52 protein-coding genes, 1 tRNA gene and 1 riboswitch (2 of these 54 only partly in view) are annotated in these 57,671 nt (G+C 66.3%); of the genes, 32 read left to right on the forward strand and 21 right to left on the reverse strand.

The features are described 5' to 3' along the window. On the reverse strand, positions 1-751 hold the 5' portion of the coding sequence (locus BKA23_RS02690; RefSeq protein ID WP_145225239.1) for a zeta toxin family protein. It extends 404 nt beyond the left edge of the window; the window shows 751 of its 1,155 coding nt (coding positions 1-751); its start codon is at positions 749-751; the stop codon falls past the left edge of the window. Positions 752-903: 152 nt separating this feature from the next. Here BKA23_RS02690 and BKA23_RS02695 point away from each other — a divergent pair, with 152 nt between their 5' ends. Continuing rightward, a complete protein-coding gene (locus BKA23_RS02695) occupies positions 904-1,251 on the forward strand; it encodes a DUF3024 domain-containing protein (RefSeq protein WP_145225241.1) in 348 nt (115 codons plus the stop codon). 146 nt (positions 1,252-1,397) lie between these two features. Further along, positions 1,398-1,778: a hypothetical protein gene (locus tag BKA23_RS02700; protein WP_145225243.1), complete on the forward strand. Its 381-nt coding sequence runs from the start codon at positions 1,398-1,400 to the stop codon at positions 1,776-1,778. Between the two features lie 712 nt (positions 1,779-2,490). On the opposite strand, the gene BKA23_RS02705 is transcribed toward BKA23_RS02700, so the two are convergent. After that, positions 2,491-3,021 carry a carboxymuconolactone decarboxylase family protein gene (locus BKA23_RS02705; protein WP_145225244.1) on the reverse strand — a complete coding sequence of 177 codons (531 nt, stop codon included), beginning with the start codon at positions 3,019-3,021 and terminating at the stop codon, positions 2,491-2,493. Beyond that, positions 3,021-3,800 carry an alpha/beta fold hydrolase gene (locus tag BKA23_RS02710; RefSeq protein ID WP_145225246.1) on the reverse strand — a complete coding sequence of 260 codons (780 nt, stop codon included), beginning with the start codon at positions 3,798-3,800 and terminating at the stop codon, positions 3,021-3,023. Before BKA23_RS02710 ends, BKA23_RS02705 begins: the two co-directional genes overlap by 1 nt. A gap of 85 nt (positions 3,801-3,885) precedes the next feature. On the opposite strand from BKA23_RS02710, the gene BKA23_RS02715 reads away from it, so the two are divergent. Further along, positions 3,886-4,782 carry a LysR family transcriptional regulator gene (locus BKA23_RS02715; protein WP_145225248.1) on the forward strand — a complete coding sequence of 299 codons (897 nt, stop codon included), beginning with the start codon at positions 3,886-3,888 and terminating at the stop codon, positions 4,780-4,782. Between the two features lie 76 nt (positions 4,783-4,858). Here BKA23_RS02715 and BKA23_RS02720 read toward each other — a convergent pair whose 3' ends face one another. Further along, the gene (locus tag BKA23_RS02720; protein ID WP_211841575.1) at positions 4,859-5,443 is read right to left on the reverse strand and encodes a TetR/AcrR family transcriptional regulator; all 585 of its coding nucleotides are present in this window, start codon (positions 5,441-5,443) and stop codon (positions 4,859-4,861) included. 84 nt (positions 5,444-5,527) lie between these two features. Here BKA23_RS02720 and BKA23_RS02725 point away from each other — a divergent pair, with 84 nt between their 5' ends. Next, entirely contained in the window at positions 5,528-6,247 is a 720-nt protein-coding gene (locus tag BKA23_RS02725; RefSeq protein ID WP_145225252.1) for an SDR family NAD(P)-dependent oxidoreductase, read from the forward strand. Positions 6,248-6,351: 104 nt separating this feature from the next. Here the strand turns inward: BKA23_RS02725 and BKA23_RS02730 are convergent, their stop codons facing one another. Continuing rightward, the gene (locus BKA23_RS02730; RefSeq protein WP_145225254.1) at positions 6,352-6,999 is read right to left on the reverse strand and encodes an NAD(P)-dependent oxidoreductase; all 648 of its coding nucleotides are present in this window, start codon (positions 6,997-6,999) and stop codon (positions 6,352-6,354) included. 87 nt (positions 7,000-7,086) lie between these two features. Between BKA23_RS02730 and BKA23_RS02735 the strand changes: the two genes are divergently transcribed. Both BKA23_RS02735 and BKA23_RS02740 read left to right on the forward strand, forming a co-directional pair. After that, positions 7,087-7,470, forward strand: coding sequence for a winged helix-turn-helix transcriptional regulator (locus tag BKA23_RS02735; RefSeq protein WP_145225255.1), 384 nt, complete (start codon positions 7,087-7,089; stop codon positions 7,468-7,470). Between the two features lie 119 nt (positions 7,471-7,589). After that, a complete protein-coding gene (locus BKA23_RS02740; protein ID WP_145225257.1) occupies positions 7,590-8,885 on the forward strand; it encodes a DUF2786 domain-containing protein in 1,296 nt (431 codons plus the stop codon). An 87-nt stretch (positions 8,886-8,972) separates the two neighbouring features. Here the strand turns inward: BKA23_RS02740 and BKA23_RS02745 are convergent, their stop codons facing one another. The 5 genes from BKA23_RS02745 to BKA23_RS02765 all read right to left on the reverse strand — a co-directional run bounded on the left by BKA23_RS02745 (position 8,973) and on the right by BKA23_RS02765 (position 12,657). Next, complete coding sequence (locus BKA23_RS02745) at positions 8,973-9,791, reverse strand: ABC transporter ATP-binding protein (protein ID WP_211841576.1); 819 nt, start codon at positions 9,789-9,791, stop codon at positions 8,973-8,975. After that, complete coding sequence (locus BKA23_RS02750) at positions 9,755-10,777, reverse strand: FecCD family ABC transporter permease (protein WP_145225259.1); 1,023 nt, start codon at positions 10,775-10,777, stop codon at positions 9,755-9,757. Before BKA23_RS02750 ends, BKA23_RS02745 begins: the two co-directional genes overlap by 37 nt. Further along, positions 10,774-11,775, reverse strand: a complete 1,002-nt coding sequence (locus BKA23_RS02755) for an ABC transporter substrate-binding protein (protein ID WP_145225261.1) — start codon at positions 11,773-11,775, stop codon at positions 10,774-10,776. Before BKA23_RS02755 ends, BKA23_RS02750 begins: the two co-directional genes overlap by 4 nt. A 45-nt stretch (positions 11,776-11,820) precedes the next feature. Beyond that, positions 11,821-11,957, reverse strand: a riboswitch (adenosylcobalamin (AdoCbl) riboswitch). A 179-nt stretch (positions 11,958-12,136) separates the two neighbouring features. Beyond that, the gene (locus tag BKA23_RS02760) at positions 12,137-12,397 is read right to left on the reverse strand and encodes a type II toxin-antitoxin system RelE family toxin (protein ID WP_145225263.1); all 261 of its coding nucleotides are present in this window, start codon (positions 12,395-12,397) and stop codon (positions 12,137-12,139) included. Further along, the gene (locus BKA23_RS02765) at positions 12,394-12,657 is read right to left on the reverse strand and encodes a type II toxin-antitoxin system Phd/YefM family antitoxin (RefSeq protein WP_145225265.1); all 264 of its coding nucleotides are present in this window, start codon (positions 12,655-12,657) and stop codon (positions 12,394-12,396) included. Before BKA23_RS02765 ends, BKA23_RS02760 begins: the two co-directional genes overlap by 4 nt. A gap of 442 nt (positions 12,658-13,099) precedes the next feature. Between BKA23_RS02765 and BKA23_RS02770 the strand changes: the two genes are divergently transcribed. Beyond that, positions 13,100-13,465, forward strand: a complete 366-nt coding sequence (locus tag BKA23_RS02770; protein WP_145225267.1) for a BlaI/MecI/CopY family transcriptional regulator — start codon at positions 13,100-13,102, stop codon at positions 13,463-13,465. Next, complete coding sequence (locus BKA23_RS02775) at positions 13,462-14,346, forward strand: M56 family metallopeptidase (protein WP_145225269.1); 885 nt, start codon at positions 13,462-13,464, stop codon at positions 14,344-14,346. The genes BKA23_RS02770 and BKA23_RS02775 overlap by 4 nt, the downstream gene beginning before the upstream one ends. Here BKA23_RS02775 and BKA23_RS02780 read toward each other — a convergent pair. The 4 genes from BKA23_RS02780 to BKA23_RS02795 are packed head-to-tail and all read right to left on the reverse strand — an operon-like array spanning position 14,261 to position 20,115. After that, a complete protein-coding gene (locus BKA23_RS02780; RefSeq protein ID WP_281287523.1) occupies positions 14,261-16,516 on the reverse strand; it encodes a heavy metal translocating P-type ATPase in 2,256 nt (751 codons plus the stop codon). The two genes, BKA23_RS02775 and BKA23_RS02780, sit on opposite strands and share 86 nt — an antisense overlap. Continuing rightward, positions 16,503-18,503, reverse strand: coding sequence for a cytochrome c oxidase assembly protein (locus tag BKA23_RS02785; RefSeq protein WP_145225271.1), 2,001 nt, complete (start codon positions 18,501-18,503; stop codon positions 16,503-16,505). Before BKA23_RS02785 ends, BKA23_RS02780 begins: the two co-directional genes overlap by 14 nt. Next, the gene (locus tag BKA23_RS02790) at positions 18,500-19,141 is read right to left on the reverse strand and encodes a DUF5134 domain-containing protein (protein WP_145225273.1); all 642 of its coding nucleotides are present in this window, start codon (positions 19,139-19,141) and stop codon (positions 18,500-18,502) included. The genes BKA23_RS02785 and BKA23_RS02790 overlap by 4 nt, the downstream gene beginning before the upstream one ends. Further along, entirely contained in the window at positions 19,138-20,115 is a 978-nt protein-coding gene (locus BKA23_RS02795; RefSeq protein WP_145225275.1) for a hypothetical protein, read from the reverse strand. The genes BKA23_RS02790 and BKA23_RS02795 overlap by 4 nt, the downstream gene beginning before the upstream one ends. A 60-nt stretch (positions 20,116-20,175) precedes the next feature. Here BKA23_RS02795 and BKA23_RS02800 point away from each other — a divergent pair, with 60 nt between their 5' ends. Beyond that, on the forward strand, positions 20,176-20,658 hold the full coding sequence (locus BKA23_RS02800) for a PH domain-containing protein (protein WP_145225277.1): 483 nt from the start codon (positions 20,176-20,178) through the stop codon (positions 20,656-20,658). Next, the gene (locus BKA23_RS02805; protein WP_145225279.1) at positions 20,655-22,304 is read left to right on the forward strand and encodes a PH domain-containing protein; all 1,650 of its coding nucleotides are present in this window, start codon (positions 20,655-20,657) and stop codon (positions 22,302-22,304) included. Before BKA23_RS02800 ends, BKA23_RS02805 begins: the two co-directional genes overlap by 4 nt. 217 nt (positions 22,305-22,521) lie before the next feature. Here the strand turns inward: BKA23_RS02805 and BKA23_RS02810 are convergent, their stop codons facing one another. Continuing rightward, positions 22,522-23,955, reverse strand: coding sequence for a threonine/serine exporter family protein (locus BKA23_RS02810; protein ID WP_145225281.1), 1,434 nt, complete (start codon positions 23,953-23,955; stop codon positions 22,522-22,524). 57 nt (positions 23,956-24,012) lie between these two features. After that, on the reverse strand, positions 24,013-25,683 hold the full coding sequence (locus tag BKA23_RS02815) for a dolichyl-phosphate-mannose--protein mannosyltransferase (RefSeq protein ID WP_145225283.1): 1,671 nt from the start codon (positions 25,681-25,683) through the stop codon (positions 24,013-24,015). Between the two features lie 143 nt (positions 25,684-25,826). On the opposite strand from BKA23_RS02815, the gene rsmI reads away from it, so the two are divergent. Both rsmI and BKA23_RS02825 read left to right on the forward strand, forming a co-directional pair. Next, positions 25,827-26,657 (forward strand): 16S rRNA (cytidine(1402)-2'-O)-methyltransferase, encoded by an 831-nt coding sequence (gene rsmI, locus BKA23_RS02820; RefSeq protein WP_145225285.1) that lies wholly within the window; start codon positions 25,827-25,829, stop codon positions 26,655-26,657. Continuing rightward, positions 26,632-28,068, forward strand: a complete 1,437-nt coding sequence (locus tag BKA23_RS02825) for a DUF2079 domain-containing protein (RefSeq protein WP_145225287.1) — start codon at positions 26,632-26,634, stop codon at positions 28,066-28,068. Before rsmI ends, BKA23_RS02825 begins: the two co-directional genes overlap by 26 nt. Before the next feature lie 9 nt (positions 28,069-28,077). Here the strand turns inward: BKA23_RS02825 and BKA23_RS02830 are convergent, their stop codons facing one another. Further along, positions 28,078-28,449 (reverse strand): DUF3592 domain-containing protein, encoded by a 372-nt coding sequence (locus tag BKA23_RS02830; RefSeq protein ID WP_145225288.1) that lies wholly within the window; start codon positions 28,447-28,449, stop codon positions 28,078-28,080. Positions 28,450-28,680: 231 nt separating this feature from the next. On the opposite strand from BKA23_RS02830, the gene metG reads away from it, so the two are divergent. From metG to BKA23_RS02860, 6 genes are all read left to right on the forward strand, one after another. Then, on the forward strand, positions 28,681-30,528 hold the full coding sequence (gene metG / locus BKA23_RS02835; RefSeq protein WP_145225290.1) for a methionine--tRNA ligase: 1,848 nt from the start codon (positions 28,681-28,683) through the stop codon (positions 30,526-30,528). Further along, positions 30,525-31,379, forward strand: coding sequence for a TatD family hydrolase (locus tag BKA23_RS02840; RefSeq protein WP_145225292.1), 855 nt, complete (start codon positions 30,525-30,527; stop codon positions 31,377-31,379). Before metG ends, BKA23_RS02840 begins: the two co-directional genes overlap by 4 nt. 1,615 nt (positions 31,380-32,994) lie before the next feature. Next, positions 32,995-33,756 (forward strand): resuscitation-promoting factor, encoded by a 762-nt coding sequence (locus BKA23_RS18085; RefSeq protein WP_342783587.1) that lies wholly within the window; start codon positions 32,995-32,997, stop codon positions 33,754-33,756. A 66-nt stretch (positions 33,757-33,822) separates the two neighbouring features. Beyond that, entirely contained in the window at positions 33,823-34,683 is an 861-nt protein-coding gene (gene rsmA, locus BKA23_RS02850) for a 16S rRNA (adenine(1518)-N(6)/adenine(1519)-N(6))-dimethyltransferase RsmA (RefSeq protein ID WP_145225296.1), read from the forward strand. Positions 34,684-34,693: 10 nt separating this feature from the next. Next, positions 34,694-35,623, forward strand: coding sequence for a 4-(cytidine 5'-diphospho)-2-C-methyl-D-erythritol kinase (locus tag BKA23_RS02855; RefSeq protein WP_145225298.1), 930 nt, complete (start codon positions 34,694-34,696; stop codon positions 35,621-35,623). A 34-nt stretch (positions 35,624-35,657) separates the two neighbouring features. Beyond that, positions 35,658-37,505, forward strand: coding sequence for an ABC-F family ATP-binding cassette domain-containing protein (locus BKA23_RS02860; protein ID WP_145225300.1), 1,848 nt, complete (start codon positions 35,658-35,660; stop codon positions 37,503-37,505). Between the two features lie 83 nt (positions 37,506-37,588). On the opposite strand, the gene BKA23_RS02865 is transcribed toward BKA23_RS02860, so the two are convergent. Further along, entirely contained in the window at positions 37,589-39,046 is a 1,458-nt protein-coding gene (locus tag BKA23_RS02865) for an MFS transporter (protein WP_145225301.1), read from the reverse strand. A gap of 131 nt (positions 39,047-39,177) precedes the next feature. On the opposite strand from BKA23_RS02865, the gene BKA23_RS02870 reads away from it, so the two are divergent. Continuing rightward, positions 39,178-39,561 carry a winged helix-turn-helix transcriptional regulator gene (locus tag BKA23_RS02870; protein WP_281287524.1) on the forward strand — a complete coding sequence of 128 codons (384 nt, stop codon included), beginning with the start codon at positions 39,178-39,180 and terminating at the stop codon, positions 39,559-39,561. A 64-nt stretch (positions 39,562-39,625) separates the two neighbouring features. Here BKA23_RS02870 and BKA23_RS02875 read toward each other — a convergent pair whose 3' ends face one another. Beyond that, positions 39,626-39,964, reverse strand: a complete 339-nt coding sequence (locus BKA23_RS02875; protein ID WP_145225305.1) for a winged helix-turn-helix transcriptional regulator — start codon at positions 39,962-39,964, stop codon at positions 39,626-39,628. Positions 39,965-40,064: 100 nt separating this feature from the next. On the opposite strand from BKA23_RS02875, the gene BKA23_RS02880 reads away from it, so the two are divergent. Together BKA23_RS02880 and BKA23_RS02885 are read left to right on the forward strand one after the other, a co-directional pair. Further along, entirely contained in the window at positions 40,065-40,904 is an 840-nt protein-coding gene (locus BKA23_RS02880) for an enoyl-CoA hydratase/isomerase family protein (RefSeq protein ID WP_145225307.1), read from the forward strand. Beyond that, positions 40,901-41,362: an OsmC family peroxiredoxin gene (locus tag BKA23_RS02885; RefSeq protein WP_170226343.1), complete on the forward strand. Its 462-nt coding sequence runs from the start codon at positions 40,901-40,903 to the stop codon at positions 41,360-41,362. The genes BKA23_RS02880 and BKA23_RS02885 overlap by 4 nt, the downstream gene beginning before the upstream one ends. A 98-nt stretch (positions 41,363-41,460) precedes the next feature. Here the strand turns inward: BKA23_RS02885 and BKA23_RS02890 are convergent, their stop codons facing one another. After that, a complete protein-coding gene (locus BKA23_RS02890; protein ID WP_145225310.1) occupies positions 41,461-41,970 on the reverse strand; it encodes a MarR family winged helix-turn-helix transcriptional regulator in 510 nt (169 codons plus the stop codon). Between the two features lie 90 nt (positions 41,971-42,060). On the opposite strand from BKA23_RS02890, the gene BKA23_RS02895 reads away from it, so the two are divergent. Beyond that, positions 42,061-42,858 (forward strand): methyltransferase domain-containing protein, encoded by a 798-nt coding sequence (locus BKA23_RS02895; protein ID WP_246104419.1) that lies wholly within the window; start codon positions 42,061-42,063, stop codon positions 42,856-42,858. After that, positions 42,858-43,226 (forward strand): VOC family protein, encoded by a 369-nt coding sequence (locus BKA23_RS02900; protein WP_211841578.1) that lies wholly within the window; start codon positions 42,858-42,860, stop codon positions 43,224-43,226. The genes BKA23_RS02895 and BKA23_RS02900 overlap by 1 nt, the downstream gene beginning before the upstream one ends. A 4-nt stretch (positions 43,227-43,230) precedes the next feature. On the opposite strand, the gene BKA23_RS02905 is transcribed toward BKA23_RS02900, so the two are convergent. Beyond that, positions 43,231-43,845 (reverse strand): TetR/AcrR family transcriptional regulator, encoded by a 615-nt coding sequence (locus BKA23_RS02905; protein WP_145225313.1) that lies wholly within the window; start codon positions 43,843-43,845, stop codon positions 43,231-43,233. 83 nt (positions 43,846-43,928) lie between these two features. Between BKA23_RS02905 and BKA23_RS02910 the strand changes: the two genes are divergently transcribed. The 9 genes from BKA23_RS02910 to BKA23_RS02950 all read left to right on the forward strand — a co-directional run. Further along, positions 43,929-44,010 (forward strand) — tRNA-Gln (locus tag BKA23_RS02910). A 1,201-nt stretch (positions 44,011-45,211) separates the two neighbouring features. Continuing rightward, entirely contained in the window at positions 45,212-46,687 is a 1,476-nt protein-coding gene (gene glmU / locus BKA23_RS02915; protein ID WP_281287525.1) for a bifunctional UDP-N-acetylglucosamine diphosphorylase/glucosamine-1-phosphate N-acetyltransferase GlmU, read from the forward strand. Positions 46,688-46,691: 4 nt separating this feature from the next. Then, positions 46,692-47,669 (forward strand): ribose-phosphate diphosphokinase, encoded by a 978-nt coding sequence (locus BKA23_RS02920; protein WP_145225316.1) that lies wholly within the window; start codon positions 46,692-46,694, stop codon positions 47,667-47,669. A 224-nt stretch (positions 47,670-47,893) separates the two neighbouring features. After that, positions 47,894-48,565, forward strand: a complete 672-nt coding sequence (locus BKA23_RS02925) for a 50S ribosomal protein L25/general stress protein Ctc (RefSeq protein WP_145225318.1) — start codon at positions 47,894-47,896, stop codon at positions 48,563-48,565. A 101-nt stretch (positions 48,566-48,666) separates the two neighbouring features. Beyond that, positions 48,667-49,248 (forward strand): aminoacyl-tRNA hydrolase, encoded by a 582-nt coding sequence (pth, locus tag BKA23_RS02930; RefSeq protein ID WP_145225320.1) that lies wholly within the window; start codon positions 48,667-48,669, stop codon positions 49,246-49,248. A 333-nt stretch (positions 49,249-49,581) separates the two neighbouring features. After that, entirely contained in the window at positions 49,582-50,310 is a 729-nt protein-coding gene (locus BKA23_RS02935; protein WP_145225322.1) for a hypothetical protein, read from the forward strand. An 81-nt stretch (positions 50,311-50,391) separates the two neighbouring features. Further along, on the forward strand, positions 50,392-55,047 hold the full coding sequence (locus tag BKA23_RS02940; protein ID WP_145225324.1) for a PKD domain-containing protein: 4,656 nt from the start codon (positions 50,392-50,394) through the stop codon (positions 55,045-55,047). Next, positions 55,044-57,095, forward strand: a complete 2,052-nt coding sequence (locus BKA23_RS02945; protein WP_170226345.1) for a glycosyltransferase — start codon at positions 55,044-55,046, stop codon at positions 57,093-57,095. The genes BKA23_RS02940 and BKA23_RS02945 overlap by 4 nt, the downstream gene beginning before the upstream one ends. Continuing rightward, positions 57,092-57,671 carry the 5' portion of a glycosyltransferase family 2 protein gene (locus tag BKA23_RS02950; protein ID WP_145225328.1) on the forward strand. The gene runs 437 nt beyond the window's last position, so the window shows 580 of its 1,017 coding nt (coding positions 1-580); its start codon is at positions 57,092-57,094; its stop codon lies off the right edge, out of view. The genes BKA23_RS02945 and BKA23_RS02950 overlap by 4 nt, the downstream gene beginning before the upstream one ends.

Raw genomic sequence — 57,671 nt, forward strand, 5'->3', positions numbered from 1 at the left:
GGTGGAAGTGCGTATCAAATCCCTTGGTGCGGTATCGGCGGGCAAGTGCTTGCACTTTTTCCGGATTCTTGAAAGCCGTGTTGAGGAGCACATGGGATCGAAGGCGCTGGGCGTATGCAATGGCGCAGTCCATCCATTTTCGCGTGTCAGGGTTGGTGAGCGACGCCATTTTTTCAGTGTCTTCCTGAATCAGGAGGCAATACGCTGGGTGGTATGGGCGATATACATCGGTTCCAATCGTCATCACTGAGTTGCTTCCGTCGCGTGCCACTAGCTGGTCACGAACACGGCTTTGGATAACAGACTTCCCGGCGCCAGGCTGTGCGGCGAAGAACTGAACTGTTGGTGAGTCGACGGGGTGGACGTGTCTGTACAGACTCGGGAAGATGATCCTTTCAAAGCGCTCTCCATTTTGGTCGTCTGTCAGTTCCACTGAATGCGGAGCTGATAGTCCCGGGTCGGCCACGCCACTCGGAGCGTCCGATTGACGCGCGAAGCCCGCAACCCGCAGCACTCCTTCGATCACTGCCAACGCCACAGGGCTATCGCAGCTGAGATTTCGTCGCATCTGCTCAAGGCCATCAATAGCATCCATGTACCTCTGGGCATCAGTGGATTCGTGATCAACGGCATCAGCGAGATGTACGTAATAGCCGATCTCTCGAGCAATTGATTCAAGTATCACCTCGAATCGTATGTGATCGGCAACCACTGCATCAGGGATCGATTCATATTTCGGTCGTTTACTCATTTACATTCACCTCCGTTCTGACTCAATGCGATTGATTATAGTATTTCACCTTCGCCGGTTTCATGCAATTCATGCATGTATGAACCACACCGTCGGTTGCAGGTTGAAAAATTGCCATAAATGGGGAATATTTGTTATATTTATAGTGAACTATGGATGACAACATCGATCAGGCTAGACCCTCGGACTTCCGCGAGTTTGCGAAAACTCGCAGCAGCGTTGACGCTCTCCGCGAATGGGTGGCTCGAAGAAATTCAGCGTCCGACGCTCGTTGGTTTCTTTTGCTCCAGGAAGGGCTAGGATCGATCGTGCTCAGCGAGAACGAATCTGGGTCTTCGATCCCGATTGCGCGCTTTCCTCGTACGGATGGCTATTGGCGCCTGCAGTGGATGCGCGGCTCTGGCAAATGGGTGGATTACGAGCCAGGGAAGCGATACCGCACCCTGGCGACCCCGATGCTGCTGATTCAGGAAGACGCGGACGGCTGCTTCTTCGGCTAAGACGTTCGCTGGAGACGCTGGCCAGGTTACAGGAACCAACGACCACTTTTCCTCTGAGGCTGTTCCTGGTAGGTCGCTTCGGTTGTGAAGACGGATAGACACGACATGTTGAATTTGTTCGAATATTTATTATAATTGTATTGTTCATGAGTTACAATTTTCAGAAGACACCGTACAGTGGTGATCGCCACGTCGGAGGAATTTCGATCACAAGGAGCGGGCGAATCGGTCTTCCCAAGTCGTTTATTGCGGCTCATGGGATCCGCAAGGGCTCCAGGTCTCGCATGTACTACGACGAATTGTCCAGCTCTGTTGCCATTTCATTTACTCGCGAGGAAGACGAAGGAGCATTCCCTGTGTACTTCACGCAAGGGTACGGAGCCTTCATTGGTGCCAGTAAATTCTTCAAGGTGCGTGGCCTAAAACTTCCCGATCAAGCGGTTCGGTACCAATACGAAATTATTTCAGCGGAGAGCGCGGGGATTGGGGACACCAACTCGACTCTGTTTGTTATCAGTTTGAAGTAGCAAGTTTTCGCACGGGTTTGTTCTACGAGTGCAATTAACGTAGAGAAATTCACGCAATGACTGTAGGGTCATTGGAACATTAGTATCGACCGTGTGAATCGCGCATCTGCACACCATGTTTGTTTAGTTGGTGCCAGATCGCTCGACTACTGAACCCGACACGTCTGACGATCTGAGCTATCGAAAAGCCGGACTCGTACAGTCGAATCGCTTCGTCTACCTGCTCGTCACTCATGCGTCGGATCTGGCGGGGGAGTCCTGCTTCGTCGATGAGGTTGATCACCGACTGGCGAGAGATGCCGAACTGCGTAGCTAGCACACTCGGCGACTCCTTGTTCGCGTAGGCCGCGAGCACAGCAGCGCGCTGCGTGGTCGATAGGCGATCGGTGACTCGCATCGCCGCGAACGGGCTCGATGCCGTGGTTCGTGGAACTGAGGCTGCGTTCACTGCTTGCACTATTCCGCTGTGCTGGTACGAAAGGTTCGCGTGTCGGGTGACCAGTTCCACCAAAAGTGAAACGTTAGAACCCCTGACATGAAAATTGTCGCCGAGGGTTGTGAGGACGCGGTACCGCAAGGTGCCGCGTTTTTGGTGTCCCTGGGTGGTCTCGGCGGCCGAACGCGCCGATGTGCGCACCCGTCGTTGCGCGTGTGCCTGACGACGCGCCGCTGTTGCCGCGTTGAAATGTCGTTTCGTGTAGTGGCCCCGGCGTCAGTGCTCAGCAGTCCAGTTGTCTGGGTGGTCGTCCAGTTCCACCCGAAGCACGCGGGTCAGTCGGGCCACGGTCATGTAGTGCCCGACGAGAACGATGACAGTCACGACGTGACGGTCACTGAGGACGGCGCGCGCGTCAGCGAACACCGGATCTGGCACATCGTCGCCGGCAACAAGCGCGTCGACGAAGGTGAGTACCGCCGCCACACCATCGGACATGTCCTGGTAGTTGCCGGTTTCGATGTTCTCGATGTCAGAGTCGGTCCAGCCGGTGGCGTGGGCCTGGCCGAGATGCTGGAGCCGTTCGTAGGCACTGTCGTGCAGTGCTGCCACCCGCAGGATGACGGCCTCGCGGACGGCCGGGTCGAGATCGGAGGCGCGCAGGGCGTTCGCTGTCGCCGGCAGTTGTGCGCCCAGGCGCTCGTCGAGGAGCAGCACCGTGCGCGTCAGGTTGGACGGGAATCGCTCATATTGAGCGCGCTGCACCGAGTTGAGCGATGGGACGTCGGCCAATGGAATGCGTGACATCAGCGGCCTCCGTCGAGATCGCGCGATCCGAGGAACGCGCGGAGGTGGTTGTTGACCGTCCGCGGCGTTTCGATCGGGGCGAGATGTGCCGCGTCCGGCAACACCTGCAACTCGGCTCTCGCGATCCCGTCGTGCAACATCCTGGCCGAGGCGATCGGCGAGCTCGAGTCGTGCTCACCGACGAGCACCAGCGTCGGAACAGCAATCTCGGCCAGGCGATCTGCTGCGTCGAAGTTCGCGATCATGTCCCACAGCGCCGCGTGAGCCGACGGGTCGTCGTGCAGGAGGGTTTTGGTGGCGCGGTCGATCAGGTCCGGCCGTGCCGCTCGCGTCGTTGGCAGGAACCAGTGCTCGAAGAGTTCGTCGAGTATGGCGACCATGCCGGCGTCACGGACTCGGTCTGCGCGTTCGTGCATGGCCGTTTGCGCGCTGGTGCTGAACTTTGCTGCCGTGTCGAGGAGGCTGAGCGAACGCACGAGCGGCGAATGCTCGACGGCCACTGCCTGAGCGATCAATCCGCCGACCGACAGGCCGATCAGGTCGACTTGGCCGATGTCGAGGTCTCGGATGAAGGCGGCGACGACGGACCTGATCCGGCCGATCTCGATGTCTTCGGCGGCGCCCGCGGAGCGTCCGTGGCCAGGTAGGTCAACCGCGATCACGTCGCGTTCGGTGGACAACGCTGCAAATTGCGCGTCCCAGTAGGTCAGATCGAGACCGGCTGAGTGCAGGAGCAGTGCAGGGCATCCGCTCCGCGGGCCAGTACGTACGTAGTGCATCTCTCTATGATCGTGCGATCAAGAGATCTAGTCCAACGATGAGTTGCGATACTATTGATCGCAATTTCAGATAGAATGTGCCGCTGTGAACCTCCGCCAATTGGAGTACTTCCTCGCCGTCGTGGAGGCGGGCGGATTCAGTCGTGCCGCCGACGAGGTCCACGTCGTGCAGTCCGGTCTCTCCACAGCCATCCAGCAGTTGGAGCGCGAGTTGGGCGTGACGCTGTTGGACCGCACCACCCGCCGGGTACGGGTCACCGACGCTGGTGCGGTCCTGGCGATCGAGGCTCGGCGCATCCTCGCCGCTGTCGAAACCGCCCGCGATGCTGTCGCCGCTGTGGCCGGCGGACTACGCGGCGTTCTGCGCATCGGCGTCATGCACTCGCTTCTCCCAGTCGCCGTCGCCGACTCACTCACTCAACTCCACAAAGAGCGCCCCGGCGTCCAACTGCGCCCGCAGACCAAGCAGGACGGTGCGGCCGGGCTGATCCGCGGCGTCGAGGACGACGAACTCGACATCGCCTTCGCCACCGCACACACCGACGAGCCGCGCTCAGTGAAACTCACCAGGCTCAGCGTCGAGGACATGGTCCTCATCTGTCCCCGCACCCACCGTTGGAACGCTCGCCGAGACGTTCGGCTGGCCGATCTGGCCGACGAGCCGTTCATCGACGTGCCTCTCGGGTGGGGCAGTCGCGCCAGTACCGATCGACTCTGCTCTGCACGGGGAATTCGACGGCGGATCGAGATAGAGGTCGGTGACGTCGCGACTGTCGTCGACCTCGTCCGAGCCGGGCTCGGCATCGCGATCGTTGCACCGAGTTCCGCTCCACCACTGACCGACGTCGCCGTGGTCACGCTGACTCCGACCCCGAGATTCGAGACATTTCTGGTGCTGCCGAAGAACCGGCCGGTCCGCCCGGCCGCGGACGCCCTTGCACGCCTCGTCCTCGACCGCACTCGTGTCGCCGACGGCGGCTGAGGCCGAGCGACCGCCCGACGGCCGGCAGCGCGCAACGTGACCGGTGCGGCGGGCCCACGCGATGTTCGTGTGCGGCCTATCCGCGCAGGCGGAGGCCATCAATGAACTGGCGTGTCCGACGGTTGTAGTCCCGGCGTGTGGGTATGCGCATCTCGCGCAGGGCGAGCCCGTTGCCGACATCGGCCCAGAACAGGTCGCTCGCGGTGAGGTCACGGCGTAGAACGCCGGCATCATGGCCGTCTTTCACGATGCGGGTCGTGAACGCGGTGACGGCACTGGCAAGCGTGGCCAGCGACGTCGCCTCGGGGTAGTTCCCCATCATCGCGTCGGTGAAGGCTGGTTCGCGGTACTGCAGGTCTCGTCGGGCCTCGACCCAACCGGCTATGCGTAGCCAGGGGTCAGGTTCAGCGCGCGCAGCCTCCATGGCCGGGTAGAGCTCACCGGCGACCAATTCGGTGATCACCGCATCGATAAGACCGGGCCGCCCCCCGAAATGGTTGTAGATGGTGGCCTTGCTCACCCCCGCCGCGGCTGCGATCTGAGCGAGGGGGGTGTCCAGGCCGCGGCCGCGGAAGGCACCCAGTGCGGCCTCGCGGATCAGCCCGACGTTGCGTGCCGCATCCGCTCGCAGTGCCTCACGCGGCTTGTCGCCGTCACTCACCATTCATCCCTTAAATTGACCCAAGGGTAAACTTAACCTGGTCGTCAGATTGTTTGTAACTCTGGATTCTACGAGGAGTGTCACATGCCGAAATCCATTGCTGTCGTTGGTGCCGGGCCTGGGCTCGGGCTTGCTGTTGCCCGCCGCCACGCCCGTGAGGGCTACACCGTCATACTCATCGCTCGTCGTCAGGACCAACTCGAGACATTGCGGGCGGAGCTGGCGGACGAGGGAGCGAAGGTGCACATCATCGCTGCAGATCTATCCGAAGAAGGCGCCGGTGTTCAGCTGGCGGAACAGATCCGCGGTGCCATGGGCACTCCCGACATCGTGTACTACGCGCCCGGGGTCCGCGGATACATTCCCGTCGCCGATCTCACCTCGGCGGACCTGCGTGAAGTCATCGGGGTCGCTCTCTATGCGTTGGTCGATCTCGTCCACGAGTTCTTACCCGACATGATCAGCCGTGGGCACGGTGCCATCCTGGCCGCTACCGCGCCGAGTGCTGTGATCGGTATGCCGCAGCTGTCGGCCACCGCGGTCCTGGGCGCCCAACGCAACTACTTGCAGGCACTCCAGGCCGCAGTGACCGACGAACACGTGTATGTCGGACGGCTGTACATCGGTGCCACCATTTCGAACAGCGCATTTCACACACAGCAGGAAACGGCACGTGCGGCAGGTCAACCAGTCATCGACCTGCCGGTGGTCGACTCCGCCGAACTGGCGGACCTGCTCTGGAACATGCACACCAACCAGCACACCCACGAAGTCACCTACCCGGCGGATCTGTTCGACCGCTGACGGCTGCTCGGATGTCGATGATCGCGGATGGCCGACGCGTCGCGATCTCCGGCGCGGCGCGACCGCTGACGCCGTGACGGGCTGCGGCATACAGCCCGGGGTGATCAGTTCGCCAGGTTGAGGTGAGCGCGGTGGTGGTCGGCCTTCTCGATGAGGTCGACGAAGCCGATGGCGTAGTCGGCGCCCGAGATGGAGCCGCCGTCCGACGGCTCGACCGCGACATCGGTGCCGACGCGGTAGTGGCCGGTGCGCTCGCCGGGTGCGAAGGATCCGAAGGTGCCGGCTGGGCTGATGAAGACCCAGTCCAGTGAGTCCGGCGTCGCCGGAAGATCGTCGGTGATCACGGCGGCGACGGTCTGGAGTTCGTGGTGCAGCTCGGCGGGGGCGTGGCTGAGGTCGGTGACGAACCGCGGTGCTCCTGCTGCCGGGCGCAGTGAGGAGTAGCCGCCGACCACGAACAGCCGCGCGCCTTCGGCATCTGCCAGCCGGGCGATCGAGCGGTAGACGTCGCGGAATCTCTCGGCGAGCGCGCCACGCGGGGCGAGGGCCGCGACCACGACCTCCGCGCCGTGCACAGCGTTGGCGAGGGTCGACTCGTCGGTCACATCGCCCTCGAGATAGATGACGCCCTCGACGGGTGCGGCCGGCGCCGTGCGGCTGAGCGAGGTGACCTTGTGGCCGCGGGATGCAGCTTCGGCGACGATCGCCGAGCCGGCGTATCCGGTGCCGCCGATGACGGAGATGGAGGACATGTGGTGCCTTTCGTTGTCAGATCTTCCCTGTTGGGGTGTCACCGACTACTCTAAGAGAGTTAGTTACCAACGGGAAGTAGGCACTTTGTGGTAACCACATCAACGGCTACCGCCCTCATCGGCGATCCGTATGTCGCAGACTGTCCGACCCGGCGCATCCTCGACCGGATCGGCGATCGGTGGACGGTGCTGATCATCGGTGTGCTCGGTGGCGGCGATGCGCGCTTCTCGCAGTTGCTGCGGCGGATCGAGGGCATCTCGCAGAAGATGCTCACCCAGACGTTGCGGGGTCTGGAGCGAGACGGCCTGATCACGCGAACCGTCTATCCGGAGGTGCCGGTGCGGGTGGTCTACTCGCTGACGACGGCCGGCCGGACGCTGCTCGGCCCGTTGCAGGCGTTGCAGGAGTGGTCGATCGAGCACCTCGGCGATGTCGTTGCCTCGCAGAGCGCGTACGACAAGAACGACTGAACGCCGGCGTCATCCACAACGGGTGCGCGAACACGTCCTCATCCACACAGCGCCATCCGCCGGAGCGGCCGCCGGCCAGCCGCATCGCAGAATGGGCGCAACGAAAGCGAGGTGCGAGAGTGCGCATCACCACTGACAGTCCGGCCGCTGGTTTCGGCGATACCGAGCAGATCCAGCAGCAGATCTGGCACGCCGTGGCATGTCTGAACAGGCGCGCATTGCGCCAATTCGACGACCAGGTGGGTCACTTGGTCGTCCTGGCCGACTCGGCGACCGGGTGCCGATCCTTCGGTATGTCGGCGCGCGATCTGCTGCGGGGCGCCCTCGCTGCGGCCTGGCGTGGTGGGTGGCAGCCGGCGGACCTGCACCGTTACGCGCTGCGCAAGCTCGAGGCGAGTGACCTGCCGGTGCTCGCTGACGCGATCGCCGACGAGTTGAGCACGTATGCCGCGGCCACCATCGACGAGCACTGGCACGGTCAGTTGCGCGAGCTCGATGCTGAAACCTGGTGGTCACCCGATGTGTCGTTCATCGAGGCGCGGCGGCGCAATGGCCTCGGATCGTGGGCCCTGACCACGACCACGATCAAGGTGCTGCACTTCCTGACGGCACTGCCACAACTGGAGGTCCTCGGCCCACTGCCGGGCCAGGCGACACCGCGCGACACTTCCGACGACGCTGCATCGACACAGGTGCGCGAGGTCGACGAGCGCATCCTCAGCAGGGTGCGTGCGCTGCTGGCAAAAGCCGAATCCACCACCTTCGAGGCGGAGGCCGAGACCTTCACCGCCGGTGCGCAGGCACTGATGGCACGCCACAGCATCGACGCGGCTCTGCTGGCCGCCGATCAGAAGGCCCCGACCGCGCCGGGCGCCCGACGGATCGGCGTCGAGAACCCGTACGAGTCGGCAAAGGCCTTGCTGCTGAGCGAGATTGCCGATGCCAACCGGTGCCGTGCCGTGTGGTTCAAGCAGGTCGGCTTCTGCACCGTCGTCGGCCACCGCGCGGATGTTGATGCGGTCGAGACGTTGTTCACCTCACTGTTGGTGCAGGCGACCCATGCGATGACCAGGGAGGGTTCCCGCTCCGACGGGCAGGGCCGCTCGCGCACCAAGTCGTTCCGTGCGTCCTTCCTGCAGGGGTTCGCAGTTCGCATCGGCGAACGCCTCACAGACGTCACCCGCGCCGAAGCCGATGCCGTCGCCGGCGACGAGAGCCGGTCAGGCGGGCGTGACCTGGTGCCGTTGCTCGCGCAACGGGCTGCCGAGGTCGATGCCGCCTTCCAGGCGATGTTTCCTGCGCTGGTCCACCGCAGAGTGCGCGCCGGGCAGGATGCCGAGGGCTGGCACTCCGGCGCGGGCGCCGCGGACCGAGCGCGGCTCGGTGGGACGGGTATCGAGGGCCGCGCCGGATAGGCCGGCAGTCGCACGGTTCGTGCCTGGCGGACTTCGCGCCCAGCGGACTTCGTCTCGGGCGGACTTCGTGTCGGGCGGCGCTGACGGCTAGGGCTGTCGTTGCCTGCGGGCCGGCACCACGACCGGTCGGTCGTCGATGCCGAGCGTCACGTCCACGCTCGCGTCATACACCTGCTGGACCCGTTCGCGCGTGACGACCTCGCGCGGCGTGCCCTCCGCCTCGACGCGGCCGTGATGCAGCAGGGTCAGCCGATCGCAGAACTGACCTGCGAGCGTCAGATCGTGCATCGTGCACAACACCGTCAGGTCCTGCGAGGCGCGCAGCTCGTCGACCAGTTCGAGCACGTGCTGCTGGTGACCGATGTCGAGCGCCGACGTCGGTTCGTCCAGCAGCAGCACCTTCGGCTGCTGCGCCAACGCGCGGGCGATGGTCGCCCGCTGGCGTTCCCCACCGGACAACGATTGCAGCTGCCGATCACGAAAACCCTGCAGGTGCAACAGTTCCAGGCTTTCGGCGGTCACCGCGCGGTCGGCCCGGCCCGGATTCGCCAGATAGCTCACGTATGGCGTGCGTCCCAGCAGCACGTAGTCGTGCACGCTCATGCCCTCCGGCAGCACCGGCGACTGCGGCACGAAGGCCACCAGCCTGGCCCGGTCACGCGTGCCGAGCGTGCGCAGATCCACGCCACCTGCGCTGACGTCTCCGGCATACGACTGCAGACCGGCCAGGCAACGCAACAGCGTCGACTTGCCCGCGCCGTTCGGACCGATGATGCCCAGCCACTCGCCGCCGGCCGCAGCGGTGGTGACGTCTCGCAGCACTGGCGTCGTCTCGAAGGCGACACTGACATCGCGGATGCGCACGTCGGTCATGACCGGCCAGCCCGGGTCGATCGCAGCACCCACAGGAAGATCGGTGCCCCGATCACCGAGGTCACGACTCCGATGGGCAGTTCGGCCGGCGACAGGATCGTGCGTGACACCGTGTCGGCCAGCACCAAGAAGCCCGCGCCGATGATGAACGACAACGGCAACACCACTCGATAGGACTCACCGCCGAGGCGCCGCACGATGTGCGGTGCGACGATCCCGACGAAGCCGATCAGGCCGCTCACCGCGACCGCGCTCGCCGCGGCGAGCGCACAGGCCGCGATCACCGCCATCCGGACACGACCCGGGTGCACCCCCAGCGACGCGGCCTCGTCGTCGCCGACCGACAGCACGTCGAGTTGCCGTCCGTGCAACAGGATCAGCACGGTGCTGATTGCGGCATACGGCAGAATCTGCCACATCTGCTGCCAGGACGCGGCCGACAGCGAGCCGAGCAGCCAGGTGTACACCTGCTGGATATCCTGCGAAGACCGTTGCAGCACAAGGGTTTGCACAGCGGTGAGGAACAGTGAGACGGCCAGTCCCGCCAGCAGCAGCGACGCCGCACCAGGACCACTGGCCCGGCCGGCGACTGCCGCCAGCGCGACACCGGTCAGCGATCCGACGAATGCCGCCAGCGGAACCGCGATGCCACCCGGCCCTCCGGCATACACCACTGCAAGGGTCGCACCCAGGCCCGCGCCGGCCGATGCGCCGAGCAGTCCGGAGTCGACGAGCGGATTGCGGAAGACGCCCTGGTAGCCGGCGCCGGCGATCGCGAGCAGGCCGCCGACGAGCGCGCCGAGCGCGATCCGCGGCAACCGGATCTGCACGAGCACGTCCTGGTCCAGCGAGCTCAGCCCCGAGTGCAGGTCGACGCCGGGCAGCCGGTCGAGCAGCGCGACCGTGGTGTCCCACGGGTTGAGGTCCGCGGCGCCGACGACCGAACTGACCAGGACGGCCACCACCAGAAAACCGATGGAGACCGGCCACAGCCAGTGCGGTCGCCGGCGAGCGGTCACGCGGCGGGGGAGTGCGCCGAGGCGGCCTCGACCGCTGCGGCAATCGCGGCGACGAACTGCGGCAGACGCGGACCCCAGCGGGAGGAGATGTCGCCGCTGATCGGGATCAGCTCGCCGTTCTTGACGGCGGGGATCGCCGACCAACCCGGACGCTTGGCCGCGATGGCGGGAGTCTGACCGCCGTCGGCGGCATCGGCGTCGGACAGGAAGATGATGTCGGGCTTGGCGGTGACGATGAATTCCGGTGTCACCTGGGGGTATCCGCCGTCGGCGGCCTTGCTGGCGGGGTCGGCGATGTTCTTCAGACCGAACAGTCCGACGACCTGACCGATGAAGGTGCTCGACGTGGCGCTGTAGTACGGGTTGGCGCTGACCTCCCAGAAGTAGGTCAGGTCGGAGTGGCTGCTGCCGGCCTTGGCGACGGATGCCGCGATCTGTGACTTCATCCCTGACACGACCGTCGCGGCCTTGGTGCTGGTGCCAGTGGCCTGACCGATCTGGTCGATCTGGTCGTAGGCGTCCTGCAGGCTGGTCGCGGTCGGTTCGATCATGACCGGTATGCCGAGCTTGGCGAGGTTCGCGACGAGGCCGCCGGCATTCATGGAAGCCACCACAAGATCGGGACGGTATTTCGCAATCGCCTCGATGTTGGGGGTGAGTCCGCTGAGTGAGGTGTGCGGCGCATCGGCGGGGTAGTCCGATGCGGAGTCGACGGCCACGACGTGCGGGCCGGCGCCGATGGCGAAGAGATCCTCGGTCGCGGTCGGCGAGAGCGAGACGATGCGCGTCGGCTGTGACTTCAGCGTCACCGAACCGCCGTCGGCCTTGACCGTGACCGGGAAGCCGCCGCTTGCGCCGGCCGATGCCGAACTGCTAGAGCTGTCAGCGCTTTTCGCTGCACTGCTGCCGCTACTGCCGCAGGCGGCCATCGTGGCGAGAGCGAGTACGGCTGCGGCAGCGGTCGCCATACGCCGCGTTATGCCGGGTCGGGAGGTCATCGGTGGGTCCGTCCTTCTGCACTGGAGAAGGAGGCACGAGTCGCCGCGCACCGCTCTTCTCGCGAGAGTCGATGTCGTCACGTGACGGGAGGCGACCTGGCTTCACTCCGGGGAGTGTCACAGTTGCGGGACAGCGCCGGAATCACACCGGCTTCGCGTGCCCATCACGCGGCCGATCAGCACGTATGACGGTGCTGGTCGAACCCGTGGACGCTACCACCTGAGCCTGCGCCAGCCTGTTGTCGGCGCTGCACAGGGCTCCATATACGACCATATATAGACAGCGCCCGTATATGGCCGTATCTGGTCCGGACGACTTCGCCGGTGATCTCCACCCGATGCGATGCATGTCGAGCCCCTGTTATCGACAGACCTCGCGACGGTGCCCGGCCTCGACTACAAGCACCTCGAGTGCGTTGTCGTGAATCTCGTAGATGACGCGATAGGCGCTGATCCGAATTCGCCACGCGTTCTCTGCACCGGACAGCTTCCGGACACCGTCCGGTCGCGGGTCAGCCGCCAAGCCGGCGATACCTGCCAGGATGCGTCGACGGATCGGTGGATCCAATCGGCGGACCATGCGCGCCGCGGCGGTCGTGAAGTCAACGGCATAACCGCTCACGAGTCCGTGTCCGCCAGCAGGTCGTCCAGGCTGATCCGGGTGCCGTCGTCGGCCGCCTTTGCCGCCCGGTAGGCAGCCAGGTCAGCCTCATCCTCCAACTGCTCCAGCCGAATAGCGTCCTCGACCGAGACCAGCACCGCAGTGACCTTGCCACGGCGGGTGATGCCGACCCGCTCGTGTCCGTACGCCGCACGGTTGATCGTGTCGCTCAACGTGGTCCGCAAGTCCGCTACAGAAACCTGACTCGTGAACTCACTCATGCACATCAGATTATCCCGAGATGCGCCAGATGTACATCTTGTACGTTACGCGTGATTCGTCGATAACCGACCTGAAGCCTCGTCCTCCGCTGCGAGTTGGGTGAGACGAAACACGCCAGCGGGGCCACCAGAACGAGCCTGCTCAGCTGTCTCGACAATCCCTTCGGGCCATTAGCCGGGTGACTATTCGCGCAAGCGGCCTGCATCGAGAGGGGTTTGCGCCGTCCGCGGCCAGTGCGTCGAGGTACGCGAGATCGACCAGTCGCACTGGTGCGCGATCTGCTCCAGACTCAACCCGCTCAGGCTGGCGTTGCGTGCCAACTCGGCCGCGGTCTGCGCGCGCTGCGCCGGCGTCGACCACATGCCGACCATCGTGCCAGTTGGCCCCGTCCGTCTTCTGGCGTGAATGCCTGCCAGCGCAACAGTTCGGTAGAATTCGGGTATGGCGAAACGGCGTGCTCCCGGCGGTCTCGAGACCGAGATTCTGCGCCGGTTGTGGGATGCCGACCAGCCGTTGACCAGCCGCGCGCTGCGCGAACAGTTCCCCGACGATGTACGCCCGGCGCTGACCACGTTGCTGACCGTGCTCAGCCGCTTGGAGGCCAAGGGTCTGGTCGAGCGATCCGAGGCCACCGCTGTTGCGACCTTCATGGCCACACGACCTGAGTCCGAGCAGGTCGCCGACGCAATGAACTCCATGCTGCAACGAGTTGCCGATCGCGAGGCGGTGCTGTCGCAGTTCGCCGGATCCCTCGACGAGCACGACACCGCGGCCCTGCGGCGCGCGCTGGGTGGCCTCGCCGGATGACCTTCGTGCTGGTCGCGCTCGTCCTGGCGATCGCACTCACGGCGTCCGCGCCACTGCTGCGCCGGCCGGAGCGCTGGTCGATCCGCCACCCTGCCGCTGCGCTCGCGACCTGGGTGGTGATCTTCTGCGGCGGCTGCCTCGCCTTCGTCGTCGCAACAGTCGCCGTTGTTGCCGCCGCGATCCGCGGTAACCGACACACCGGCCAGGCGTGGCTGGCGCCGACCGCGGTCGTGATCCTCGCCTGGGTCACCCTGATCGTCGTCGGCGCGGTCATCGCGCTGCTGACCTCACGCTGGGAGGTGCGAGCCCGTTCGACGTCGGCCACCCGCTCGGAGTTGTTGCTGCTGACCGCCTGCCGCACCTATCGCACGCAGGTCGTCGCCGGGGTCGAGGTGCGGTATGTCGACACCGACCGTGTGCTTGCCATGTCCACCCGCGTGGGCGGCCCGCAGATCGTGGTTTCCCGCGCACTGGTGGAGTCGCTCGACCCGGCCCAGCTGCGCGCCGTGATCGAGCACGAGCGGGCGCATCTGCGCTGGCGGCACGACCTGATCGCCTCGACCGCCTGCCTGGCCTACGACACGATGCCGTGGCTGCCGGCCGGTCGGAGCTTCCGGCGGTCGGTGCACCTGCTGGTCGAACTCGCCGCCGACGATGTGGCGGCCCGGGTTTGTGGCCCCACCGCGTGCGTCGGTGCTCTCGATGCGATGCACCGGTTGGGCGTCGCCGAGGGCGCCGACCTGCGAGCGCAGCGGCTGCTCGCCATCAACGCCGATACCCCGGCAGCCGGCCGCCTCAGCGGTGCGGCTCGAAGTTACGCAGCCGCAAAGAGTTCGAGATCACCAGCATCGAGCTCATCGCCATCGCCGCGGCGGCGATGAGCGGGTTCAGCAGGCCTGCCGCAGCAATCGGAATCGCTGCGACGTTGTATCCGAAGGCCCACACCAGGTTGCCGCGAATCGTGCGAAAGGTCTTGCGCGACAACTGAACTGCGTCGACGACCACCCGCAGGTCATTGCGCACCAGGATCACGTCGGCGGACTTCATCGCAATGTCGGTGCCGCGGACCAGCGCCATACCAAGGTCCGCTGTCGCCAACGCGGCCGAGTCGTTGATGCCGTCGCCGACCATCGCCACGCACCGACCCTGCGCCTGCAACTCCTCGATCGCCGCAGCCTTCTGGTCGGGCAGGACCCGAGCCCGAACCTCCTGTATGCCGAGCCGCTCCGCGACCGCGGCAGCCGTTGCCGGGGAGTCACCGGTGAGCAGCACGGTGCGCAGCCCCAGGTCGTGCAGCGCCGCGACGGCCGGTGCGGCAGACCCGCGCACGGTGTCGCTCACGGCGAAGACCGCAGCGAGGACGCCGTCGACGGCAAGCAACACGGTGGTGTCGCCGTCGTCGGCGGCAGACTGCACGGCGCTTGCCGCCTCGTCGATGACGATGCCGCGACCCGTGATCAGGTCAGCGCTACCGATCAGGCACTCGTGACCGTCGACGAGACCCCGCGCGCCGGCTCCCGGCAGGGCGGTGAACTCGGCCGGCGCCTCCGGGCGCCCCACCTGTTGTTCGGCGTGGCGCACGATGGCCGCCGCGATCGGATGCTCGGAGGCGGACTCGAGGCTCGCGGCATACCGGCAGACGTCGATCTCGGAGCGGCCGCCGAACGTGTCGACCTGATGAACCCGCATGTTGCCGCTGGTCAGGGTGCCGGTCTTGTCGAAGACGACGGTGTCGATCCGGCCACTCATCTCCAAGGCGTCGTGGCCCTTGATGAGGATGCCGAGTTGGCCGCCTCGGCCCACGCCGACCATCAACGCGGTCGGTGTCGCCAGGCCGAGAGCGCACGGGCAGGCGATGATCAGCACCGCGACGCCGTTGGCGATCGCGCGGTCGGCCGAGCCGGTGGCGACCAGCCAACCGACGGCGACCAGCACCGCCAGGATCATCACCGCAGGCACGAAATAGCCGGTGACCCGGTCGGCGACCTTCTGCGCGCGAGACTTACGCCGTTGCGCGTCGTCGGCGATCGCGGCCATCTGTGCCAGCCGGGTGCGCTCGCCGACGGCATCGGCGGTCACGACCAGGCGGCCGGTCAGATTGGTGGTGCCGCCGACCACGGTGTCGCCGCCGGTGACCTCGACCGGGGTGGATTCGCCGGTCATCGCGCTAGTGTCGACGCTGCCGCTGCCGGACGCGATGGTGCCGTCGGTGACGATGCGTTCGCCGGGCAGCACCACGAACCGGTCACCGACTCGCAGATCCTCGGACGGTATGACGCGCTCGGTGCCTGAATCATCAACGATGCGAGCCTGTTTCACTGCAAGACCGGCCAGCGCCTGCATCACGTCGCCGACCTGCCCGCGCGAGCGTGTCTCGAAGTAGCGACCGCCCAACTGGAAGGTCACCATGCCGGCCGCGACGTCGAGGTAGATCGCGTCGGCGCCGGGAGGCGTGTGCCCGAAGCCGAGCCAGTAGCCCGGCGTCGATGCCGGATGCAGAAGCAGGGCATAGAGCGCCCAGCCGAAGGACACCAGCGCGCCGAGCGACACCAGCGTGTCCATGCTCAGCACCCCGTGCTGCAGACCTCGCCAGGTCGCCTTGTGATACGGCCACGCCGCCCAGGTGACGATCGGCACCGCCAGCAGCACACACAGTGCCTGCCAGCCGGGAAACCGCCAGCCCGGCACGAGTGCGAGCAGGATGGTCAGGTCGCACAAGGGCACGGTCAGCAGCGCCGACACCGCGAGCCGGCGGCGCAGTGAACTGAGCCGCATCTCGGCTGCGCGGCGGGTCCACGCGTCGTCGTCGGGATTGTGCAGCACAGCGGTGTAGCCGGCGCTCTCGACCGCGGCGATCGCGGTGCCGACCTCGTCGTCCGGCAATCCTGTGACCACGGCACGGTCGGTCGCGAGGTTGACGGTCGCCTGCACGCCGGGAAGTTTGTTCAGCTTGCGCTCGACCCGGTTGGCGCACGCGGCGCACGTCATACCGCCCACGTCGAGCTCGAACTTCTCGAGGCGGGTCGACTGGTGGGTTTCAGTCGTCGTCACGGACGGTCGTCCTTCCGGCACCCGCGCCCAATCGTGCGAGCATCTCGTTGTAGGCGTCGTAGGACGTGTCGGCGCCGGAATCCAGGTGCCGGTCGACGCGTCGTGCCTGTCTGGCGTCCTGGCGGGCCCACTGCACCACGAGTGCGAGAATCACGATGACCAGCGGGAATTCCCCTGCGGCCCAAGCAATTCCGCCGCCGACATACTGGTTCCAGGCGAGGTCGGTCATCCAGGGCTCGTTGAGGTAGTTGTAGAACGTCTGGGCGATGACTCCCGAGCGGGTCATCACGATGACGCCGAAGAACGCGTGGAACGGCATCGCCGCCAGGATCATCGCCAGCTTGCCCAGATAGGGCAACGGCCGCGGCGGCGGGTCGACGCCGATCGCCAGTCCGTAGAAGAGATAGCCGATCATCACGAAGTGCAGGTAGGCCAACTGGTGGGCCCAGTGGAAGCGCAGGGTGTCTTCGAACAGTGGAGTGAAGTACAGCGCGTAGTACGATCCGATGAAGAAGACGAAGACCTCCAGCGGGTTGTACATCCAGCGCATCACCCGCGACTTCAGCAGTGCGGTGACCCACTCGTGGGGCCCGGCCGCCTCGTTCGGGCCGTGCGCGGTCGTGGCGCGCAGTGCCAGGGTCATTGCCCCGCCGAGCACCAGCAGCAGCGGGCCGAGCATGTTGACCGCCATGTGGAAGGCCATGTGCACGTCGAAGGACGCACCGGCATACCGCCCGAGGCCGCTGGAGGTGCACACGAAGATGACGATCCAGCCGAGCACCCAGGCGATCGTCCGCCCCAGCGGCCACCTGTCGCCCCGTCGGTGCATCCGCACGACGCCCCACAGGTAGAGCCCGATGCCGACGGCGCTGATGACCGCGAACAGGATGTTGAGTCGCCATGCGGTGACGAGGGTCCAGAAGGTCGGATTGCGAGTGACATTGAAGCCGAAGAAGTTTTCCGCGATCGTCGTCGGCGTGAAGTACTGCGGAGAGGGGATCCGCTGACGTACGACGTCCAGCGCGAGTGCAGCAACAAGCATCAAAGCCGCGCTGTATGCCGGAACTCGCCCTCGGATGCCCCGCCCGCGACACACCAGCAGCATCGCCGCGATGACCAGGACGTCCTTGGCGATGAACAGCCACCCCGTCGAGCACGACCACGGTGCCTTGCCGGCGAGCTCGAACCACGCGACCACCAGATCGGTCGCGAGCACCACCAGCCCGCTGATCAGTGCGACCGTGCGCAACCGGCGCGCGGCGACGGGTTTGGCGAGCAGAATCCGGCCGCGGCACACGGTCGTGATCACGACTCCGGAGAAAAGCACGAAAGCCGGTGTGCCGATGATTGCGCTGTCGCCGCCGAAGTCGTGGTTGGGACCGATGAGCACCTGCGTGACGACGACCGGCGCCAGCACCCCTACGGCGCCGAGCACGGCGACGACGGCGATGAGATCCCATGCAATGGCAACCAACGTGATGCCCGCGATGACGAAGGCGCACACCGTCGTGACGATCCAGGCGCGCGGCAGGTAGTTGGCCTCGATCAGATAGCCGAACGCGCCGGCGCGATCCAGGAACGACAGCGGCTCGCCGGCGGCATCGGCCGAATCGACAGCAACCAGAGCCAAACTCGCGGTGCCCCAGATGAGTGCCGCCCACAAGGCGGGGACGAGTTCGCGCTTGCCACCGATCGCCATACGGCCACGACCGCGGCGCGGTTTGATGCACAGCACGAGCACCCACCAGCCCAGGCAGAAGGTGCTCGCGACAGCGACGACCAGTTGCAGCAGGCCGCTGGTGAGAGCCGTCGGATATCCCGGGAAATTCTGGTCGATCGAGTGGTAGCTGCGTGCACCGATCGCGACGACACCGACGATGACGATCACCAGGGGCAGCGCGCTGAGGGCGAACACGCGGCTCGGCACCCCGAGTGGGCGTCGGTCGGTGGTCGATGTGGCGGGGGGTGTCGCTGTTCGCGTCGTCACGACAGCATCATCACCAACATGTACGACATCACGACGGCCATGACGATGTGCACCGCCGTATCCACCGGTATGGCGCGCGCGACCGCGCCGGTGCGGGAGGAGCCGGCTGCCGGTGTCGGCCGCGATCCGATTCTGTCCAGCAGCACCACGGCGTATGCCGCGAGGCCGACCGCGAGCACCAGATCGAGGGTGACCAGCGGCGGCATACTCGACGATCCGGACATGCCACTCATGCCGGACATTGAGGGCGCGGCAGACGTGTGCGCCGCGTGCAGCACCACCGCGAACATGTAGACCATTGCCGCGGCGAGCACCAGATGCGCGCCACGGTGGGCCAGTGCGCTACGCCGGCGACGCGCACGGTCGCGGAGCACTTCGTAGCCGAACCACGCGGTGAAGCCGATCCACACCACCAGCCAGGCCCAGGCCAGTCCGCCGTCCCCCGTGAGCTTCGTGCCGGGGATGAGCATGCCGACCATGGCCACGCCCATCAGGCCGTGGCAGACCTCCACAGGCACGTCGGTGCGACGCCGACCGCGGCGTGCCTGCACCAGGCGGTAGCCGCAGATGAGGCTGCAGGCGAGAGCGAGGACACCGAAACAGGCGGCGAGCCACCCTGGTCCGATCATGTCCGTCATCCGTGGATTCCCTGCTCCTGTGTGCCCTGATTGCGTGGGCCCTGCTTGTGTATGCCGCGTGGCCAGTAGGCGACCACCAATAGTGCCAGCAGTGGCGCCGAGTTCGGATCAGTGCCCTGACCACTGAAGATTCCTCCAAGAGCCTGAGCGAAAACCCAGACCGTCGCGGTCAGCACGATCGTGACGATCAGCACGACGCGACGAGTTGCGGGGGGCAGGAAGATGCCCGCCGCGATCAGCGCCAGCAGCACGGCCCCTGCCATCGCCACGCTGACGCCGTGATGCGCGGACGCTTGTGCGGCATGCCGCATCAGCCAGGTCAGCCAGTTGGGATTGCCGGCCTCCATCGAGGCGATGAGGTCGTGCACCGCCTGGGGTGTTCGATTGGACGACTGCAGGTTCAGCAGCGCGAGGCCACCCCAGATCAGCACCCACAGGCCTCGTGAGAGCCCGACGCCGAGAGGGCGGGCTGCGACATACCTGCTCTCGGCCTGGACGGGCCAGAGGACGACCGCGGCGACGGCATACAGCAGCACCCCGCCCGGTGCTCCGTCGAGCAGAGTCGCTCCGCCGGAGAGCAAGCCGCCGAGGCCCTCGCCGAACCACCAGACGGCCAGCGACCAACCGATCGAGGCCAACAGACCCAGACGCACCGTCGGGCGGAAGGCGATGAGCACCCCCAGCAGCAACTGGATCAGCGCGAAGACGGCATTGGTCCAGATCGGGTTGTCACCGACGATGCGAGCGGCCCAGGTGATCGTGTCCTGGACCCAGCCGGGGTTGCCGGCGGCGGAGGCGGCCATCACATCGGAGGAGAACGCCTTGGTGAACATGTACGACTGCAGTTGCAGCAGTCCGTCGATCAGCCACAACAAGGCCAGCACCAGCTGAAGTCGTCGCCGCAGGTCCGTCGGCTCGGTTGTGGTGGTCAGCTGTGGCTCCGGGTGCACTGGAGCGAGGCTGGATGACGGCACCGAATAACTCTACAACGTGTAGAGACAGTGGCTGCCGGCCCTCGTGAGAGGCTGTGCCGCATGCAGCTGAGACCGCCCGCACGGCTCGTGGACCCGCGGGCGCGGGCCTATTGGGCCACGGAGAATCTGCTCGGCGTGGTCGTGCTGGCAGCCGGCCTGACCGCATGGTCGATCTGGGGAGGCCTCGGTGGAGTATGGCGTTACGCGGCCTTTCTGCTCCTGATCGTGATGGCGGTGGTGGGCGTCGTGGTCGTGCCGTGGGGGCGCTACCGGATCCACCGGTGGGAGGTCACCGACACCGCGGTCTACACCCAGCGGGGGTGGCTGACCATCGAGCAGCGCATCGCGCCGATCTCGCGAGTTCAGACCGTCGACACCGAACGCGGAGCGGTGGCAAGGCTTTTCGGTCTCGCGTCGGTGCGGGTCACGACGGCATCCGCCAAGGGCGAGTTGAAGATCGACGGACTGTCACGCTCGCTGGCCGAGCAGATCGCGACCGACCTGACTGTCGTGACCGCTGCTGACCCGGGTGACGCGACGTGACGGAGCCGCCGGCCCGCGACGCGTCGATCGCCGGCACGGCACCGACGATGCCTCGCGGTGACCGATGGCGACGGCTCAACCTGCGGATGCTGGCGATCCATCCGGTGCGAGAGGTGGCGAGATATCTGCCGCTGCTGATCGCGATCGTCTTCGTCGGCCATTCGACCGGCGGCGGCGAGAACTGGTGGGGGCTCGGCGCGATGGTTGCGGCAGTGCTGCTCGGGGCGGCGCGGTGGTACACCACGACCTACCGGTTCACCGACGATCAGGTGCAACTGCGGCGCGGGCTGGTCAACGCCACGACCGTGACCGCGCCGATCGACCGGGTCCGCTCGGTCGACGTGACCGCTCCGGCGCTGCACCGGTTGCTCGGTCTGGCGGAGGTGCGGATCGGCACCGGCGCGGGAGAGAAGGCGCTCAAACTCGACGGGCTCACGACAGCGGAGGCAGCAGCGCTGCGCGGTGAGTTGCTGCACCCTGCTCGTGCCGGTCGGCGCACGGATGCCGATGCGACGGCGCCTGCCGGTCGGCGCACGGATGTCGATGCCGCCGCAGGTGCCGATCGGGCATCCGAGGCGGGTGTGCCGGTGGCACGTGGCACGGGCATGTCCGGAGGCATGCCTGCGGCATACACCACCTTCGATTCCGCCGAACATGTTCTGTATCAGCTGAATCCGGGGTGGATCCGGTTCGCTCCGTTCGGGCCCGCCGGGCTGCTGGCCGCGCTGGCGGTGGTCGCCGTCGGCAGCCAGTTGTTCCGCGACACGGGTTTCAATCCGGCCACCAGCTCGACGGTGCGCGACACCGCCAGCGATGTTGCATCGCACGGCACCACGGTCGCCGTCGTCACCGCTGCGGTGCTGCTGCTCGTGACCGTGGTGGTGCTGTCGCTGGTTGCCTATCTGTTGGCATTTCACGGTTTTCGGCTCACGCGCGATGACATCGGTGGGACGCTGCACGTGAGTCGTGGCCTGGTCACGACACGGGCGACGTCACTGGCGACCATCCGGTTGCGGGGGGTCGAGGAGCACCGGCCGATCCCGCTGCGGTGGGTCGGTGGCGCGCGGCTGGATGCGATCACCACCGGCGTCAAGGACGACGGCAAGGCCATGAGCTCCACGCTCACGCCGCCGTCGCCGGCCGGGGTCGTCCGGCAGACGGGTGAATTGGTGCTGCGGGCGCCGGGCGTGCTCGACCTGCCGTTGATGCACCACGGCCCCGCTGCGACGCGCCGGCGCTACACACGGGTGTTCGGCGGCGCACTGGTCGTGGTCGCCGCGATCGTCGCGGTGCCTCTCGCCGGGCAGGCGCCCTGGGCCTTCGTCGCGTTGGCTGGGGTGCCGCTGCTGGTGGCTCCGGTGCTGGGGCGCAGTCGCGCGCACTGGCTGGGTCACGCGGTGACCGAGCGATTCCTGATCACACGCGCCGGCTCGATCACCATGTCCACCAACGTGATCGAGCTGTCCGGCGCGGTCGGCGTCACCGTCAGGCGGTCGTTCTTTCAACGGCGCGCGGGGGTGGCGACGGTGTCGCTGGCGACCGCTGCCGGGGACAAGGAGTATGCCGTGCTCGACGTCGCGGCTGCGGAGGTCAGCGCGTTGGCGGGCCAGATCCTGCCGGGCCACCTCGAGCAGTTCCTGCGCTGACGGACGCGATCAACCGCCGAGCGCACCAGCGTGCGCCGAAGCGCGCGGCGTGTACCTCGGCTACCCGGTTGCCGAGCGCGCGACCGTGTAGCTCGACATATCCGCGTCCGGCGGGCCCCCTCGGCGCTCCCTCTGCGGTGCCCCACGATGCGGGGCAGGGCAGGGGGCCGAGAAGCAGTGGCCCACGTGGCCCACACCGCTCGCGCAATCAGCCGCGCTAGTTGCGGGTGTCACCCAGGGAACGCCGCATGATGCGTTTTTGGGTGCGATCCGCACGCAGCACCCGGCTCGGCAGCGCACCGAGCGTGACCCCGGACGCGAGCGCGAGGCCGATCGCGGCCGCGCCGAAGAGCGTGTTCATTCCCGCCGACGACGACTCGTGCTGCACGATCTGGAAGACCCCGCGGTAGACCGCCAGACCCGGCAGCAGCACGACGATTCCCGAGGTCGCGACGGCCAGCGCCGGCACCCGGAAACGCCACGCCACGGCCTGGGCGAAGACACCGACGATCAGGGCCGCGACGGCCGAGGCAGCCGGTGCGGAGCCGGTCGCATGTTCGGCAACCTCGTAGACGACCCACGCCACTGCCCCGGCGACGGCTGCCAGTGCTGTGGCACGTCGCCCGGCATACGCGGTGATGGCGAAGGCCGCAGAAATCGCCGCAGCCGCGACCGCAGCCAGCAGCAGGTGCGGCGAGAAGCTCACCGCGGGTGAGATGGCAAGTCGCGCGCCGAGACGCTTGGCGAGAGCGAGAGTGCCGATGACGCCCAGCACGACGCCGCCACTGAGCAGGATCACCTCCATCAGCCGGGCCGACGCGGTGACGTAGAAGCCGTCGATGGTGTCCTGCGCGGCGCTGACCAGTGACAGGCCTGCGAGCAGCACCACCACTCCCGATGCGACGACCACGGACGCCGGCTCGTGCCGCCATACGTGCCAGCCGTGCTCGCCGAGCGTGTTGATCCCCAGGGCGATCGAGGTAGGTATGGCGGCGCCGATCGCCTGGCAGAAGAAGGCCGCGATGCCGTGCATGGACAGCCAGCGCTGGGCGCGGTCGACGACGGCCGCGATCACGCCGCACAGCACGATCAGCAGCAGATCGCCACCGAGCAGTGCCGCGACGGCCGCACCGAGCAGGCCCATCGCGCAGGTGACGGTGATCCGGTAGTACGGGTGCGGTGCGGCAAGCACTGTCTCCAGGCGATTCCGAGCCGCTGCCGGGTCGAGCGAACCGGCGGTCACCTCGCGCACCAGGTCGTGTAGTTGCTCCAGGCGGCTGTAGTCCACCTGCGAGGCCGGCACGATGCGCATCACGGTCATCGGATCGCGAAGCGCACCACGGTGATACGAGATCGTCAGCGAGGTGTAGGTCACGTCCACCTGCACCGAACGCACGCCATACGCACGCGTCATCCGCAACACGAGAGCGGTGACGTCTGCGGCGCTGGCGCCGGTGGCCAGCATGGCTTCCCCGACGCGCAGGCTCAGGTCGATGACCTGACGGGCGTGCAGGTCTGCCGGGCCGTTTTCGTCGCCCGGCGCACCAACCGGAAACCGTGGGGTGGAGCGGGCCCGCAGGGTACGACCGGCGCGAGTGCGCAGTTCCTGCCCCGGCAGGTGTCGCCGTGGTGACGACTGGTCCTCGGGCATGCGGGCCACTGTGTCAGCCCGGACGCCCGGATCGCGAATCCGGCCTCGGCTTCGACCTCAGATCCAACTGGGGAACCACATGCGCCACTGCCAGTGCGAGTACGGGATCACCTGAGCAGTCCAGATCGGCCAGAAGAACACGAACAGTGCGACCGTGACGATGGTGAACCCGCCGACGGCAACCTTGCCCGCCATGACTCGTTTCGGCGGCGCGTCCGGTTTGCCGAGCACAAGGGCCAGCACGAAGACACAGGCAAGCACGACGTATGGCGCGAAGGCGACTGTGTAGAACGTGAAGATGGTGCGGGCCTGGTAGAGGAACCACGGCAGCCAGCCCGCCGCGACGCCGAGCAGGATCGCGCCCGCACGCCAGTCGCGTCCGAGCAGCCAGTAATAGAGCAGCACCGCCAAGGCGATGGTGCCGAGCCACCAGATGCTCACCGTACCCAGTGAGGTGATCGCCTTGCTGCACTGAGCGACGGTGCAGCCCTCCTGACCCTTGGTGGGGCTCTCGTAGAAGAACGACGTCGGCCGGGTCTGCAGCATCCATGACCACGGGTTCGACATGTACGGGTGGAACTGCGTGATGTCGGTGGCCGACTGCACCATCTGGATGTTGTATTCCCACAGCGACCGCAGCCAGTCCGGTTCCCACGCGAACAACGAGCTCGTCGGCGAGAAGCCGCTGTTTTGGTTCGCGGGGTTCTGGGCGGCCCATTGCCGGTCGTACCCGGTCGCGCTCGCGATCCAGCCGAACCACGTCGCCAGGTAGACAATGATCGACAGGCACAGCACGTTGACGATCGCCAGCAGCGAGTCCTTGACGAAGGTCGCCGCCCAGAAGTGGCGCACCCCGACCGCTCGGCGGGCGCCGAGATCCCACAGGCAGGTCAGCAGACCGAAGGCGGCCAGGAAATACAGCCCCGAGAACTTGCTGCTGAGGTCGAAACCGATGCAGATGCCGGCCACCCAGCGCCACGGTCGCCAGCCCAGCCACGGGCCGCTGATCGATGCCTTGTCCCACCGCCCGGACACCTGCAGCGCCGCGACCTTGTCGGCGAGGATCCGGCGGGTGCGGGTGCGATCGGCCAGCAGCGCGGTGTAGCAGGCCAGCGCCCAGAACATCACCATGATGTCCAGGATCGAGGTGCGCGACATGACGAATTCGGTGCCTTCGAAGCACAACAGGATCGATGCCAGCGTTGCCAGGACAGGGGAGCGGAACATGTGCCAGGCCGCGCGACCGATCAGGTAGATCGCGATGGTGCCGAAGGTCGCGACGGCGAACCGCCAGCCGAACGATGAGGTGATGCCGAACAGGCGCTCGCCGAAACCGATGAACCACTTGCCCATCGGCGGATGGACGACGAAATCGGTCTGGCTGCCGTAGATGTGCGGGTCGCCCATCGTGAACAACCCGTCGGGGTTGTTCGTGATGCCGGTGCTGGAATCCTGCTTGCGTTCGTAGCCGTACAGGATCATCGACCAGCCCTCTTTGACGTAGTACGTCTCGTCAAAGATCAGCTGGTGTGGTCGGCCGACGTTCCAGAAGCGCAGGATGCCGCCGATGACGCTGACGATGGCCGGGCCGAGGAAGGCCCACAGTTTCGCTTCGGCGGTTCGGGGCGCGCCCAGCAGGCGACGCCGCAGGATCGCGCGGCGGGTAGCGAGAGCCGCACCGGAGGTGCTGTCGTCGCTGGTCCGCGTCAGCGTGACCGTCACGCGCATTCCCCTTTCTGACCTGCCCGAATCTCATCGGCAGCCCGGATCGGCTGGCAGCCCTCGGTGAGGTTAACCGAGGAGCCCGTGTCCCGTGTGCCTACCCGCCGCGTATGTCGTCCGGGCGGGGTCACCGTGGAAGACTGCCGCCCATGCCCGAAGGAACCCTGATCCTGGCAGCGACCCCCATCGGGAATCCGGCCGATGCTTCACCCCGGCTGCAGCGCGCGCTGGCATCGGCAGAGGTGATCGCTGCGGAGGACACCCGGCGGTTGCGGCGTCTGATGGACGAGATCGGTGTGACTGCAACCGGATCCGTGGTCAGCTATCACGAGCACAACGAGGCCTTCCGCACTGCCGATCTGGTTACTCGGATCACCGCGGGCGCGCAGGTGCTGCTGGTGACTGACGCAGGAATGCCGTCGGTGTCCGACCCCGGCTACCGCCTGGTGGCCGCCTGCGCGGCCGCGGATCTGCGGGTCACCTGCCTGCCTGGACCGTCCGCGGTCCTCATGTCGCTGGCGGTGTCCGGACTGCCGGTCGACCGCTTCTGCTTCGAGGGTTTCCCGCCCCGCAAGCCGGGTGAGCGGGCACGTACTCTGGCCGCACTTGCCGACGAACGGCGCACGATGGTCTTCTTCGAGGCGCCGCACCGGCTGGCCGACACCTTGGCCGCGATGGCCACGGCGTTCGGAGCGGATCGGCGGGCCGCCGTCTGCCGTGAGCTCACCAAGACGTACGAGGAGATCCGTCGCGGTCCGCTGTCGGAGTTGGCCCAGTGGGCGGTGGAGGGCGCCCGCGGCGAGATCTCGATCGTGGTTGCCGGAGCCCCTGCGGTGTCCGCGACGGTCGAGGAGGCCCTCCCCGGCATACAGCAGCGGGTAGCTGCCGGCGACCGGCTGAAGGACGTGTGCGCCGACGTCGCCGCCGAAACCGGGCTGTCCAAGAAAGCGCTGTATGACGCAGCCCTCGCCGCCCGTTGAGGGGTCCCGCGTCGGCATCGGGCGCGCTTCGCGCTGGTGGCTGCCGGCAGCGGTCGCGGTCGTCGGTTTCTGCTGGTTCGGTGCTCTGTCGATCGGCCGGTGGAACGACGGCCACGTCGCCAACTACGACCTGGGGATCTTTGCGCAGGGCGCGCAATCGTGGGCGCACGGGCACCTGCCGGTGTCGCACATCCGCGGAATGCGCCTGCTCGGCGACCACTTCAGCCCGATCCTGGTGATCTGGGGCGGACTGTGGTGGCTCTGGCCGGATCCGCGCGTGCTGTTGCTGACGCAGACAGTGCTGTTGGCCGCGACGCTCACGCTGATCGTGGCCGTTGCGCAGCGGCGAATCGGCACCCGCGCGGCTGTTGCCATCGCGGTGATCGGCCTGCTGTCGCGCGGCGTGCTGACCGCCGACCTGTATGACGTGCACGAGGTCGCCTTTGCCGCGCCCGCCGTCGCCATACTCTGTGTCGCGCTGCTACGGCGCGACTTCCGTTGGTGCGTGATGGCGTCGGTGGCCCTGGTCCTCACCAAGGAGGACCTCGGTCTGACCGTGCTTGCGGCGGGGGGCTGCTGGTGGCTGCTCAACCGACGGGACGGATGGCGAAAGCCGTTCATACTGCTGTTGATCGGCGTGCTGGGGCTGCTCACGGCGATGGTGGTCATCGCGCATTTCTCCGGTGGTGGCCAGTCCGGCTATCTCGGATACTTCGGATCCGGAGGGCCCCGCGGCATGACCACTCCCGCGGATCACAGCATCACCCCATTGCGCCTGCTGCCCGTCGCGCTCTTCCTCGCCACCACGATGATCGTGGGCTGCCGCTCCGTGCTGGCGCTGCTCGCGGTGCCGACCCTGCTGTGGCGGGCAGTGTCCTCGAACGAGCATTACTGGAGCCTGGACTTCCACTACGACCTGGTGCTGTGGCCGATCGCGTTGCTGGCATTCGTCGACGCAGTGCAGCGGCACGGTCTGCCCCGCGCGCGATCGGTGCTCGGAGTGCTGGCCGGAGTGGGTGTGGTCACGAACGTCGCGCTCGGTGTCTGGGAGGTGCGGCTCAAAGCAGCGACGCCCGCACAGACCCTGGCCACGGCCCCCGTGGTCCGCGCCATCCAGCGCCTCGCGGCCGAGCACGTGCCGGCCGGCGCACGGATCGGCACGCAGAACGACGTCGGCGCCTATCTGGTCGCGCGTTACGACGTGTATTCGTTGCATCCGGGGCCGTCGCCGACGGTGGGCTACGCGATGTTCACCTCCGAGGACACCTGGGCGTTTCCGCTGCCGGTGTGCGCTCGCGATGCCCTGACCGCCAAGGGGCGCAGCACGCCGGGCTGGCAAGTGTGGCAGGACGGCACCGTCACGCTGGTGAAATTCGCCTCGGTGCAGGTGGCGCCGGTCACCTGCCGGTGAGAGCCGGGATCAGCTCTGCCCGCAGAGTGGATCCTCAGGCAACCGCAGACTGGCGCTGCTGGGGTCGGTCGGGTCGAAGCACACCCAGACGATGCGGCCCTGACTCGAGAATGCTGACGTTTCAACACTTTTGGTGATCTGACGTGTCTTTCCGTCGACGGTGTAGGACACCGTCAGATCGGTGCGGCCGTCGGTCGCGGGCGACTGACGTATGACGGTGGCGCTCGCCATACCTGCCTGTCCGGGGCCATGTGTCTCATGCGCGCGCAACCACAGGAATGCCCCGAAAATCACGATTCCCGAGAGGATCACGTAGGCCGCCCGCAGACGGCTCGACATCACCGGTCGTGCTGCTGGTGGATCAGGGGGTGTGGTCGGCATGGGCTTTCCGTGGGTGGGTGACGCGGAGGTGGGGCCGCGGGATACAGCACTGTGCAGGCAGGTGACCGGTGCGCCGGTCGACGCATCCGGTGCGATCGTGACCCCCGCGTCGCGCCGCTGTCAAAAGCGCACCCGGGGCGGTGGCCTGCGCCATACAGCCGGTGGGACGGTTGGTGCGACGGTCGGCGGGCGGCGAAATCCGGTGGACGTGCGCGCCTAGGATTGCTGGCTATGAAGGTTCTGTCGGCAGTCGCCTGGCCCTACACGAACGGGCCTCGTCACATCGGCCACGTCGCCGGATTCGGCGTTCCCTCAGACGTTTTCAGCCGGTACATGCGGATGGCCGGGCACGACGTGCTGATGGTCAGCGGCACCGACGAGCACGGCACGCCGATCCTGGTGCTCGCCGACAAGGAGGGCGTCGGGGTCCAGGAGATCGTCGACAAGTACAACGCGGTCATCGCCGCCGACCTCACCGATCTCGGGCTGTCCTACGACCTGTTCACCCGCACCACGACGCGCAACCACTACGCCGTCGTGCAAGAGATGTTCCGCACGATCCGCGCCAACGGCTACATGATCGAGCAGACCACCCAGACCGCGGTGAGTGCGACGACCGGCCGCACCCTGCCCGACCGCTACATCGAAGGCACCTGTCCCATCTGCGGATTCAATCCTGCGCGCGGTGACCAGTGCGACAACTGTGGCAATCAGCTCGATCCGACCGACCTGATCGACCCGGTCAGCAAGGTCGACGGCAGCGCGCCGAAGTTCATCGACTCCACTCACTTCTTCCTCGACCTCGTCGCACTCGCCGACGCGCTGCAGAAGTGGCTGGACGAGGTCGACTCGGCCGGCACCTGGCGGCCGGGCGTGATCAATTTCGCCAAGGGCATCGCCGCCGACATGCACCCGCGTGCAATGACCCGCGACATCGACTGGGGCATCCCGATCCCCGTCGACGGCTGGGAGACCAAACGTTTCTACGTGTGGTTCGACGCTGTCATCGGCTATCTGTCGGCGTCGATCGAGTGGGCCCGCCGGTTGGGCGAACCCGAGAAGTGGCGCGAGTGGTGGAACGACCCGCAGCTGCGGTCGTATTACTTCCAGGGCAAGGACAACATCACCTTTCACGCGCAGATCTGGCCGGCCGAGTTGCTGGGCTATCGCGGCGAGGGTGACAAGGGTGGCGAACCCGGGCCGTATGGCGAGCTGCAGTTGCCCACCGAGGTCGTCGCGTCCGGCTTCCTCAACCTCGGCAGCGACCAGTTCTCCACCTCCCGCGGCAACGTGATCTACGTGCGCGACATGCTCGACACGTATGGCGCAGACGCGCTGCGCTACTTCATCTGTGCTGCCGGTCCGGAGACCCAGGACAGCGAATTCACCTGGGACGGCTTCGTCACCCGCAACAACACCGAGCTCGTCGCGGGCTGGGGCAACCTGGTCAACCGCACCGCCTCGATGGTCGCCAAAAGCTTCGGCGAGATCCCGACGCCGGGGCAGACGGAGCCGATCGACGAGAAGCTGCTGAGCGCCATACGTTCTGGTTTCGACACGGTTGGTGAGTTGCTGGAGAAGCAGCGGCAGAAGGCTGCGATCGCCGAAGTGATGCGCCTGGTGCGCGAGGCCAACAAGTACGTGACCGACACCGAGCCGTTCCGGCTCAAGGGCGACGACCAGCGCGAGCGGCTGGCGACCGTGTTGCACACGCTGGTGCAAGCGGTCAGCGATCTGAACACCATGATGGCGCCGTTCCTGCCGCACAGCAGCAACAAGATCGCCGAAACCCTCGGCGCGACAACAAAATTCGTGCCGATGCCACGACTCGACCAGGTCACCGATCTCGACGACCCCGAGCGCGGCTATCCGGTGATCACCGGCGACTACAGCGACACGCCCAGCTGGGAGTCGCGGCCGGTCGTGCCTGGCACACCGATCGCCAAGCCGACGCCGATCTTCGCCAAGCTCGACGCGATCGACCCGGAGGACCCGTTCGGCAAGGGGGTCGGTGGCGCGAGTTCCGAGACCGGATCGGCAACCGCCGGCGCGACCGGTTCCGCGAAGGCGCGGGCGTGAGCAAAGGACACGAGCAGGGGCACGACGGCCCGCCACCGGCGCCTGATCCGTTGCCGTTGCCGGTTGTCGACAACCACACCCATCTGGACATCTCACGTGACGGTGCGGCTGCTCCCGTCGTGGCGCAGGCACTCGATGCCGCGGCTGCTGTCGGCGTCGACCGGGTCGTGCAGATCGGTTGTGACCTGGCGGGTGCGCGGTTCACCGTCGAGCAGATCGAACGTCATCCACGGATGCTGGGTGGCGTGGCGATCCATCCGAACGAGGCGCCGAAGCACGCCGAACGTGGCGATCTGCACGAGGCGTGGGCACAGATCGAGCAGCTCGCAGCGCATCCGCGTGTCCGGGTGATCGGTGAGACCGGTCTGGATTACTTCCGCACGTGCCCCGAAGGTGTGCAGGCTCAACAGGATTCGCTGCGCTGGCACATCGACCTGGCCAAGCGGACCGGCAAGGCGCTACAGATTCACGACCGTGACGCACACGATGACGTCATGCGCATTCTCGAAGAAGAGGGCGCACCGAATCACACTGTCATGCATTGCTTTTCGGGCGACATGCAGTTGGCACGGCGGTGTGTCGAGGCGGGGTACTTCTTGTCGTTCTCGGGGACGGTCACCTTCAAGAACGCCCGCGGGCTGCGCGATGCGCTCGCGATCACGCCGCTGGACCACCTGCTGGTCGAAACCGATGCGCCGTTCCTGACGCCGTCGCCGTTCCGCGGAGCGGTGAATGCGTCATACCTGGTGCCCATCACGGTGCGCGCGATGGCGACGACGCTGTCGGTGGACGTGCCGACGCTGTGCCAGGCGCTGTCCGACAACAGTGAGCGCGTCTACGGTCCCTGGTGATCCGCGCGGCGCCTCCGGTCATTCCCGAGGGCTCCTCCCGCTGCTCTGCCGCGTCCCGCTGTGCCGCTGCTTCGCCGCGTCCCGCTTTGTGCTGCTCTGCCGCGTCCCGCTGTGCCGCTGCCTGCCGCGTCCCGCTCTGTGCTGCTGCCTGCCGCGTCCCGCACGAAGCTGCCGATTCGGCGATTCTTTGCGCTTGGTGCGACGTCGTCTGCTGCGAGATGTCGGCATTGGTCGCATCACGCGAACGTTTCCGGCCAGGATTGACATGTCGTGGCACGCGGTTCCGGCAAAGATCGACATTTCGTGAGCGAGGTCGGCGGTCGCGCACCGTTCTGCTCTGCAGAAGTCGCCGATTCGGCGCGTATGACGCCGCCAGTTCCCTCCCAGCCACACAAATCGCCGATGCGGTCGACCCGGACGCCTCTCGAGTCCCATTGGTGTGGACCAGTCCCGCTGGTCACACACAAGTCGCCGATTCGGCGATTGCTGCGCTTGGTGCGACATCGTCTGCTGCGAGATGTCGGCATTGGTCGCATCACGCGAACGTTTCCGACCAATGGGGACATCTCGTGAGCGGCATTCCGACGAGGATCGACATTTCGTGAGCGGAGTCGACCCCGGCAGCCTGACGGGTCCCGCAGAAGTCGCCGATGCGGCGCGTGTGATGCCGCCAGCTCCCTCCCAGCTACGTAAATCGCCGATGCGGTCGATCCGGACGCCTCTCGAGTCCCATTGGTTTGGACCAGTCCCACTGGTCACACACAAGTCGCCGATGCGGCGATTGGTGCGACGCCGTCGGCCGCGAGATGTCCCCATCTGCCGCTGTTCTCGAATTTTGCCGACTGGGATTGACATCTCGTGGCACGCGGTTCCGGCAAAGATGGACATTTCGTGAGCGAAGTCGACCCCGGCAGCCTGACGGGCTCTGCAGAAGTCGCCGATTCGGCGATTGCTGCGCTTGGTGCGACGTCGTCGGCTGCGAGATGTCGGCATTGGTCGCATCACGCGAACGTTTCCGACCAGGATTGACATGTCGTGGCAGGCGGTTCCGGCAAAGATGGACATTTCGTGAGCGAAGTCGACCCCGGCAGCCTGACGGGCTCTGCAGAAGTCGCCGATTCGGCGATTGCTGCGCTTGGTGCGACGTCGTCGGCTGCGAGATGTCGGCATTGGTCGCATCACGCGAACGTTTCCGACCAGGATTGACATGTCGTGACAGGCGGTTCCGGCAAAGATCGACATTTCGTGAGCGAAGTCGACCCCGGCAGCCTGACCGGCCCCGCAGAAGTCGCCGATTCGGCGACTCCGCGGGCCACTGCCGCCACAGTGCTGCCGCCGCCGCCGCCGCCGCGCCGCGCCGCACCTCGCCATTGCTCGGACACGCACTGTGACGAAGCTTTCGTTATCGAAATTTGACCTCTCGGCACTTGTGCTTCACGGTGGATAGGTCATTGCCCGGGAGCCGCAGGTTCCGGGCGGGGCCGCGGGGGCGGCCTGGAGGCGCACCGGTCGGCGGCCATCGAGCAGCCGAGAACAACGCCACCCGCACAATCCACGTAAGTGGATGTCGCGCGCCCTGACGTCGCTTCCGGGTCCGTCCGACATCGGAGAACCCTTGATTTTCAACCGTTCCACCATTACTCGAACCCGCACGATCGCCGGTGCTGCCGGCGTGGTTGCCGTCACCGGAATCACCGCCTGCGGTGCTGGCGGAAGCGCTGGCGGAGGCAATGCAGCCGCCAACTTGAACCCCCTCGCCGCGACGTCGAAGAGCGCACCCGCCACGACGTCCACCAGCGCGAGCCCGGCCCCCAGCGCCTCGACCACCAGGAAGGCCGCGACGAAGGCCGCGAGCACCACCCGGCTGGTCACCACCACACAGACCGTGGGCTACGGCACGCAGCGTCGGTACACCTCCACCATGGCCGCCGGTGCGACCAAGGTCACCAGGCTCGGTGTCGCCGGCACCGAGACCGTGACGACCAAGCAGACACTCAGCGGCTCCCGCGTCACCGCGAGCAACGTGGTGCAGCGCAAGATCACCAGGGCCCCGGTCAACCGGGTCGTGCTCATCGGCACCGAGAAGGCTGCGCCCGCACCGACCCCCTACCAGCCGAGTTCCGGTGGACTCAACCTGGCTCACGCAGCCATGTGGGACCGCATCGCCGCCTGCGAGTCCGGCGGCGACTGGAGCATCAACACCGGCAACGGCTATTACGGCGGACTGCAGTTCTCCGCGAGCACCTGGCTCGCCAACGGCGGCGGGCAGTTCGCTGCACGCGCCGATCTGGCCTCTCGCGCCGAGCAGATCACCGTCGCCAACCGCCTCTACGCCAAGAGCGGTCTTGCTCCCTGGGGTTGTGCAGGCGCCGCCTGAGCGACCGAGAGGATCAGTGGAAGCACCGCCGGATGCGCAGTCCACTGACCGCGTAGGGTCGGCGTCGTGACCGATGACGCCGACCCTTCGCTGCTCAGCGCCACCGAGATCCGCCGGATCGCTGAGCGTCTCGACGTGCGCCCCACCAAGCAGTGGGGTCAGAACTTCGTCATCGACCCCAACACCGTGCGCAAGATCGTTCGGCTCGCGGGCGTCGGTCCGCACGACACCGTCGTCGAGGTCGGCCCCGGTCTGGGCTCATTGACCCTGCCCCTGCTGTATGCCGCAGGCCGGGTGCGTGCCGTCGAGGTGGATCCGCGACTGGCGGGCGAACTCCCGCGCACCGTGCAGCGATTGGCCCCCACGGTCGCCGACCGGCTCGAGGTGATCCGGGCAGACGCGATGACCGTGAACTCCCTGCCGGATCCGCAACCGACCGCCCTCGTGGCCAATCTGCCCTACAACGTCTCGGTACCGGTGGTGTTGTCCTTCCTCGAACGTTTCCCGAGCCTGCAGCGGGTGCTGGTGATGGTGCAGCTTGAAGTCGCCGAGCGCCTCGCGGCCGCGCCCGGCAGCAAGATCTACGGTGTCCCGTCGGTCAAGGCCGCCTGGTATGCCGATGTCCGGCTGGCCGATCGCGTCGGCCGCAACGTCTTCTGGCCGGCGCCCAACGTCGACTCCGGTCTGGTCTCCATGCACCGACGTCAACCACCGGTGACAACCGCCTCCCGAGAGGACGTATTCGCTTGTGTCGACGCGGCATTCGCTGCTCGTCGTAAGACGCTGAGGGCCGCTCTCGCGGGCTGGGCGGGTTCACCCGCGGCTGCCGAGGCAGCTCTGCGGTCGGCCGGTGTCGACCCGACCCTGCGCGGCGAGCGCATCACGGTGGAGCAGTTCGCCGCCGTCGCTGCGGCGCGTTCGGCATAGGGTGGCGCACATGGGGTCATCTCTCTCTTCGCAGGTCACGGTCAAGGTGCCTGCCAAGGTGAACCTCGAGCTTCGCGTCGGTCCGCTCCGCGACGACGGATTCCACGCCATCTCGACTGTCTTCCACGCCGTCGATCTGTGCGACGAAGTGACCGTGCGCAGTGACCGCGACTGGAGTTGTCAGACCACCGGCCCGTTTTCCGACAAGGTCCCCAACGGCGATGACAACCTCGCGATGACGGCGGTCCGGCTGCTTGCTCGGAGGGCCGGAATCGAGGAGCCGCTCGCCGTCGAGATCGCCAAGTCCATTCCCGTCGCGGGCGGTATGGCGGGTGGCTCGGCCGACGCGGCCGGCGCGCTGCTGGCGGCCGACGCGCTGCTGCAAACCGGTTTCAACAAGCGCGAACTTCATTCACTGGCAAGCGAACTCGGCAGTGACGTTCCCTTCGCGCTGTATGGCGGCACGGCCATCGGCTCCGGCCGCGGTGAGCAACTTGCACCTGTCCTGACCAAGGGCAGCTTCGAGTGGGTCTTCGCGCTGCATCACGAGGGTCTGTCGACCCCTGCGGTGTATGCCGAGTGCGACCGGCTCCGCGGTGACGACCCCGTCGACGAACCGGTGCCCGGTGAAGGGCTGATGACCGCCTTGCGCGCCGGCGACGTCGACGCGCTGGCCCGACGACTCCACAACGATCTGCAGGACGCCGCCTGTTCGCTGCTGCCGCGTCTCTGGGACACCCTCGACGCCGGGATCGACGCGGGCGCTCTTGGCGCCATCGTGTCGGGCTCCGGTCCGACCGTGGCCTTCTTGTGCGCGGACCGATCTGAAGCGCTGGACCTCATGGTCACTCTCACAGCCGGCAAGGTGGCCGACGTGGTCGTCAGCGCCTCAGGGCCGGTGCACGGTGCACACGTCATACACGACGTGCGACGCCGGTGACAGCGCCGGCAACACACACCGCGATACTGGTCTGATGCCCAATCTGATTGCCGCCGAGAGCATCTCGCTTGCGCTGGGCACCCAACAACTGCTCGACAGAGTTTCCCTCGGCATCGGCACAGGCGAACGCATCGGAGTCGTCGGCCGCAATGGCGGTGGCAAGTCCACACTGCTGCGGGTGCTGGCCGGGCGCCAGCCGATCGACGGCGGCCGGCTCACGCGCGTCGGTGGGCTCACCTCCGGGATGCTCAGTCAGGACGACGACATCGACCCGGCCGCCACCGTGCATCACGCCGTCCTGGGCGATCGGCCCGAGCACGTCTGGGCGGGGGATCCGCGCATCCGCGACGTGCTGAGCGGGCTGCTCGGTGGCATCGATTTCGCGGCCGTGGGTGGCGGCGACGCGATCGTCGGCCCGATGTCCGGTGGCGAGCGACGCCGAATTGCCCTGGCACGCTTGCTCGTTGACGATCCGGACCTGGTGCTGCTGGACGAGCCCACCAACCACCTCGACGTCGAGGGCGTGCAGTGGCTCGCCGATCACCTGGTGCACCGGCGGGCGAGGTCCGACAACGCCTTCATCACCATCACCCACGACCGGTGGTTTCTGGACGAGGTGGCACTGGCGACGTGGGAGGTCGTCGACGGGCAGATCGAGCAGTATGACGGTGGCTATGCGGCATACGTGCTGGCCAAGAACGAACGCGTTCGCATCGCCGCAGCCGACGAGGACCGTCGCCAGAACCTCCTGCGCAAGGAGCTTGCCTGGTTGCGTCGTGGCCCGCCGGCGCGCACGTCCAAGCCGCGCTTCCGCATCGACGCGGCCAACGAGCTGATCAAGGGCGAACCCGAGCCGCGCGACGAGGTGTCGCTGGTTCGCTTCGCCACGACCCGCCTGGGCAAGGACGTCATCGACCTGGTCGACGCCTCGATCCAGTTGGGCGACAAGCAGATCCTGGACAAGCAGACCTGGCGGCTCGCGCCCGGTGAGCGCACCGGCATCGTCGGTGTCAACGGCTCCGGCAAGTCGACCCTGCTGCGCGCCATCGAGGGCAGCCAGCCGCTGTCGGCGGGCAAGCGCAAACAGGGCCGCACCGTCGAGCTCGCCTTCCTGACCCAGGAGGTGCGCGAACTGTCCAAGGTCGAGGGATGGCGGGTGATCGACGCGATCACCGATGTCAAGAGCTACATCATGCTCGACGGCAAAGAGACCTCCGCCTCGCAGCTTGCCAAACGCCTGGGCTTCTCCGGCCCGCGGCAGCAGACGCGGGTCGAGTCGTTGTCCGGTGGCGAGCGCCGCCGGCTGCAGTTCCTGCGGCTGCTGATGACCGAGCCCAACGTGCTGCTGCTCGACGAGCCCACCAACGACCTGGACATCGAGACGCTGACGTCGATGGAGGACGTGCTCGACGGCTGGGCCGGCACTCTCGTCGTGGTCTCGCACGACCGCTACCTGCTGGAACGCATGTGTGACCGGCAGGTGGCGCTGCTGGGCGACGGGCGGATCCGCGACCTGACAGGCGGGGTCGAGCAGTATCTACAGCTGCGCGCCGAGCAGGAGGCGCAGGCGGCCGCCGCACCCGATCGTGCGTCTGTCGCCGGCCGTCCCGCGGCCACGAGCGTGACGGCGTCCGGGGGAGCGGAGCCGGCGACGTCGGCATACAGCCCGGCGCAGCAGCGTGAGGCGCGCAAGGAGATGGCCCGGATCGAACGCTCGCTGGCCAAGCTGGCCGAGCGCGAAGCGCGACTGCACGACGACCTGGTCGCGGCAGCGACCGACCACGCGCGTGCGACCGAACTCGACGCCCAGTTGCGGGCGTTGCAGGACGAGCGTGCCGATCTCGAAGAGCAGTGGATTATCAGCGGCGAGATCGCCGAATAGTCATTCTTCCGAACGGTTTTCGACCGCCGACAGCATCGGACATCGGCGACATTGGGCCTTGTCGCCGATGTCTGTGCGATGCGCTACGCGACCTCCGCAGCGGGCACCTGTGCCTGGTCGATGGAGCGTCGGTGTGGGTTCATCCCAAAGGAAGCGACGGCCGCCAGGCATGCGGTCGCTGCGATCGTGATCCACGCGGCGCGGAACGCCCCATGCGCTTCGGAGTATCCGCGCGGCGAACCGACGATCGAGACCAGTACGGATACACCCACCACACTGCCGACCTGACGAGACATGTTGAGGACGGCGCTTCCGGTTGCCGTACGTTGCGCGGGAAGATCGGAAGTGCCCGTGGACAAAATGGTTGGTAGGGCGAATCCGACTCCCGATCCGATGAGCAATTGCCCGGGGAGCATCTCGGTCGCCCAGTGAGGGGAGTGGCCGACGGTTGTCGCGATCAGCAGATATCCGGTTGCAAGCAGAGCGCAGCCGATTGCTGAGATGGCTCCGGCGGTCACACCGCGTCGGATCAGACGATGCGAGATCAGAGCGGTGACCTGCACCATCACCGGTCCAGGCACGACGGCGAGTCCGACTCTCATCGGTCCGTATCCCCACACTTGCTGAAGCCAGAGAATGTTCGCGAGTAGTCCTGCCGCGAAGGCGAAGCTGAACACCAAGGAGCTGATGTTGGACCACGCGAAGGTCTGCACGGACAGCATCGACGGAGGAATGACCGGTTCGGGGAAACGCATGGTCCGCAGCACGAACGACGCCGTGCCCATCACCGCAACGACGAAGCTGACGACAGTCTTGATGTCGGACCAGCCCCAACTCGGTCCGTTCACAACTCCGAGAGCCAGTGCGGCGATAGAAACGGCGAGTATTGCGGCGCCGACCAGATCCGGATTTCCTTCGGCCCGAGCGTCACGCGAAGCGGGAACGTACCGCATCGTCGCGATGATGGTAGCGACTCCGATAGGCACATTCACGATGAACACCCACTGCCAGGCTGCCTGAACCAGCGCTCCGCCCACCACTGGTCCGACGGCCGCAGCAAGGGCGCCGGTCGCGGCCCAGATGCGCACCGCTCGAGCGCGTCGCGCCGGTTCGGTCGCACCGAGCAGAAGCGAGAGACTCGTCGGGGTCAGCGCCGCCGCACCTGCAGCCTGCAGCAAACGGAAGCAGACCAGCCACCACGGGCCAGGGCTGAGAGCGCACGCGCCGCTGGCCAGCACGAACATTGTCAAGCCGATGAGGAACCCTCCCTTCTGTCCGTATCGGTCAGCGAGGCGGCCAAGGGGCACCAGCAGTGCGGCGTACACAGTGGCGTAGCCGTTGAGGATCCAGCTCACATCGGCGAGCGAGCTCCCGGCGAAATCGTGGCGGATCGCGTTGAAGGCAACGTTGACGATGAACAGGTCGAGGCTGGCCATGAATGCCGCCGCGGACAACACCAGCAGGATCAGCCCCTGACTGGGGATGGTGCTCGGCGCGGCGGGCTGTGGCGTGGCCTGACGGTTCTGACTATGAGAAACCATAGTCAGATCGTGATGGCTGGCTATGTATTTTGCAAGTCAGGTATGGTTGTGGGATGGCTTTTGCTCTTGCAGGCGCAATGGCGCGCCAGTCGCGGCGGTCCCCAGGGGACCGGTGCCCGATTGATCGTGCGATGCAGGCGATCGGCACAAGGTCGGCGATATTGCTGATGCGCGAAGCGCTGTATGACACTTTCCGGTTCGACGATTTCGTCGTTCGAACTGGGTTGACCGAGGCTGTCGTGGCGTCCCGGCTGCGTCATCTGGTCGACGCTGGCCTTCTGGAGCGCCAGTCCTATCGCGATCCCGGCCAGCGCACCCGTCATGGATACGTGCTCACCGAGAGCGGTCGTGATCTGATGCCGGCGGTTCTCGCCCTCGGCCAGTGGGGTGCCAAGTATGCCGATGGCACGCGCGCACGAACCTTTGAGCACGCCGGCTGCGGCGGAGCCGTGCACGTCGTCGTGGAATGTGCCGAGCACCATCAGGTCGGGGTCGACGAGGTCATCGTCAGTTGACGCGCCGCGTCCTGGCGGGCGGCCCGAACTCGGGGACAGGCGTCACGGCGGAGTGGATCTGGCTCTATCCCGACGCGTGCTCGCGGCCCCACAGGCGCAGGCTCGACAAGATGGGAATGAGATCGCGGCCGGCCTCCGTCAGGACGTACTCATATCGTTGCGGCCGCTGTTGATATTCGCGGCGTTCGAGCACACCGCCGCTTTCAAGCTTGCGGAGCCGCGCCGTCAGGGCCTGGCGAGGCGCGCCGGTCCGCTCCCTGATCTGTTCGAAGCGTGTGTTGCCGAAGCCCACCTCGCGCACAACGAGCAGTGACCATCGATCTCCCACTATCTCAAGTGCGTCGGCGATGGAGCAGATGCGAGTGCCGTCTACGTGGAATCGGTCGTCCTCGGGCGCGGGCATAGCCGGATGGTACGCCAACCGGAGCAGTGAGTTCCATTATGAGACTGACTATGTCATGCTGTGTCAGCAGTTAGTCTGTTTTTCATACTAAGGAGTTCCGATGTCGCCAGTTGTGAAGATCAGCGAACCAGGCACCGGTGTCGTGCGATTCACGATCGACAATCCGCCGATCAACCTGTTCGATCCGGACGTGTATGCCGAGTTCCGGCTTCTGGTCCAGCGCATGAGCACTGATCCGGAGTTGAAGGTCGTGATAGTCGACAGTGCGGATCCGGACTACTTCATCGCGCATCTCGACGTTGCACGACTGCATGAGGTGCCGGATCGCCCCGGTGCCGCTGATCTGGCGACGACGTGGGCCGAAACGATCACCACGTTCGCATCGGCGCCGGTCCTGACGATCGCCAGCGTGCGGGGACGCTGCCGAGGGATCGGCAACGAACTGGCCCTGGCGTGCGATCTGCGCTTTGCGAGCCTCGACAAAGCGGTGTTCGCCCAGCCGGAGATCGGTTTCGCAGTCGTGCCCGGTGGTGGTGGCCTCAACTGGCTTCCGCGTCTCGTCGGGCGTTCCCGGGCACTGGAGGTGCTGCTCAGTGGAGACGACTTCAACGCTGCCACTGCGCAGTCGTTCGGATGGGTGAATCGCGCGATTCCGGATTCCCTGCTCGACCATCATGTCGATGCACTTGCCCGGCGCGTCGCGAGCTTCGACAAGACGGCGATCGCGACCATCAAGCAGATCGTCGACGAACGGGTGTCACCACCATCTCAGGGTGAGTTGCTGCAGTCCTTTGCCGCGATCTCCGCGGCGATCGACCGCCCGGCGGCGCAACAGAGGATGCGCACGATGGTGGCCGCCGGCTGGGGTGGCGCAACGGAGGCCGAACGAGATCACCCAGCGCTCGTCGGTGAACTGTCTGCGCGATTGGGAATGGAGTGAAAGCCCACGGCAGTGCCAGTTGGCACGGCTCGTGGCGGGAGGGCGGTGGGCAACTGTCCACCGCAAGTGGGTCGATGCACGCAGTCGGTTACACCTACGCGTCGCGCTTTGAGAGCACCGACGGAGTATCGCCCGAAGAACTGCTTGCCGCCTCGTACGCCGGCTGTCTCAATCAGGCATTCGCCAACGCATTCGGGTGGGGGAACTTCATCGCCGAGCGCATCGACACGACTGTCGAAGTGGAGACACTGTTGGGAATGCCCGACGGCCCACCCGGCCGGATACACATCACGATGCGGGCTTCGGTCGACGGCATCACCGAGTCGCAGTTCACGGGACTCACCAATGCCGCAAAGAACGGGTGTCTCATTGGCCGCATGCTCGGCGTGACCAGCACCATGGACGCCCAGCTCATCACGTCAGCTCCGGCCGGCGCCTGCACTGCGGGCGAGGCTTGACCTGAAGCGCCGCAACTGGACACGTCGCGTTTCCCAGGCCGCGCACTCGTCGTGACCTGCGAGGATGCAGCATCGCCGCATGCGAGGTCGCCGAATAGTCATTCTTCCGAACGGTTTTCGACCGCCGACAGCAGCGTGCGCAGAGCTGACGCCACGCGGTCGCGGTCACGTCCGGACAGGTTGCTGAGCAACTCGCGCTCGTGGTCGAGGAGTTCGACCATGGCGTCGTCGACGACGGCACGGCCGGAGTCGGTCAACTGCACGAGCACACCCCGCCGGTCGTTGGGCGCCGGCCGACGCCGAACGAAACCGCGCTTCTCGAGCCGGTCGACGCGGTTGGTCATCGTGCCGCTGGTGACCAGCGTCTGTTGAATGAGGGCACCCGGCGATAGTTCGTACGGCGAACCGACACGTCGCAGCGCGGAGAGCACGTCGAACTCCCAGCCGTCGAGGTCGTGGTCGGCGAACGCGGCACCGCGAGCCTGGTCCAGCAACCGCGCCAGCCGAGAGATGCGCGAGAGGACCTGCAGCGGCTCGACATCCAAGTCGCCTCGCTCGCGCCGCCACGCATCGACGATCTGGTCGACCTCGTCGCGTCGCCTTGTCATGTTCCCATTCTAGCTATCAAGTTTCTTGACATCGAGATAGATGAGACTATCTTGATATCAAGATATCTAATGAGGCGTAAGGAGCCTGCCGTGGCAACATGGGACCCGAAGCAGTATGAGCGTTTCGCTGATCTGCGCAACCGGCCGTTCATCGATCTGATCTCTCGAATCAGCGCCGAAAACCCCTCGTATGTCTACGATCTCGGGTGTGGCAACGGTCCGCTGACCTTGATGTTGGCGGCCCGTTGGCCGACTGCCACCGTGACGGGCGTCGACTCGTCGGCGGACATGCTGCGACGGGCGCGTGAGGTCGACGGCGCGGCGCGGGTGGCGTGGCAACAGGCGGACGTCGCGGACTGGGCGCCGGGCGCCGGCATACAGCCCGACGTGATCGTCACCAATGCGACCCTGCAATGGGTGCCGGGCCACCTGAGCCTGATCGCCGGTTGGCTCGACTGGTTGGCCGAAGGTGGGTGGTTCGCGATGCAGGTGCCCGGCAACTTCGATGCCGGCTCGCACCGGATCATCCGGGAGGTCGCCCGCGCGCACGACCGGGCTGCCGATCTGGAGGGCGCTCTGCGCGAGGACCCGGTCGCAACTCCCGAGGAGTATGCCGAAGTGCTGGCCACTGCCTGCGGTCATCTGGACGTGTGGGAGACCACGTATCTGCAGATCCTCGACCCCGCCGGAGACCAGCGCAGTCCGGTGCTGGAGTGGGTCAAAGGGACAGCACTACGACCGCTGCTCGATGTTCTCGAGGGCGCTGAGCAGGAGGAATTCATCGCCGAGTTGATCGAGCGTTTCGATGCGGAGTATCCCCGCCACGAGTATGGCGTGCCGTTCCCCTTCCGGCGCATCTTCGCCGTCGGCCGCAAAGGCGGATTCTGATGACGGTCATGGGTTTTCACCACATGCAAGTGGCATGTCCGGCCGGCTCGGAGGATGTGCTTCGCGCCTTTTACACCGGCGTTCTAGGGTTGCCGGAGATCGAAAAGCCGGCGGCACTGGCAGTGCGCGGAGGCTGCTGGTTCGGCGTCGGTGGGCAGCAGTTGCATCTCGGAGTGGAGCAGGATTTTCGGCCCGCCCGCAAGGCGCACCCGTGTCTACTGGTCGACGGTCACGACAGTCTTGACGAGGTTGCGGCTGCCGTCTCCGCCGCGGGTGGCGAGGTGCGTTGGGACGATCAGATCCCCGGCATACGTCGCTTCCACACCGACGATCCGGTCGGCAACAGGATCGAGATCCAGTCGGCGTGACGTCTCAGCGGGCCGCTGCTCGTGAGCCGATGCCGTCGAGTCCGTGCCACGCCATGGTCACCAGGTGGGCAGCCACCTCGTCGCGGGTGAACGACGAGCCGGACTCGGTCCACCACTCGCCGGTGAAGGCGATCATCCCGACGAGCATCTGCGCGTAGATCGGCGTAGGCCGATCGTCGAAACCGTTGCGTTTGAAGGCTTCTGCGAGGATGCCCTCCACCTGGCCGGCCACTGCGGACATCAGACTCGCCGCCGACCCGCTGGCATGCCAGGTCGGGGAGTCGCGCATCAGCACCCGAAAGGCTGCCGGTGAGGCTTCGATGTAGGTCAGCAGTGCAAGGGCAGTGCGTTCGAGGATCTCGCGTGACGTGCCATCGGTCTTCAGGGCCGACGTCAGTTGGGTGAGCAGGTCGCGCATCGCCCGGTCGACGATGACGGCATACAAACCCTCCTTGCCGCCGAAATGCTCGTAGATCAGCGGTTTGGTGACGCCCGCCGCGCTGGCGATGTCCTCGACCGTTGTCGGCTGGACTCCCTGTTCGGCGAACATCTCGCGCGCAACGCTGATCAACTGCTCGCGTCGGTCCGCCGCCGACAACCGTGCACGCTTCTTGGCCATGCACCCATTGTGTTGGCGATGTACCCAATGTGCCGATGCCGACGCGCTGCTTTACCCTTGTCCGGGTCCCGCCACGGGATCGTTCCCCGGTTGCTCTGCTGGCAGGGGCCGCCTGACTTTGAATCAGGATTAGCGACGTTGGTTCGATTCCAACCCGGGGAGCCAGCGCCATAAAGTCGCCGATGCGGCGAGTTCCGCGGAAGCCACGTCCCAGAAGTCGCCGATGCGGTCGTTTTTACTGCCTCAACAGGATCACCGGTCACAACAACCCCACCCGTCACACGTAAGTCGCCGATGCGGCGAGTTCCGCGGACGCTTTGCCAGAAGTCGCCGATGCGGTCGTTTTTACTGCCTCAACAGGATCACCGGTCACAACAACCTCACCCGTCACACATAAGCCGCCGATACGGTGAGTTCCGCGGGCGCTGCGCCCCTTAGAGATTGCGCGGGTAGGTGCTGGGTGTGGCGCCCACCGTATCCGCCATCGCCCTCCGTACGTCGCCGAATCGGCGACGTACGGGTGCCCGGGCTGGCCCCGGCACAGCGAGTGCATGGTCGAGATGACGATTACTTCCCAGTATCGCGACCGCGACCGGAAGTAATCGTCTTTCCAACCACCCCAGCGTTACTGCCGTGGCGTATGTGGCGGGTGGCAGTCACCGCACCACGCGAGGGGTCCTCGTCGTCGCCGCATCGGCGACTGATGCATGATGCGTGAGGCCTTCGGGGCTCATGCGACCCATGAGGCGACCCCTGGTGCCACATCGGCGAGGTACAGACTGTGCGGGCATGTACTCGGCGCTCGCCAGGAGCCGGCACGGTCGCGAGGAGCGGGCACCGCGTCTGTTACCAGTGGGATCTCCGCGTCCGCACCGAACGACGCCGAGCCCGAGCCGACCGACGACGCCTGGGTGAGGGATCTCCGCGTCCGCACCGAACGACGCACCCCGATCATCAACGCGTTCATCGCCCTGCCAAGACGATCACCATCACCCGGCTCCTCATCCGCACCGCCTGGACCACCCACCTGCCGACACCACCGCTGGAACCCAGACCCACACACCGGCCATGACCTACCCGCGCAATCTCTAAGTCGCCGATCCGGCGAGTTCCGCGGAAGCCACCTCCCAGACGTCGCCGATCCGGCGAGTTTGGCCGGCCAACGCCGCGAGCATCCTGGCCGGCAACGGGTGCGCTCATCCCCGACGCCAGTCGCGCCGTACCGCGAACTGCCGCCAGCCCGCCGTCCACCCCAATGGAAGGCCCCTCGCGTGCAGGGCGAGAGCAGCAGGCTCCGGCGGGTAGCATCCCCGGTGGGCCTCGCGGCCCGGCACCCGAATCCCCTCCGACCAGGAGCCATCCTCACGTGACCGCAACCCCCGCCGCCGTCATCGTCCTGTCCGCAGGCGACGGCACCCGGATGAAATCACGGCTGAACAAGGCCCTCCACCGCATCGGTGGCCGCACCCTCGTCGGCCACGCGGTCGCGGCGGCCGCCGGTACCGGCGCGTCATACGTCACGGTCGTGGTGCGAGCGCAAAAAGACGACGTCGCCGCCGCTGCGCGCGCCGTGGTCGAGAAGGTGCTCATCGCCGAGCAGGACGACGTCTACGGCACCGGCCGCGCGGCCGAATGCGGCCTGCAGACACTGCCGCCAGATCTCACCGGCACCGTGCTGGTCACCACCGGCGACACCCCGCTGCTCGATGCCCGCACTTTGCTGCAACTGACCGCCGAGCACGAGGCCAGCGCCGCCGCCGTCACCGTCATCACCGGCGTGCTCGACGACGCCACCGGCTACGGGCGCGTCGTGCGTGACGACCACGGCAATGTGCGCGCCATCGTCGAGCACAAACAGGCCACCGAGGAGCAACGGCAGATCAACGAATTCAACTCGGGTCTGTTCGCGTTCGATGCCGCCGTGCTGCGGCAGGCACTGGCCGAGGTCGGCGTCAACAGTGCGGCAGGGGAGAAGTACCTCACCGATGTCGTCGAGGTCGCTGTCGGTCACGGATTGCTGGTGCGGGCGCATGTGCTCGACGATCTGTGGCAGACCGAGGGTGTCAACGACAAGGCCCAGCTGGCCCGTCTCGGTGCCGAGCTCAACCGCCGCACTCTGGACAAGCTCATGCGCGAGCAGGGCGCCGTCATCGAGGACCCCGCCAGCACCTGGGTCGACGTCGAGGTCACCGTGGGTGCCGACACGATCGTGCACCCCGGCTGCCAGCTGTATGGCGCAACCTCCATCGGCGCCGGCTGCGAGATCGGCCCCGACACCACATTGAAGGACACCGAGGTCCGTGACGGTGCCAGCGTCATACGTACGCACGCCGATCTCGCGCTCATCGGGCAGGACGCCACCGTCGGCCCGTTCTCGTATCTGCGGCCGGGCACGACGCTGGGCGCCGGCGGCAAGATCGGCGGTTTCGTCGAGACCAAGAACGCCCAGATCGGTGACGACGCCAAGGTGCCGCACCTGACCTACTGCGGCGACGCGGTGATCGGGGCGGGGACCAACATCGGTGCCGGCACGATCTTCGCCAACTACGACGGTGTCAACAAACATCAGACGAGGGTCGGCGAGAACTCCTTCGTCGGCAGCAACAGCGTCATCGTGGCGCCTCGCACGATCGGTGACGGGGTGTATGTCGCAGCCGGTTCCGCGGTGGTCGAGGATGTCGAGCCCGGCCAGCTGGGGGTCACCCGCGCCCATCAGCGCAATGTCGACGGATGGGTGTTCCGACGTCGCGCAGACACCGCAACGGCGACCTCGGCGAAGCAGGCGATCGACCGCGCGGCTCATGAAGAGTCCACGGAAACTGAAGAACCGCAAGGGAACTGAGCTGATGTCGACTGGAATGAAGCGCGCCACCGAGAAGAACCTCATGGTGTTCTCCGGGCGTGCGCACGCCGAGCTCGCGCAGGCCGTGGCCGCCGACCTCGGCACCGAACTCGTGCCGACGGAGTTGCGTGACTTCGCCAACACCGAGATGTATGTGCGCTTCGAGGAGTCGGTTCGCGGGTGCGACGCCTTCGTCATACAGAGCCACACCGAACCGATCAACAAGTGGATCATGGAGCACCTGTTGATGGTGGATGCGTTGAAGCGCGCGAGCGCCAAACGCATCACGGTTGTCACACCGTTCTACGGATACGCCCGTCAGGACAAGAAGTCCCGTGGCCGCGAGCCGATCAGCGCGCGACTCATGGCCGACCTGTTCAAGACCGCGGGCGCCGACCGGCTGATGGCGGTGGATCTGCACACCGACCAGATCCAGGGATTCTTCGACGGCCCCGTCGACCATCTGCAGGCGTTGCCGATCCTCACCGACTACGTGGCGCGCAAGTACGGCCGTGAGCAGCTGACGATCGTCTCGCCGGATGCCGGCCGCATCAAGGTCGCCGAGGCCTGGTCGAAGCGCCTGGATGACGCGCCGCTGGCGTTCATCCACAAGACGCGCGACGTGACGCGCTCCAACCAGAGCGTCGCCAACCGTGTGATCGGCCGCGTCGAGGGACGCACCTGCATCCTGGTCGACGACATGATCGACTCCGGCGGCACGATCTGCAATGCCGCCGAGGCGCTGATGGCTGACGGCGCGGCCAGCGTCGTCATCGCGGCCACCCACGCGATCTTCTCGAATCCGGCGGCGGCCAGGCTGCGGGACTCGGTCGCCCGTGAGGTGATCATCACCGACACCTTGCCGATCACAGCGGACAAGGGCTTCGAGAAGCTCACCCCACTGTCGATCGCGCCGCTGCTCGCGCAGGCCATCCGCGAGGTCTTCGAGGACGGCTCGGTCACCTCGATGTTCCAGGCCTGAGGCACCCGTAGTCGTCGTTTCGATTTGGGGGCGGGCGGCCCCACGTCATACGATCGTCGGCGTTGCCTCGGCGAGGGACGTCGCGTGGACGTCCGTGATCGACAAGGTGCCATCGACATCCGGTATGTCGTCTGCGCCCCGATCCGGCCTCTGTTCATCCGCCCGCGCCACGTCCCGCGTCGAGGCATGAGACCCCACATCGTTCACGAACGTAAGGAATCACCATGGCTCAGCACGAAATTCGTCTGGACGCGCAGCTGCGCTCCGAGTTCGGCAAGGGTGCGGCTCGCCGCATCCGTCGCGACAACAAGATCCCGGCCGTGCTCTACGGCCACGGCACCGACCCGGTCCACCTGACCCTGCCGGGCCACGAGACGATGCTCGCTCTCAAGAACGCCAACGCGATCCTGACGCTGTCCTTCGACGGCAAGGAAGAGCTCGCTCTGGCCAAGGACGTGCAGCGCGACGCGATCAAGCCTGTCATCGACCACGTCGACCTGGTCATCGTCAAGCGCGGCGAGAAGGTCACCGTCGACGTGCCGGTGCACGTGGACGGCGAAGCCGCCCCCGAGACCAACGTGGTCGTCGAGAACGGCACACTGTCGGTCGAGGCCGACGCGCTGAGCATCCCCGAGTCCGTCGTGGTGTCCGTCGAGGGCCTGGGGGCCGGCAGCCAGATCCTGGCCAAGGATGTCACCCTCCCCGCCGGCGTCACCCTGGCCGCCGACGAGGAACTGCTGGTCGTCAACGTCACCGCGCAGGTCACCGCCGAGGCGCTCGAGGCGGAACTGGCCGAAGCCGAGGCTGAGGCCGGCATCGAGAAGGACGAGTCCGATGACGAGGCCGCCGAGGGCGACGCCCCGGCCGCCGAGGACGCGGAGAAGACCGAGGACTGAGTCCCAGGCGTCCTGCCTGTTGCGCAAAGGCCCGGTCGTCCCGCTGCAGCGGGACGACCGGGCCTTTCAACGCCTGCACACCCGCTGCGGCATACTCGCTGATTGTGACCGACACCGCGCCCTGGCTCATCGTGGGGCTCGGTAACCCCGGCCCCACCTACGCCGGCAATCGCCACAACATCGGCGCGATGGTCATCGAACGTATGGCGCAGGATGCCGGCGTCGCCCTGCGTGCACACAAGGCGCACGCTCGCGCCGCCTCCATCCAGTTGGCCGGAGAGCGGGCGATCATCGCGGTTCCTGGGTCGTACATGAATGAGTCCGGCGGTCCGGTGAGCGGATTGATGAAGTTTTTCAAGGTGCCGCTGGACCGGTTCATCGTCATCCACGACGAACTCGACATCGACTTCGGCGTGCTGCGGCTCAAACGAGGTGGCGGCGAGGGCGGCCACAACGGACTGCGGTCGATCTCCGGATCACTGGGCAGTCGCGACTACCTGCGCGTGCGCGTGGGCATCGGACGGCCGCCGGGGCGGATGGATGCTGCGACCTACGTGTTGAAAGACTTCGCGTCGACCCAGCGCCAGGAACTTGAGTTTCTCATCCCTGCTGCGGTCGAGGCGACGGAACTGCTGCTGCAGCGGGACCTTGCCGATGCCCAGAACGTCGTCCACAGCCGCTGACGAAAGTTTTTTTCCACGATCTTCCGCCCGCTCCGCGGGCGTCGCGGCGACCCTCCGTCGGACCCGCCACGGACGCGTCCAGTCGTCGTCGCTGACGGCGCACCACGTGCGAATCCGCTTGCGCACCAACGGTTGACGCTCTCTTGGTGAACCGGTTTTGCCATCTGTCAGGATTTCCTCAGTAAACCTATTCTTATCCGTGTTTAGACGCTCGTATGGGACGACGGTCCAGAGACTTTCCTGTCAAGTGGTTGAAAGTGGTCAGAAGTTCTCGAATCGTCCCGTAAGCTTTCGCCTCGGATACGTATTGGACGCTCGTATAGGGGAGATCTGATGAGCACTACGCCGCATGGCGTCACCCGCCGTTCGAGGTCGGCTGGACAGACGCAGGACACGGTGCCGACCGCTGGCCGCGCCGGCCGTCGCACGGCGCGCGGTCTGTCGCTCGTGGCCGCAGTCGCCGTCGTCGGCCTGTGCGCCGGTTGCGGCTCGTCCGGCAAGGTCGCGGCGTCCGCCAGTAGTACCGCGTCCGCCGGCACGCAGAGCTCAGCTTCCGCCAGCGCCTACCCATCGTCGTCGGGTACCGCGTCCGCGCCGTCGAGTCCGCTCGCCGGGGCCGCCAAGCCCGTGGTCCGGGACGGTAAGACGCCGCACCCGACGATCACTGCGGCGACGGCGAGTTTCGACACATCCGTGACGTATCCGACGGGTGTCGTCCTGACGATCACCTCGATCAAGCAGGCGAAGGAAACCGGCCAGGGGCCGGGAGTCTTCGCCAATGCGCCCATCACGGAGGTGACGGTGAAATTCACCAACGGTTCGAAGTCGACCATCAACCTTGAGCAGGTCGTCGTCCAGATGACCTACGGCAGCCCGGCGCGCATCGCATCACCGGTCTACAACACCTCCGCCGTCGACTTCAGCGGTTCGGTGCGACCGGGGGCCTCGCAGACCGCGACATACGTCTTCTCGATCCCTTCAGCTGGCCTGAAGCACAACACGATGACCGTCGACTTCGACGGGACATACGCAGCGGCGGACTTCACCGGTTCGGTGCAGTAAGTCAACCGGCCGCCCGGGCCATCCCGGGTTGCCACCTCCACCCATTCAGTTGCTTTCTGCACAATTCCTGGAGTAACAAGCATGAACGCTCACGGTCCGTCAGGACTTCGCCGCCCGGGTACGCGGCTTTCGGTCGCCATCCTCGTCTTCGCGTTGGCGGCTCTCGGCATGATCACTGTCAGCCCGGCGGCGAAGGCCGACACCGCCCCGCCGAGTGGCACCCCCGCCACGGTCAGCGCAGATGCGCTGCCCACCTGGCAGATCAACGGTGTGGTGTGGAGTCAGGTGACGGTGGGCAACATCGTCTACGCCACCGGCAGCTTCACCACGGCCCGCCCGCCGGGTGTGGCACTGAACGGTCCTGGACAGATCAACGTGGGCAATCTCATCGCCTACAACATCACCACCGGCAACCTGATCACTTCGTTCAACCACGTGCTCAACGCGCAGGGCCTGACGATCACCGCGTCACCGGACGGCTCGCGCGTCTATGTCGGCGGTGACTTCACCACCGTCGACGGCATCGCTCGTTCGCACATCGCGGCGTTCGACACCGCGACCGGTGCACTCGACACCTCGTTCGCGCCGTCGATCAACGGCGAGGTGCGTGCCATCGTCGCCACCAACACCACGGTGTATGCCGGTGGTGCGTTCATGAGCGCGGCCGGTGTCGCCCGTACCCGGCTGGCGGCGTTCACCGCGTCCAACGGCACGATGCTGCCGTGGGCACCGACGGCCGACAACGGTTACGTCTGGGCCATGGTCATCACGCCCGACCAGAGCAAGGTCGTCATCGGCGGCCAGTTCAGCACGCTTAGCGGCCAGTCGGTCTACGGCATGGGCGCCGTCGACGCGACCACGGGCGCAGTGCAGCCGTGGGCTGCGAACGCGACGATCCAGGATTACAACAACGGCGCGATCGACACGCTCACGACCGATGGCAACCAGATCTACGGCGGCGGTTTCGCCTATGGTGCCGGTGCCACGTTTGAGGGCACGTTCGCACTCAATCCCAACACCGGCGCGATCAACTGGCTCAACGACTGCCAGGGCGACACCTATGGCACGCTGCCGGTCGGGCAGGTGCTCTACACCGTCAGCCACGCGCACAACTGCCAGATGATCGGTGCCTTCCCGCAGAGCAACCCGTGGGCGATCAACCAGCGCCACGCACTGGCGTTCACGACCTATCCGACCGGCACCAACTCTGGCCCGGACGAATACGGTTGGAACTACGCGGGAATTCCGGATTCCTCACTGCTGCAATGGTTCCCACAGTTGTACACCGGCACCTACACCGGCCAGGACCAAGCGGCTTGGTCGGTCACCGGCAACTCGCAGTACATCGCCCTCGGCGGTGAGTTCCCCGGCGTCAACTACAAGTCACAGCAGGGCCTGACCCGGTTCGCGATCTCGAGTCTGGCGCCGAACAAGATGGGCCCGGTCGCCGCGACCGGTTCCACGAACCCGGTGGCGATTCCGTTGGCCGGCAACTCGATCCGGGTGAGCTGGCAGTTGCCGTGGGATCCGGACAACAACACCCTGTACTACAAGGTCTACCGCTCCGGCACGACAGCGCCGGTGTACACCACGACGCAGAACTCCAACTACTGGACAAACCCGACGGTCGGCTTCATCGACACGACTGCACCCGCGGGCGGCAGTTACACCTATACGGTCGTGGCGAGTGATCCCTTCGGGAACACACTGACGTTACCGGCGACCAACAGCGTCACCCCAGGCACGGCATCGTCGAGCAAATATGCCGGAGATGTCAGTCAGGACGGTGCCAGCGACTTCTGGCGCATGGGTGAGAGCGCCGGCCCGACGGTCTACGACAATGTCGGTTTCAACGACGCCACAGCTCAGTCGGGAGTGACCTTCGGCACCCCCGGTCCGCTCAGCGGCGACCCGACCACCGCGGCGACATTCAACGGCACCTCCACCGGAGCTGTGGCCACGAATTCGACTGTGACCCCGACGAATTCGCTCACGATCGAGGCATGGTTCAACACGACCACAACCTCCGGAGGCAAGATCGTCGGGTACGGATCGAGCCAGACCGGTCTGAGCGGCAACTACGACCGACAGATCTACATGGACAACGCCGGACACCTGATCTTCGGTGTCTACAACGGCGGAACCCAGACCATCCAGAGTGCCAACACCTACAACGACGGCAACTGGCACTACGTGGTCGCCACCTTGAGTGCCACCAACGGCATGACGCTGTATGTCGACGGCCGCAAGGTGGGCACCAACTCGGGCGCCACGACCTTCCAGCCGTACACCGGTTACTGGCGGATCGGCGGTGACCAGCTCGCCGGCTGGCCCAACCAACCGAGCAGCAACTACTTCGCCGGGTCGATCGGTGACGTGGCGATCTACCCGACAGCGTTGAGCATCCAACAGGTTCAGACGCACTACACCGACGGCGGTGGCGTGCTCAACCTGCAGCCGGTTCCGACCGACGCCTACGGCAAGCTGGTCTACAACGCCAACCCGGATCTGTACTGGCGTCTCGACGAGTCGTCCGGTCCGACCGCGTTCGACACCAGCCCGAACATGGACAACGGCGTCTACAGCTCGACCGGCGTCACCTACGCGGCGACCGCCAGCCAGATCCCGGGCACCAGCAACACCGCCGTGACCTTCGACGGCCAGTCCGGCTCGATCGGCTCTACGACGATGGCGCAGGCGCCGACGGTCTACACCGAGTCGTTGTGGTTCAAGACGACGACGACCTCCGGTGGAGTGCTGATGAGCTACGGCGACCAGCAAAGCGGCCTGAGTTCGAACTACGACCGCGAGATCTGGATGACCCCCTCCGGTCAGCTCAACTTCGGCGTCTGGACCGGCAGTATCAACTCGGCGACCTCACCGCTGTCCTACAACGACGGCAAGTGGCACCAGGTAGTCGCAACCCAGGGCCCGGACGGCATGACCCTGTATGTCGATGGCGCTGTCGTGGCAACGAACGCCCAGACACAGGCGCAGTCGTACTCCGGTTACTGGCGCGTCGGTGGCAACACCGCCTGGAGTGGCAGCAACTACTTCGCCGGCACCATCGACGAAGTGGCCGCTTACTCGCACGAGTTGAGCGCCACCGATGTGGCCAACCAGTTCGCGGCCGGCGGCGGCAGCGTCCCGGCGCAGGCTCCGACGGCGTCGTTCACGGCGAGCACCAGTGGTTTGGGTGTGAGTGTGAATGGGTCGGGTTCGACGGATCCGAATGCTGGTGGGTCGATTGCCTCGTATGACTGGAATTGGGGCGATGGCACTGCTGATGGTTCTGGTTCGTCGGCGACGCACACGTATGCCGCTGCTGGGACGTACACGGTGACGTTGACGGTGACTGATGCTGCGGGGTTGACGAACTCGACCACGCAGAGTGTGACGGTGACTGCTCCTGCGCAGGCTCCGACGGCGTCGTTCACGGCGAGCACCAGTGGTTTGGGTGTGAGTGTGAATGGGTCGGGTTCGACGGATCCGAATGCTGGTGGGTCGATTGCCTCGTATGACTGGAATTGGGGCGATGGCACTGCTGATGGTTCTGGTTCGTCGGCGACGCACACGTATGCCGCTGCTGGGACGTACACGGTGACGTTGACGGTGACTGATGCTGCGGGGTTGACGAACTCGACCACGCAGAGTGTGACGGTGACTGCTCCTGCGCAGGCTCCGACGGCGTCGTTCACGGCGAGCACCAGTGGTTTGGGTGTGAGTGTGAATGGGTCGGGTTCGACGGATCCGAATGCTGGTGGGTCGATTGCCTCGTATGACTGGAATTGGGGCGATGGCACTGCTGATGGTTCTGGTTCGTCGGCGACGCACACGTATGCCGCTGCTGGGACGTACACGGTGACGTTGACGGTGACTGATGCTGCGGGGTTGACGAACTCGACCACGCAGAGTGTGACCGTCGCACCGGCACCGACGGTAATCGCGTCCGACGCGTTCAACCGGACAGTGGCCTCAGGCTGGGGTGTTGCCGACAGCGGTGGCACCTGGGCTGTCAGCGGCACCGGGTTCTCGATCACTCCTGGTGCAGCGGTGATGCCGCTGGCGACGGCCGGTGCGAGCCCGAGCGCTTTCCTGAAGTCGGTCTCGACGATCAACACCGACGAGCATGTGACGGTCGCGTTGAACAAGGCCCTCACTGGCAACGGTGCGTACATCTACGTGATCGGCCGGTGGGTCAAGAACGTCGGCGACTACCGCGCCAAGGTGCAGGTCCGTGCCAACGGCACCGTCGCCCTGGGCATCAGCCGTTTCGACGGCTCCACCGAGGTTGCCGCCGTTCCGCTGACGGTGATCTCCGGACTGACCGTCCAGCCGGGCCAGGCACTCAACATCCGCTTCGACGCCACGGGCACGAGCCCGACGACGTTGCAGGCGAAGGTGTGGGCTGCGGGCACCACCGAGCCCAGCGCATGGCAGGTCAGTGCGACCGACACGACGGCGGCGATGCAGGTGCCCGGCGCAGTCGGCCTCGGTGCGTACCTGTCCGGCAGCAGCACGAGTGCACCGGTCACGGCCACCTTCAGCGGGTTCACCGTGTATGACGCATCCACCGTCCCGCTCGCCGCGCAGGCGAACGTGCGGGTCGGCGGCAAGATGATCCCGGCGAAGGTCACCCGGCCTGCACCGACCAAGTCGAAGCTGCAAAAGCTCACGACAGTGACCAAGGCGAACGCTCGTTCGCTGGGTGCGGTCAGCCGATGGTGGCATCCGTGAGCGAAGGCTCACCGACAGTCGCTGATCCGGAGGCGCGGGTCACCGCGCCTCCGGCGGTGACGAAGTGCGCAGTGGTCGTTGTGAACTTCGGTTCACACCGGCTGCTGCGCACTAACCTTGTGCCGCTGCACGAGCAGGATCCCGAGCTGATCATCGTCGTCGTCGACAACTACAGCGGGGCAGTCGAGCGGCGCGCCATCCGTGATCTGTGCGAGGAACACGGCTGGCACCTGGTCTGTCCTCCGGGCAACCCGGGTTTCGGTGCCGGCGTCAATCGCGGCGTCGTGCGCGCCCTCGAGCTCGGCGCCGACCAGGTGCTCATGCTCAACCCGGACGCCCGCATCGACCAGGCCGACCTCGACATCCTGCGGGCTGCAGTTGCTGCCGCGCCGCTCACCATGGTGGCTCCGGTCATCCGACGTCCTGACGGCTCGGTGTGGTCCGACGGGCATGAACTCGAAACGGCGGTCGGACGTATCCGTTCGGTCCGCACCAAACGGCCGGTGCACGGCCCCGTGGTGCCGTGGCTGAGCGGCGCGTGTCTGCTGATCAGCCGTGAACTCTGGTCGCGCGTGGGCGGATTCGACGAGCGTTTCTTCCTCTACTGGGAGGATGTCGATCTGTCGGTACGTGTTCAGGAGGCCGGAGGCGAGGTGACCGTGATGCATGACGCAGAAGCAGTGCACGACGAGGGCGGCACCCAGCACCGGTCCAGCGACGTCGCCAAATCGACGACCTACTACCGCTACATGGTCCGAAACAGGTTGTTGTTCGTGGGAATCCACGGTGACCGCCGACAAGCCGCGGCCTGGCTGCGCTCCGCCCCGCAGGAGGCCTGGCAGGTCGTGCTGCAGGGCGGCCGTCGGCAGTTGCTGGCATCGCCGATGCCGGTCATTGCTGCCGGCAGAGGTCTGATCGACGGCGCCGGCCGGCTGTTCGCAGCCCGGCGTGGGCGGCGCGCCGAGTCGGTCACAGACTCCGGTCCGGCCGACGCTGCGACCTCGACCGACCGCATCGTTGTGCTGCAGTCGGTGCCTCGTCCCCGTCCGACGACCAACCCCTACAACGTCATGCTTGCGGACGAGCTGCGGCAGCGCCCCGACGTCGATCTGCGCATGTTCTCCTGGCGCGAGGCCCTGACCCAGCGTCATGCGGTCTTCCACGCCCACTGGCCGGAGATCCTTGTCGCGGGTCCGACACCGATGCGGCGTGCGGTGCGCCAGATGCTTTTCACAGCATTGCTGCTCAAGTGGACTGCGCAACACACAGCTATCGTTCGGACTGTGCACAATCTCGAACTCCCTGAAGGCATCAGTCGCCGCGAGCGCCTGCTGCTGCAGTTGTTCGAGCGACGCACGGTCGGTCGCGTCCGCCTCAACCCTCAGACTCCTGTTCCCGCCGACACCCCGGTGGCCACTATCGTGCATGGGCACTACCGGCCGTGGTACGCCCCGTTCGAGCGTCCGGCGTCCGAGCCAGGTCGTCTCACCTACTTCGGATTGCTCCGCAGATACAAGGGCCTGGACACGCTCATCGCAGCCTTCGGGCAGACGGTCGCGGATCACCCGGAGCTCACGCTGGCGATCGCAGGCAAGCCCTCCAGCGTCGAACTCGCGCAGAGCCTGCTGGATCTCGCGGCCGACGATCCGCGGATCTCCCTGCAACTGGATTTCCTCGACACCCGCGAACTCGTCGAGCATGTCAGCCGCGCCGAGATCGTGGTCCTGCCGCACACCCACATGCACAACTCCGGCAGCGCACTGGCCGCGCTGTCCCTCGACCGCCCCGTCCTCATGCAGGACAACGAGGTCAACCGTCAGCTCAGCAACGAGGTCGGGCCGGGATGGGTGCACCTGTATGCCGGTGCACTCACCGGTGAGGTCCTGTGCGACGCGCTGGATCGGCTGCGCCGGGAACCCCCTGCCGCGCGGCCGGATCTGAGTGCTCGTGAGTGGGCGCCGGCTGCGCAGGCACACGTCGATCTGTATCGGCGATCGGTCGCCGCCGTCAGCAGTCGAACGTTGAGCGAGGTCGGGGGCCGGCAGTGACTTCCGGCGCGACCACCGATCTTCCCTCGGTCGTCATCGCCATACCGACATTCCACCGCCCTGAGCGTCTCGCCCCGTTGCTGGCCGAGGTGCGGCGTCAGGCGGAGGCGGTGCGGCATCTGGTGGCTGACGGGACCTCCCCGCAGATCCTCGTCGTCGACAACGATGCCGAAGGCAGCGCCCGTGACGCCGTCACGCAGGCCGACGTCCCCGGAGTGCAGTATGTCGTCGAGCCGATCCCCGGCATCGCGGCCGCGCGCAACCGTGCCATCGACGAAGGCTGCGACCATCGGTTGCTGGCTTTCATCGACGACGACGAAATGCCTTGTGAAAGATGGCTTTCCAGTCTCATCGCGACGTGGTCGGACACGGGCGCGGCAGCGGTGAGCGGCTACGTCATACCCGACTATGAGCAGACTCCGGACCCCTGGATCGTCGCGGGCGGTTTCTTCGTGCGGGCGCACGAGCCCACCGGCACGCTGCGGACCGTCGCTCCTGCCAACAATCTGATGCTCGACCTGCAGCAATTGCGTGCGGTCGGGTTGCGATTCGAGGACCCGTTCGGGCTGGCCGGCG

The organism is Rudaeicoccus suwonensis (assembly GCF_007829035.1).
GTDB lineage: Bacteria > Actinomycetota > Actinomycetes > Actinomycetales > Dermatophilaceae > Rudaeicoccus > Rudaeicoccus suwonensis.

What these genes read in the sequence shown, in the direction of transcription:
- metG (WP_145225290.1), top strand. Translation starts at nt 28,681, where the DNA reads ATGAAGGTTCTGTCGGCAGTCGCCTGGCCCTACACGAACGGGCCTCGT.
- BKA23_RS02940 (WP_145225324.1), top strand. Translation starts at nt 50,392, where the DNA reads ATGAACGCTCACGGTCCGTCAGGACTTCGCCGCCCGGGTACGCGGCTT.
- BKA23_RS02730 (WP_145225254.1), bottom strand. Translation starts at nt 6,999, where the DNA reads ATGTCCTCCATCTCCGTCATCGGCGGCACCGGATACGCCGGCTCGGCG.
- BKA23_RS02765 (WP_145225265.1), bottom strand. Translation starts at nt 12,657, where the DNA reads ATGAGTGAGTTCACGAGTCAGGTTTCTGTAGCGGACTTGCGGACCACG.
- BKA23_RS02920 (WP_145225316.1), top strand. Translation starts at nt 46,692, where the DNA reads ATGTCGACTGGAATGAAGCGCGCCACCGAGAAGAACCTCATGGTGTTC.
- BKA23_RS02870 (WP_281287524.1), top strand. Translation starts at nt 39,178, where the DNA reads ATGCAGGCGATCGGCACAAGGTCGGCGATATTGCTGATGCGCGAAGCG.
- BKA23_RS02790 (WP_145225273.1), bottom strand. Translation starts at nt 19,141, where the DNA reads ATGACGGACATGATCGGACCAGGGTGGCTCGCCGCCTGTTTCGGTGTC.
- BKA23_RS02810 (WP_145225281.1), bottom strand. Translation starts at nt 23,955, where the DNA reads ATGCCCGAGGACCAGTCGTCACCACGGCGACACCTGCCGGGGCAGGAA.
- BKA23_RS02775 (WP_145225269.1), top strand. Translation starts at nt 13,462, where the DNA reads ATGACCTTCGTGCTGGTCGCGCTCGTCCTGGCGATCGCACTCACGGCG.
- BKA23_RS02935 (WP_145225322.1), top strand. Translation starts at nt 49,582, where the DNA reads ATGAGCACTACGCCGCATGGCGTCACCCGCCGTTCGAGGTCGGCTGGA.
- BKA23_RS02770 (WP_145225267.1), top strand. Translation starts at nt 13,100, where the DNA reads ATGGCGAAACGGCGTGCTCCCGGCGGTCTCGAGACCGAGATTCTGCGC.
- BKA23_RS02755 (WP_145225261.1), bottom strand. Translation starts at nt 11,775, where the DNA reads ATGACCTCCCGACCCGGCATAACGCGGCGTATGGCGACCGCTGCCGCA.
- BKA23_RS02860 (WP_145225300.1), top strand. Translation starts at nt 35,658, where the DNA reads ATGCCCAATCTGATTGCCGCCGAGAGCATCTCGCTTGCGCTGGGCACC.
- BKA23_RS02815 (WP_145225283.1), bottom strand. Translation starts at nt 25,683, where the DNA reads ATGCGCGTGACGGTCACGCTGACGCGGACCAGCGACGACAGCACCTCC.
- BKA23_RS02925 (WP_145225318.1), top strand. Translation starts at nt 47,894, where the DNA reads ATGGCTCAGCACGAAATTCGTCTGGACGCGCAGCTGCGCTCCGAGTTC.
- rsmI (WP_145225285.1), top strand. Translation starts at nt 25,827, where the DNA reads ATGCCCGAAGGAACCCTGATCCTGGCAGCGACCCCCATCGGGAATCCG.
- BKA23_RS02875 (WP_145225305.1), bottom strand. Translation starts at nt 39,964, where the DNA reads ATGCCCGCGCCCGAGGACGACCGATTCCACGTAGACGGCACTCGCATC.
- BKA23_RS02905 (WP_145225313.1), bottom strand. Translation starts at nt 43,845, where the DNA reads ATGGCCAAGAAGCGTGCACGGTTGTCGGCGGCGGACCGACGCGAGCAG.
- BKA23_RS02890 (WP_145225310.1), bottom strand. Translation starts at nt 41,970, where the DNA reads ATGACAAGGCGACGCGACGAGGTCGACCAGATCGTCGATGCGTGGCGG.
- BKA23_RS02700 (WP_145225243.1), top strand. Translation starts at nt 1,398, where the DNA reads ATGAGTTACAATTTTCAGAAGACACCGTACAGTGGTGATCGCCACGTC.
- BKA23_RS02865 (WP_145225301.1), bottom strand. Translation starts at nt 39,046, where the DNA reads ATGGTTTCTCATAGTCAGAACCGTCAGGCCACGCCACAGCCCGCCGCG.
- BKA23_RS02725 (WP_145225252.1), top strand. Translation starts at nt 5,528, where the DNA reads ATGCCGAAATCCATTGCTGTCGTTGGTGCCGGGCCTGGGCTCGGGCTT.
- BKA23_RS02825 (WP_145225287.1), top strand. Translation starts at nt 26,632, where the DNA reads ATGACGCAGCCCTCGCCGCCCGTTGAGGGGTCCCGCGTCGGCATCGGG.
- BKA23_RS02830 (WP_145225288.1), bottom strand. Translation starts at nt 28,449, where the DNA reads ATGCCGACCACACCCCCTGATCCACCAGCAGCACGACCGGTGATGTCG.
- BKA23_RS02900 (WP_211841578.1), top strand. Translation starts at nt 42,858, where the DNA reads ATGACGGTCATGGGTTTTCACCACATGCAAGTGGCATGTCCGGCCGGC.
- BKA23_RS02880 (WP_145225307.1), top strand. Translation starts at nt 40,065, where the DNA reads ATGTCGCCAGTTGTGAAGATCAGCGAACCAGGCACCGGTGTCGTGCGA.
- BKA23_RS02710 (WP_145225246.1), bottom strand. Translation starts at nt 3,800, where the DNA reads ATGCACTACGTACGTACTGGCCCGCGGAGCGGATGCCCTGCACTGCTC.
- BKA23_RS02855 (WP_145225298.1), top strand. Translation starts at nt 34,694, where the DNA reads ATGGGGTCATCTCTCTCTTCGCAGGTCACGGTCAAGGTGCCTGCCAAG.
- BKA23_RS02800 (WP_145225277.1), top strand. Translation starts at nt 20,176, where the DNA reads ATGCAGCTGAGACCGCCCGCACGGCTCGTGGACCCGCGGGCGCGGGCC.
- BKA23_RS02705 (WP_145225244.1), bottom strand. Translation starts at nt 3,021, where the DNA reads ATGTCACGCATTCCATTGGCCGACGTCCCATCGCTCAACTCGGTGCAG.
- BKA23_RS02695 (WP_145225241.1), top strand. Translation starts at nt 904, where the DNA reads ATGGATGACAACATCGATCAGGCTAGACCCTCGGACTTCCGCGAGTTT.